Annotated in this window: 43 protein-coding genes (1 of these 43 running past the window's edge); 22 read left to right on the top strand and 21 right to left on the bottom strand. The window is 44.0% G+C overall.

All coding sequences use genetic code 11. The features are described from left to right. Window positions 1–289, top strand: partial view of a T9SS type B sorting domain-containing protein gene (locus tag DN068_RS20960; protein WP_111000912.1) — the end only. The gene continues 6,065 nt to the left of window position 1, outside the view; the window shows 289 of its 6,354 coding nt (coding positions 6,066–6,354); the start codon falls outside the window, past its left edge; its stop codon occupies window positions 287–289. 344 nt (window positions 290–633) lie between these two features. Next, a complete protein-coding gene (locus DN068_RS20955) occupies window positions 634–2,586 on the top strand; it encodes a T9SS type A sorting domain-containing protein (RefSeq protein WP_111000911.1) in 1,953 nt (650 codons plus the stop codon). Between the two features lie 277 nt (window positions 2,587–2,863). Here the strand turns inward: DN068_RS20955 and DN068_RS20950 are convergent, their stop codons facing one another. Continuing rightward, window positions 2,864–4,117 carry a DUF4886 domain-containing protein gene (locus DN068_RS20950; protein WP_111000910.1) on the bottom strand — a complete coding sequence of 418 codons (1,254 nt, stop codon included), beginning with the start codon at window positions 4,115–4,117 and terminating at the stop codon, window positions 2,864–2,866. Window positions 4,118–4,213: 96 nt separating this feature from the next. Between DN068_RS20950 and DN068_RS20945 the strand changes: the two genes are divergently transcribed. Next, window positions 4,214–4,921: a hypothetical protein gene (locus DN068_RS20945; RefSeq protein ID WP_111000909.1), complete on the top strand. Its 708-nt coding sequence runs from the start codon at window positions 4,214–4,216 to the stop codon at window positions 4,919–4,921. Here the strand turns inward: DN068_RS20945 and DN068_RS20940 are convergent. Then, window positions 4,918–5,499: a MarC family protein gene (locus DN068_RS20940; protein WP_111000908.1), complete on the bottom strand. Its 582-nt coding sequence runs from the start codon at window positions 5,497–5,499 to the stop codon at window positions 4,918–4,920. The genes DN068_RS20945 and DN068_RS20940 overlap by 4 nt on opposite strands. 218 nt (window positions 5,500–5,717) lie before the next feature. Then, a complete protein-coding gene (locus DN068_RS20935) occupies window positions 5,718–6,812 on the bottom strand; it encodes a hypothetical protein (protein WP_123985439.1) in 1,095 nt (364 codons plus the stop codon). A gap of 521 nt (window positions 6,813–7,333) precedes the next feature. Here DN068_RS20935 and pepT point away from each other — a divergent pair. The 7 genes from pepT (at window position 7,334) to DN068_RS20900 (ending at window position 12,629) form a co-directional block, all read left to right on the top strand. Next, window positions 7,334–8,587, top strand: coding sequence for a peptidase T (pepT, locus tag DN068_RS20930; RefSeq protein WP_111000906.1), 1,254 nt, complete (start codon window positions 7,334–7,336; stop codon window positions 8,585–8,587). Between the two features lie 272 nt (window positions 8,588–8,859). Beyond that, a complete protein-coding gene (locus DN068_RS20925) occupies window positions 8,860–9,354 on the top strand; it encodes a DUF1573 domain-containing protein (RefSeq protein WP_111000905.1) in 495 nt (164 codons plus the stop codon). Beyond that, a complete protein-coding gene (locus tag DN068_RS20920) occupies window positions 9,351–10,235 on the top strand; it encodes a UbiA-like polyprenyltransferase (RefSeq protein WP_111000904.1) in 885 nt (294 codons plus the stop codon). The genes DN068_RS20925 and DN068_RS20920 overlap by 4 nt, the downstream gene beginning before the upstream one ends. A 4-nt stretch (window positions 10,236–10,239) precedes the next feature. Beyond that, window positions 10,240–10,977 (top strand): 4-hydroxy-tetrahydrodipicolinate reductase, encoded by a 738-nt coding sequence (gene dapB / locus DN068_RS20915; RefSeq protein ID WP_111000903.1) that lies wholly within the window; start codon window positions 10,240–10,242, stop codon window positions 10,975–10,977. 115 nt (window positions 10,978–11,092) lie between these two features. Next, entirely contained in the window at window positions 11,093–11,575 is a 483-nt protein-coding gene (locus tag DN068_RS20910) for a hypothetical protein (RefSeq protein WP_111000902.1), read from the top strand. 56 nt (window positions 11,576–11,631) lie between these two features. Beyond that, complete coding sequence (locus DN068_RS20905) at window positions 11,632–12,117, top strand: hypothetical protein (RefSeq protein ID WP_123985438.1); 486 nt, start codon at window positions 11,632–11,634, stop codon at window positions 12,115–12,117. Window positions 12,118–12,173: 56 nt separating this feature from the next. Further along, window positions 12,174–12,629 carry a DUF4268 domain-containing protein gene (locus DN068_RS20900; RefSeq protein ID WP_111000900.1) on the top strand — a complete coding sequence of 152 codons (456 nt, stop codon included), beginning with the start codon at window positions 12,174–12,176 and terminating at the stop codon, window positions 12,627–12,629. A gap of 427 nt (window positions 12,630–13,056) precedes the next feature. On the opposite strand, the gene DN068_RS20895 is transcribed toward DN068_RS20900, so the two are convergent. After that, window positions 13,057–15,186 carry a S9 family peptidase gene (locus DN068_RS20895; protein ID WP_111000899.1) on the bottom strand — a complete coding sequence of 710 codons (2,130 nt, stop codon included), beginning with the start codon at window positions 15,184–15,186 and terminating at the stop codon, window positions 13,057–13,059. Between the two features lie 119 nt (window positions 15,187–15,305). On the opposite strand from DN068_RS20895, the gene DN068_RS20890 reads away from it, so the two are divergent. Then, on the top strand, window positions 15,306–16,364 hold the full coding sequence (locus DN068_RS20890; RefSeq protein WP_111000898.1) for an alpha/beta hydrolase family protein: 1,059 nt from the start codon (window positions 15,306–15,308) through the stop codon (window positions 16,362–16,364). Between the two features lie 141 nt (window positions 16,365–16,505). On the opposite strand, the gene kdsA is transcribed toward DN068_RS20890, so the two are convergent. The 7 genes from kdsA to sppA form a co-directional block, all read right to left on the bottom strand. Further along, on the bottom strand, window positions 16,506–17,333 hold the full coding sequence (kdsA, locus tag DN068_RS20885) for a 3-deoxy-8-phosphooctulonate synthase (RefSeq protein ID WP_111000897.1): 828 nt from the start codon (window positions 17,331–17,333) through the stop codon (window positions 16,506–16,508). A 36-nt stretch (window positions 17,334–17,369) separates the two neighbouring features. Beyond that, entirely contained in the window at window positions 17,370–18,017 is a 648-nt protein-coding gene (locus tag DN068_RS20880; protein ID WP_111000896.1) for a hypothetical protein, read from the bottom strand. A 171-nt stretch (window positions 18,018–18,188) separates the two neighbouring features. Further along, on the bottom strand, window positions 18,189–20,189 hold the full coding sequence (locus tag DN068_RS20875; protein WP_111000895.1) for a DUF3857 domain-containing protein: 2,001 nt from the start codon (window positions 20,187–20,189) through the stop codon (window positions 18,189–18,191). A gap of 37 nt (window positions 20,190–20,226) precedes the next feature. Beyond that, the gene (locus DN068_RS20870) at window positions 20,227–22,197 is read right to left on the bottom strand and encodes a DUF3857 domain-containing protein (RefSeq protein ID WP_111000894.1); all 1,971 of its coding nucleotides are present in this window, start codon (window positions 22,195–22,197) and stop codon (window positions 20,227–20,229) included. Beyond that, window positions 22,164–24,173 carry a DUF3857 domain-containing protein gene (locus tag DN068_RS20865; protein ID WP_111000893.1) on the bottom strand — a complete coding sequence of 670 codons (2,010 nt, stop codon included), beginning with the start codon at window positions 24,171–24,173 and terminating at the stop codon, window positions 22,164–22,166. Before DN068_RS20865 ends, DN068_RS20870 begins: the two co-directional genes overlap by 34 nt. A gap of 318 nt (window positions 24,174–24,491) precedes the next feature. Continuing rightward, window positions 24,492–25,919, bottom strand: a complete 1,428-nt coding sequence (locus DN068_RS20860; protein ID WP_111000892.1) for an L-serine ammonia-lyase — start codon at window positions 25,917–25,919, stop codon at window positions 24,492–24,494. A 226-nt stretch (window positions 25,920–26,145) separates the two neighbouring features. Beyond that, entirely contained in the window at window positions 26,146–27,930 is a 1,785-nt protein-coding gene (gene sppA, locus DN068_RS20855) for a signal peptide peptidase SppA (protein ID WP_111000891.1), read from the bottom strand. A gap of 69 nt (window positions 27,931–27,999) precedes the next feature. Here sppA and folK point away from each other — a divergent pair, with 69 nt between their 5' ends. The 5 genes from folK to DN068_RS22190 all read left to right on the top strand — a co-directional run bounded on the left by folK (window position 28,000) and on the right by DN068_RS22190 (window position 34,075). Beyond that, on the top strand, window positions 28,000–28,500 hold the full coding sequence (folK, locus tag DN068_RS20850; protein ID WP_111000890.1) for a 2-amino-4-hydroxy-6-hydroxymethyldihydropteridine diphosphokinase: 501 nt from the start codon (window positions 28,000–28,002) through the stop codon (window positions 28,498–28,500). A 65-nt stretch (window positions 28,501–28,565) separates the two neighbouring features. Next, a complete protein-coding gene (locus DN068_RS20845) occupies window positions 28,566–29,270 on the top strand; it encodes a deoxynucleoside kinase (protein ID WP_243630363.1) in 705 nt (234 codons plus the stop codon). Between the two features lie 199 nt (window positions 29,271–29,469). Further along, window positions 29,470–31,698 (top strand): DNA helicase RecQ, encoded by a 2,229-nt coding sequence (recQ, locus tag DN068_RS20840; RefSeq protein WP_207799079.1) that lies wholly within the window; start codon window positions 29,470–29,472, stop codon window positions 31,696–31,698. 699 nt (window positions 31,699–32,397) lie between these two features. After that, window positions 32,398–33,753: a carbohydrate porin gene (locus DN068_RS20835; RefSeq protein ID WP_111000889.1), complete on the top strand. Its 1,356-nt coding sequence runs from the start codon at window positions 32,398–32,400 to the stop codon at window positions 33,751–33,753. Between the two features lie 166 nt (window positions 33,754–33,919). After that, the gene (locus DN068_RS22190) at window positions 33,920–34,075 is read left to right on the top strand and encodes a hypothetical protein (protein ID WP_165836477.1); all 156 of its coding nucleotides are present in this window, start codon (window positions 33,920–33,922) and stop codon (window positions 34,073–34,075) included. Between the two features lie 189 nt (window positions 34,076–34,264). Here the strand turns inward: DN068_RS22190 and DN068_RS20830 are convergent, their stop codons facing one another. Beyond that, window positions 34,265–35,248 carry a bifunctional phosphoglucose/phosphomannose isomerase gene (locus DN068_RS20830; RefSeq protein ID WP_111000888.1) on the bottom strand — a complete coding sequence of 328 codons (984 nt, stop codon included), beginning with the start codon at window positions 35,246–35,248 and terminating at the stop codon, window positions 34,265–34,267. Between the two features lie 14 nt (window positions 35,249–35,262). On the opposite strand from DN068_RS20830, the gene DN068_RS20825 reads away from it, so the two are divergent. Further along, complete coding sequence (locus DN068_RS20825) at window positions 35,263–35,619, top strand: YraN family protein (RefSeq protein WP_111000887.1); 357 nt, start codon at window positions 35,263–35,265, stop codon at window positions 35,617–35,619. A gap of 32 nt (window positions 35,620–35,651) precedes the next feature. On the opposite strand, the gene DN068_RS20820 is transcribed toward DN068_RS20825, so the two are convergent. The 5 genes from DN068_RS20820 to DN068_RS20800 form a co-directional block, all read right to left on the bottom strand. Then, complete coding sequence (locus DN068_RS20820; protein ID WP_111000886.1) at window positions 35,652–36,224, bottom strand: NADPH-dependent FMN reductase; 573 nt, start codon at window positions 36,222–36,224, stop codon at window positions 35,652–35,654. Between the two features lie 411 nt (window positions 36,225–36,635). Then, window positions 36,636–36,965, bottom strand: coding sequence for a DMT family transporter (locus DN068_RS20815; RefSeq protein WP_111000885.1), 330 nt, complete (start codon window positions 36,963–36,965; stop codon window positions 36,636–36,638). Between the two features lie 246 nt (window positions 36,966–37,211). Continuing rightward, entirely contained in the window at window positions 37,212–37,817 is a 606-nt protein-coding gene (locus DN068_RS20810; RefSeq protein ID WP_207799077.1) for a Crp/Fnr family transcriptional regulator, read from the bottom strand. Window positions 37,818–37,916: 99 nt separating this feature from the next. Beyond that, entirely contained in the window at window positions 37,917–43,607 is a 5,691-nt protein-coding gene (locus tag DN068_RS20805) for an Ig-like domain-containing protein (RefSeq protein WP_111000883.1), read from the bottom strand. A 49-nt stretch (window positions 43,608–43,656) separates the two neighbouring features. After that, window positions 43,657–45,726 (bottom strand): gliding motility-associated C-terminal domain-containing protein, encoded by a 2,070-nt coding sequence (locus tag DN068_RS20800; protein ID WP_165836476.1) that lies wholly within the window; start codon window positions 45,724–45,726, stop codon window positions 43,657–43,659. Between the two features lie 188 nt (window positions 45,727–45,914). On the opposite strand from DN068_RS20800, the gene DN068_RS20795 reads away from it, so the two are divergent. The 5 genes from DN068_RS20795 (at window position 45,915) to DN068_RS20775 (ending at window position 52,028) form a co-directional block, all read left to right on the top strand. After that, the gene (locus DN068_RS20795; protein WP_111000881.1) at window positions 45,915–47,948 is read left to right on the top strand and encodes a tetratricopeptide repeat-containing sensor histidine kinase; all 2,034 of its coding nucleotides are present in this window, start codon (window positions 45,915–45,917) and stop codon (window positions 47,946–47,948) included. Then, on the top strand, window positions 47,923–48,567 hold the full coding sequence (locus tag DN068_RS20790) for a response regulator (RefSeq protein WP_111000880.1): 645 nt from the start codon (window positions 47,923–47,925) through the stop codon (window positions 48,565–48,567). Before DN068_RS20795 ends, DN068_RS20790 begins: the two co-directional genes overlap by 26 nt. 108 nt (window positions 48,568–48,675) lie before the next feature. Beyond that, on the top strand, window positions 48,676–49,626 hold the full coding sequence (locus DN068_RS20785; RefSeq protein ID WP_111000879.1) for a helix-turn-helix transcriptional regulator: 951 nt from the start codon (window positions 48,676–48,678) through the stop codon (window positions 49,624–49,626). A gap of 247 nt (window positions 49,627–49,873) precedes the next feature. Then, on the top strand, window positions 49,874–50,950 hold the full coding sequence (locus DN068_RS20780) for a winged helix DNA-binding domain-containing protein (protein ID WP_111000878.1): 1,077 nt from the start codon (window positions 49,874–49,876) through the stop codon (window positions 50,948–50,950). Window positions 50,951–50,999: 49 nt separating this feature from the next. Beyond that, on the top strand, window positions 51,000–52,028 hold the full coding sequence (locus DN068_RS20775; RefSeq protein ID WP_123985437.1) for a sensor histidine kinase: 1,029 nt from the start codon (window positions 51,000–51,002) through the stop codon (window positions 52,026–52,028). Window positions 52,029–52,138: 110 nt separating this feature from the next. Here the strand turns inward: DN068_RS20775 and DN068_RS20770 are convergent, their stop codons facing one another. The 4 genes from DN068_RS20770 to DN068_RS20755 form a co-directional block, all read right to left on the bottom strand. Next, a complete protein-coding gene (locus DN068_RS20770) occupies window positions 52,139–53,542 on the bottom strand; it encodes a DUF1254 domain-containing protein (RefSeq protein WP_111000876.1) in 1,404 nt (467 codons plus the stop codon). Between the two features lie 25 nt (window positions 53,543–53,567). Continuing rightward, the gene (locus DN068_RS20765) at window positions 53,568–54,218 is read right to left on the bottom strand and encodes a hypothetical protein (RefSeq protein ID WP_111000875.1); all 651 of its coding nucleotides are present in this window, start codon (window positions 54,216–54,218) and stop codon (window positions 53,568–53,570) included. A gap of 76 nt (window positions 54,219–54,294) precedes the next feature. After that, window positions 54,295–55,881: an arylsulfatase gene (locus tag DN068_RS20760; RefSeq protein WP_111000874.1), complete on the bottom strand. Its 1,587-nt coding sequence runs from the start codon at window positions 55,879–55,881 to the stop codon at window positions 54,295–54,297. A 626-nt stretch (window positions 55,882–56,507) separates the two neighbouring features. After that, window positions 56,508–57,425, bottom strand: coding sequence for an alpha/beta fold hydrolase (locus DN068_RS20755; RefSeq protein ID WP_111000976.1), 918 nt, complete (start codon window positions 57,423–57,425; stop codon window positions 56,508–56,510). Window positions 57,426–57,671 lie beyond the last annotated feature (246 nt).

Genomic DNA, 57,671 nt, shown 5'->3' with positions numbered 1-57,671 from the left:
TATTCCGCATGATCTCTGGTTGCCCGATGTCTTTTCACCAAATGGCGACGGCCGTAACGATGTGTTCCATATCATCACTGACAACCCTAATATTCGGGTCATCAGTCTTTCGGTATTTAACCGCTGGGGACAACGGGTATTTGTCAGCAATCTCAATAACGACGGATGGGATGGAACTTTCAACGGCAAAGCTTGTGAACTGGATACTTACTACTGGATGATCGAGTACACGGTGAAAGGGTCTGATGAAACTTACTTTAAGAAAGGAGACGTAACGCTGGTGCGATAGTTGCCCCGCCTCCCTGAGGCGCGTCACAGCGCGGGTTTATAAATTTGGTGATTAATGTGGTGAATGTGACTAATGTGGGAAATGTGCATTCAGCGCTTTCCCACACTTTTGCTTTTGCACGGGAAACAATAATACCAATTGAACCTCAAAAATTTTCCTAACGCCTACGTTTCCTTAGGCCGGTGGTGTTCCGTAAATCCATCTTTTAATTGGTATAAAAGCTTTCAGCTTTACGCCTTAAGCATTCAGCCTAATTTTGACTTTAGCTTGACCATTCCCCATTGACGGTTCACTCAAATTAGCCTAGCTTCGCATTATTATTTTTCCTCATAAAAACATAGCCTATGAGACTGAAAAATTTACTTTTTGCCCTGGCTACTTTCTTTACCAATGTAGCAAATGCACAACAGGTACTTTTCTCCGAGAAATTTGACGAAATACCTACCTATAATATCCCCACCTGGCCCTCGGTCATGAACACCAACGCATTCCCCTGGCAATGCGGGCTGCCTTACTTAGTAGGTGGTGCATGTTTTACACCTGCAGGACATAACGACCCTTATGATAAAGTGGCCTGCATTATCGACCAAAGTTGTGTTTACATTAATCCCGAGCGCGATGTGCTCATGTATTCCGCACCGATTACGCTAAATGGAGCGCCGCATTTATGGATGCAATATGATTCTTATTTTCTGGAGGATACCGCCAATGGCAAAACAGAAGTAGGACGCGTGGAGGTTTCGACAGACAACGCTGCTACCTGGAATATCGTCCATTATTCAACCCCATATACTTACGGCTTTAAGACCGCCTATGTAGATCTTTCCGCCTATGCAGGGGCATCATCAATACGCCTTGGTTTTCGCTACAGCGATAGTGGACAGGTTATGCGCGGATGGATGGTGGATAACATCAAAGTATTTGTTCCGAAACCAAGCGACATGGCCTTGCTGGAGGTAACACCAACCGATTCAATGCTCCGGTACACGGATGCAAATGACGCTATAACCCTTGGTGGGCGCGTATTTAATTACAGCATTGATACCATTCATAATTTCACGGCAAGATACCAGCTCAACAATGGCGCAACTGTTAGTCAAACTTATTCTGGTATCAACATACTCCCATTCACGGATTACAATTTTGCTTTTAATACGCCGGAATATGCACCTGGCGTTGGCGTGTACCCTTTAAAAATGTGGATTGAAACCAACGGCGATAATTTTCATAGCAACGACACCGTCAATTCCGATTTACGCGGTATGTCCTTTAAGCCGTTTAAAAAATTAGTCATCGAACAAGGAACAGGTACCTGGAACAAATGGGGACCACGGGACGCTGTATTAATGAATACACTGGCCGCAAACGTTATTTCGCTGGATGGCGATATCTGCCAGATCTCAGTACACGACAACAATGACCCGATGCGGGTGGCGGATTACCAGACATTCCTGTTTGATCTTCGTTATTATTATGTACCCTACTTTCTTTTCGATCGTCGCGAAAATATTACCCCAGACAGCTTTTATAACACGTTTCTAAAAGAACGCAATTACTTCGGATTTGCGGATATCAAAATAGATTTCACACCAGTTGGCACACACTATTATGATGTAACAACAACGGTCAAACCCGCGGTCGATCTACAGGGCGATTACCGGATTGCGATTGTGGTCACAGAAGATGGTGTGCACGGACCTTCGCCTGATTATGATCAGCGCAATGCATATGCGGGCGGTGGACTAGGCCCGATGGGTGGTTATGAAAACAAGCCAGATCCGGTTCCCGCAAGTGATATGACTTATAATTTTGTAGCACGCAGCGCCACACCAGCGCCCGACGGCACTGCCGGATTGTTGCCCGTCATGATGTACGCCGGTTATGATTATCCGGTCACAACGACGATAGATATCAATAACGCCTGGGATCCGACTAAATTAAAAATCGTGGCGATGCTGGTACGTTATAGCGACAGTACTATTCTAAATGGCAACCATTCTGTTGTACCGCCTTTAGCAGTCGCCAATATTGCTGCACCCGTAAATACGATATCTCTGTATCCTAACCCTGCAACGGCTTACACCATGCTTCGCTATGATCTCAAACAAACGGAAAACGTGGTGATTTCTGTAACGGATTTGTCTGGCAAGCTGCTATATCAAACACAACCTGTTTATTCCACCAGCGGCAAACATGATTTATCTATCCCTGTTTCCAATCTCAGTAACGGTTTATATATTGTAACGCTACAAACCGCTACAGGAAAAGAAAGTGTGAAATTATCGGTAATGAGATAAGCCGAAAACTAACCCATTTTATCAAGTCCAAAACGAAACATCCGGCTTTTGCCTTTGACACATTTTGAACATGAGTTCAAGTTTAAGACCCTCTGCTTGGCAGCACAGTAGTAATGTAGCTTCATCGAGCGACCGCCTAAGCCACGGAGTGATCTGGCTTAGGCTGCCCTTTTTTGCCTACTTTTTTTGGCATAAAAAAAGTAGGAGAAATATGATTCAAAGCCAATTTTTGAAGCACTAAGGCAAATCAAGGTGTTTGCGTATTAAATATCACCTATCAATTGACTAAACTCCCAGCGGCCAACGGAGTTCCATCGTTCCCGATCACACGATAATAATAAATACCTACAGCTGTTGAAAGCGGCCAGGAATGCGTACTGGCATTAATTTCATAACGACCAGCTATTTGTCCGGCAGCGTTAAATAAAACCAATGTTGCTTTTTGCTGCTGCGGATTGGAGACGCGGAGATAATGGTTATAAGACGAAACAATAATGTTTTTGTCTTTGTTCAATTCCGCTACCGATGTACTGCCGGTAGTGATCGTTGTTTTGTATGATTCGCTCACACAGCCATTATTGGCGTTAAGCGCCACCTCAAAAGTACCATTACTCGCATAAGTATGTGTTGGGTTTTGCAGCATACTCGTTGCATTATCCCCAAATGACCACAGCCAGGTAGTTGCGCGCAAACTTTGATTGGTAAAATTAACCGTACTACCCTGTTGTTGTTGTGTAAATCGCGCCAGCGGATAATTGCCATGTTGCTGCCACTGCTCCATGCTATCCAACACAGTGTTTCCGCCAATGCGTTGCAGATTCTGTGTTGTTGCCGCATTCAGTCCTGCAGTGTAAGTACTATTGAGCGGCGATTTATGATAGATGGATGCATAATACACACAGGCCGCAAGATAAGTTCCTTCCAGCGAAGGGTGCGACTGGTCTGGATTATAGAGATTAATAGCAGGGAAACTATCACGAACTTTTTTCCATGCTACGCCCACTGGAAATACGCTGGCATTATTATCCTGCGCCATCTGCATATAACTTTCGCGCAAACGCTGCTGCATCCCTGCGTAAGTGCATATTACCGGATAAAAATTACAGTTAGACGCATCACCATTCTGATAACCCCAGGTCATAAAAAAGAACGTTTCCGAACAAGCATTATTTGCCTTCACCATACTATCCAGTTTATGCGCAAACGGATAAGTATCGCTGGCTACCTGCGCTGGCGGAAATGCCGGGCGCTGGCTTTGTTCCTGCAACACAACGATATCCCATGGTTGCGAAAATATCTTGCTGATGGTTGTATTGTCCGTACTATGTCCTTCCAGCGTTTGTCCGCCAACGGTGTTTTGATCGTACTCCAAAGTGTCGCCCATACTCGCTGCAAGCTGCTGCAATACACCGGGCAGGTCATTTGTATACATGTAGCTGTTGCCGATAAACAAAACCTTTCGCTTGGTTGCAAATGCGCTGCCGGCAAACAGCAAAAGACATAACAGAATATAAACGGGCGTTCTTTTCATGCTTTCTTAAGACGGAACGGTACTGAATAACGTTGGCAGTATAGTTCACATTAAAAAATTATCCACATCTTTGTATCATCCTAAAATCTTATTCATATGCTCACATTCCAAAGATTTGAAACACTGGAAGAAGCCGAAGGTGCTAGCAAACTGCTGCAAACAGAAGGTATTCCGGTAGAAATTGAAAATGTACACGGCATTCTCGACAGTAATTTTATTGGCAAGGAATATGGCAATAATGTATTCCTGAAAATTCCACAGGAAGATTTTAATCGGGCCCGACAGCTATTGATTGATCACACACCGGTTGATATTTCAACTGTAGATAAAGACTATATGCTGTTCTCGCTGTCGAATGAAGAATTGGAAGAAGTGCTTGCGAAACCCGACGAATGGGGCGCTTACAATTATAATCTGGCGAAGGCCATTCTACAGCAACGAAACGTAAGCGTCGATAATAAAAACATTGAAACGCTGCGCGAAGAACGCATTCAGCAAATGGCTGAGCCAAAAACAATTGATTCGTTCTGGGTGATGCTTACCTACGCATTGGTTGTCCTTTGTTTAATAAAGACTTTTCTTCTATCCTTTGTATGGATAGGCATTTTCTGGATGGTGCCTGTTTATTGTGCCGTCTGGGGCTGGGCCGTTTCCCGTACCAGGAAAACACTCCCCGATGGAAACAGAATTTTCGCTTATGATACTCCGTCCAGAAAACATGGCAATATTATTTTCCTCGGAGGAATCATCACCGTTTTACTGACGTTTATTGTACCAATCGTATTGCTTTTTTCCGGCCGTTAAAAACCCACGTTATTCCGGAATATTTTAATAGAAATCGCCAGCAGAATCACGCCGAAAAACTTGCGCACCATTGCTATACCGGAAGGACCGAGCAATTTTTCAATGGCATTGATGGAACGCAGACAGAAGAAAACGATCACCAGATTAATGAGTATGCCGATGAGAATGGTGTATTGATTGTACGCGGCTTTCAGCGACATGATCGTGGTAAGTGTACCCGAACCCGCAATCAGCGGAAAAGCAATCGGAACAACGTTTCCTGATTTGGTATCACTGTCGCCTTTAAATAATTCATGACCTAAAATCATTTCCAATCCAAGGATAAAGATCACGATAGAACCCGCTATGGCAAAGGAATTAACGTCCACACCCATCATATTGAGCAACTGATCGCCGAGGAAAAAGAACAGCAACATCAATCCACCGGAGACCAACGTCGCCTGCACAGAATCAATCTTACCCATCTTGGCCTTCAGACTAATCAGCACAGGGATAGAACCCAGCATATCAATCACGGCAAAAAGCGTAAATGTGACGGTAATGATCTGCGATAATGTAATGCCTTGTAATGATGCCATGTTCGTAAAATGTAAGTGGGTGAGAAATGCGGGAACATTACAAAAGTAAGTCAAAATTCAAAAGTCAAAACCCAAAGCGCGTAAAGGGCTATTCAGGACGACATTAAATCAGGCTCGTGTTTGTCATTCCGAAAAATGAGAAATCCCGCGAAAACACAGATCCAAATAACGCGGGACATCTCCTTCCCTCGACCTGACATGCGGTTACAAATCAGACATCAGCCGGATTGTCTGTCCTGGAAATCGTAAAAAAACCAGATACCCGTTTCTTGCTGCATTTGCTTTTTCTGCTCGTCTACTGAATATTTCTGCAGATAAACAGCCGCGCGGTTCTTTTCGATCTGTGCCATTGTTTCAGCCGAAAAATCCGGCGCTACGCGCGTTTCTTCCGGCATGACATAATAGTAATGACCCTGCCGTTCAATCGTACAATCGTCCCAGGGATTATCATTGGTTTGATTCCATATTGTACTCGTCACATGCAGTATCGCGTATTCTTTAGGTTGCATATAGCCATTCAGCACTGCATTCCATAAATGCTCCCTGTATTTCCAGAAAGAGCATTTAGAATGAATCATTACCGACAAGGAGTATTTCGCCAGCAATTCATAATCAATTTTGTTATTGTCCTCGTCTGAAGATTCCGTTGGAATACCAGCAAGAGCCCATACATCCACTTTATTATTTGCCTTGAGCAGCGCCAGATTCAAAGAATCGGTAGCTACCCCGATAATTCTTTCATTCGGAAAAATATCTTTACTCAGATAGTTCGTGTAAATGTATTCACGAAATCCACTCTCATAAGCTAAGAACTTTTGACGCCTTTCGGAAGCGGGAACGTTACTCTTCTTCTTTCCTGTTTCGCATTTGAGACTGTCAGATTCATGGCACAAAAGCCAGATTGCATTTCGGGCCTGCGCATCGACTTTAAAAGCAGATTTATTGCTTTCGTACAAGGCTGTTATTTTTGAATAAACAGGATCCTGGTTGATATGCCGCAGCATAGGCGCACTTCTTACTGAAGACAATGGCAGACCATTGCGAAAGCTGATACCCAGATAATGCAGGAATTTAGTAGTGTCTTTCAGATAAAACGCAATCTCCGCCGCGATATAGGCGTCTTTCAGATAAGGCAACTTGTATTCTTTAAAAGCTGAATCATAGTATCTGTAACAGCTCTTGTCTTTCGTCGTTACAAAGGTTTCTTCTGCTTTATTTACAAGCTGATAATACCTTGCATAGTTGGCAAATGCACTGCTGCTATGCAACAGACAAAGTGAGCATAAGGTTTTAAGGAAGGCTGAGGATTTCATAGGCGTTTAAGTTTAATTTGAAAATAAAAATTCAAAAGCAAAAGAAAACATAAAACATAAAATGCTCATGTTTGGTTTCCAGCATCAATCCCGAACCTTCCCCACAATACCTCTCTGAATCATTAGGCCCCTATTACGCGGGGACGTCTCCTTCCCTCGACATGTTATTACGTACTTGGAGCAAACACATTTCACACATTAAAACCACATTCACACATTCCCTACGTGGCATGCTATTACGTACTCAGGGTAAAACACATCTCACACATTAAACCACATTTCACACATTCCCCACGTGACATGTTATTACGTACTTGGAGCAAACACATTTCACACATTAAACCACATTCACACATTCCCACGTGACATGTTATTACTGACTTAGGGCAAACACATCTCACACATTAAACCACATTTCACACATTTCACGCATCAACGAATTAACCCTTTAACCATTTACCCAATTAACCATTTACCCAGTTAACCATTTAAAGGTTATTTTTACGCGCAAATTTCTCTTCATGTCGATAGCAAATTATAAACATACAGTAACTGAACGCTTTATGCGTTATGTACAGATTGATACTCAAAGCGATCCGGCGTCTCCGACTCAGCCTTCTACCGAAAAACAGAAAGATCTGAGCCGTATTCTGGTGGAGGAACTGAAAGTAATTGGCGTTTCTGATGCCGAACTGGACGAGTATGGTTATGTGTATGGCACCATTCCGGCTACTTCAGGAAAAGAAAATGTACCGGTTTTATGCTTCTGCTCACACGTAGATACCGCACCGGATTGTAGTGGTTTTGGTGTAAAACCAATCCTTCATGAAAAATGGAACGGTCAGCCGATTGTTTTACCAGACGATCCGTTGGTGGTAATTAATACAAACGAACATCCATACTTGCTGGAACGCATCGGCGACGATATCATCACAGCATCCGGCACAACCCTGCTAGGCGCTGACGATAAAGCGGGCGTGGCAATCATCATGGATCTGGCTAATTACCTCATCCAGCATCCGGAAGTAAAACACGGCAAAATCCGTATTCTGTTTACACCAGACGAAGAAGTAGGTCGTGGTGTGAATAAAGTAGACATGAAAAAACTGGGCGCTGACTTCGGCTACACGCTGGATGGCGGAGAGCGCGGTCACCTCGAAGGTGAAAATTTTAGTGCGGATGCCGTAATGGTTACCTTCAATGGTATCAGCGCGCATCCTGGTTATGCAAAAGGCAAAATGGTGAATGCCATTAAAGCTGCCGGTACATTCGTAAGTATGCTGCCACATGGCGAATGGGGTCCTGAATTTACCGAAGGCATGGAAGGTTTTGTACATCCGGTACATATGGAAGGCATGCTGGAAAAAGCAACTGTTCAGTTTATCATCCGTGACTTTGATACTGCAAAACTGGCCACACACGAGCAACGTCTGAAAGGCCTGGTTGATAAAACCGTTGCGATGTTCCCGGGTATTCACGCAGAATTTACCATCAAGGAACAATACCGCAATATGAAAGAAGTGCTTGATCATCATCCGCGCGTAATGGATTACGCCGCAGAAGCGTACAGTCGCGCTGACATGCAGGCCAAACGCATCAGCATCCGTGGTGGTACCGATGGCGCACGTCTTTCATTCATGGGTTTACCTTGTCCGAATATCTTCACCGGCGAAATGGGCATTCACTCTAAGCAAGAATATGTGAGTGTACAGGATATGGAAAAAGCAGTAGAGACAATCGTGCATCTGGCGCAGATCTGGGAAGAAAAAGCGTAGCTTTTTCTAATCCAGTAACGCGATAACGAATGTGTGAATGTGTTTAATGTGATGAATGTGTTTTAATACGACAATCCGATAATGCGACAATGCGGTAATGATGATGTGGTGAATGCGTTTTAATGTGATAAATGTGTTTCCACATTAGCAGTCAATTTTCAATCACAAATATTAAATCTCAAATAAAAAAGGTGTTTCCACATCGGCGATCAATCTTCAATCACAAATATTAAATCTCAAATAGTTTGAATCCTCAAATAAAAACAGTCTTAATGACCGTACTCACGCTTTCTTGTTTTGCCATTGCATTGGTGGAACTGAGCGGTGTAAGTAGTACGGCTATTTTCAACAAATACCATATCGGTGGTGCCGGCGGCGAGGCTATGGGCGCAAATTTCAAACTACCGAAAACGGAAAACGACAAGCGTATGGATCAGGCGAAAGACATGCCAAAAACCACCATCACGTTTGAGGAAACATCGCACAACTTTGGTACGATTACCGAAGGCGACGTGGTAAAATACGCGTACCATTTCCGCAACACAGGTACACAACCGTTGCTGATTGCAAAAACAGATGTTTCCTGCGGCTGCACTACTCCATCCTACCCGAAAGAGCCAATTGCTCCGGGTGGCGACGGCGAGATTCTGGTACAGTTTAACAGCGCACATAAAGAAGGGCATCAGCAGAAAAATGTAATGATCCATTCCAACGCGCAGGCTGAATCTATTTCTATTGGTTTTGAAGCAGAAGTAAAAGCAAAATGACAACAACAACCGTTTCTTTCCCGACAAGGGTAAAACAATACCTCTCGCTGGTAAAATTCAGCCATACCGTTTTTGCATTGCCATTCGCGTTGATTGGTTTTACAATGGCGGTTACTTATTTTCACCAGACGTTCCGTTGGGATCTGTTTATCAAAATGCTGTTGTGCATGGTCTTTGCACGCAGCGCGGCTATGGCGTTCAATCGCTGGCTCGATCGTCGCTATGATGCAATGAATCCGCGTACGGCACAACGAGAAATTCCCGCAGGTATCATCAAGCCACAGCATGCACTTATTTTCACGGTTATCAATAGTGTATTGTTTGTAGCAACAACAGCGCTGATTAATAAATCATGTCTGATCTTATCGCCAATCGCACTGTTCGTCATTCTGTTTTATAGTTATACGAAAAGAATCACCGCCCTCTGCCATCTGGTGCTGGGTGCAGGATTAGCATTGGCACCCATAGGCGCATTTCTCGCAGTTACCGACTTCTTCGATATTCTGCCTGTATTCTTCTCTTTCGCAGTATTTACCTGGACAGCAGGTTTTGATATTATCTATGCCTTGCAAGACGAAGAGTTTGATAAAAGTCAGAAACTGCATTCCATTCCCGCTGCATTGGGCAAGAAAAATGCATTGATGGTGTCAAACATTCTGCATGTTTTTGCAGCACTGTTTGTGATTGGCGCAGGCGTTTATGGTCAGCTCGGCTGGCTGTACTGGATTGGCACGGCTATTTATGTAGGCCTTTTGTTTTATCAGCATACACTCGTAAAACCAAATGATCTCAGCAAAGTGAACATGGCGTTTGCCAACATGAACGGCATTGCCAGTATCTCTTTTGCTGTATTTACTATTCTTTCACTCCTCTTACAATAACCACATGAATATTGCATTGGTAGGCTATGGCAAAATGGGCAAAGCGATTGAAAGAATCGCCCAGGAACGCGGCCACGACATCGTTTTAAAAATTGCGACGGCCAACCGTCATGAGTTTACCGCTGAAAATCTGCAGCGCGCAGATGTGGTGATTGAATTTACCAACCCTGAAGTAGCGAAAGAAAATGTAGAAATCTGCCTGAAAGCAGGCGTACCCGTCGTTTGTGGCAGCACCGGCTGGAATGAAGGTTTATCGCATGCAGAATACACAGCAGTAGAAAATAAAACAGCGTTTCTCTGGGCGTCTAACTTCAGCGTGGGTGTCAATCTTTTCTTTGAGCTGAACAAGCAACTGGCGCGTCTGATGAACGACCACGGCGAATACAATGTAAACGTGGAGGAAACGCACCATACACAGAAAAAAGATGCACCAAGCGGCACGGCAATCACAATTGCTGAAGGCATTCTGGATCATCTGGAACGTAAAACCCGCTGGACAAAAGAAACAGAGGAAAAACCGGAAGACATTGCGATCGTGGCACACCGTATTGAAAATATACCGGGTACTCACGTTGTAAAATATACTTCAGACATCGACGATATCGAAATCACGCATACAGCGCACAACCGCGAAGGTTTTGCCAAAGGTGCTGTACTGGCCGCTGAATTTGTAGCGGGCAAACAAGGCGTTTTTACAATGAAAGACGTACTGGGATTGAATCGTATGTTTGAAGGAAAATAAATTCACAATAAAACATCACACAAACAAAGCGTTCCACACGATTAGTCTGGAACGCTTTTTGATTTTATAAACGAAATCGTATGTTTGAAGGGATTTAATATTAAAAATAACTCACATGGACCCTATCGGCGCATTAATTCTTGGTTTGATAGTTCTTGGCGGCCTTCTGACCGTCACGGTACTATTTATCCTGACTTTGTCGAAAACGCTGCAGTTGGTTGATATCCGCAATCGCACCCTGGAGCCCAATCAGGTGTGGCTGATACTGATACCGATTTTCAATTTCTATTGGTCTTTCGTTTTAGCTAAAAAAATATCAGCATCAATCAGCAACGAGTTTCGCAGCCGGGCAATTGTAATTGCACCTAGGCCAACGTATGCACTTGGTATTGCCACATCGGTACTTGATATTGTTTGTAGTATTATGAGCTGGACTACCCGCGACAGTCCGTTTAATTCATTCCTGCTTCTGGCCAGCTTTGTCGTCTGGATTGCTTACTGGGCCAATGTTGCAGACTACAAGAAAAAACTAAGTCAATTACCTCCCAAGGAAAACGAAGAAAGCCTTATTTTCAAAAACATTCCCGTACAACATTAGCATAAAGAACAACTTTCAACAAAACGATATTATCAATAAACTATAATCTTCGAATAATGTTTTTAGCAATCATTCAATTCATTTTCTTTATCATCTTCCTTGTTGTCGGCGCCTTGTTTATGAATACATTGGCCAAAACACTGAAACTGGTCCGTTTTGAAAACCGTAAAATACATCCCGACCAGGTTTGGTTACTGTTTGTGCCGATATTCAACTATTACTGGCTGTTCCGCACGGTAGCAGGCGTTTCCGAATCCATAGATACTGAGTATAAACGCAGAGGTCTCCCATCTCCCATTGCTACCGCCACTTGGATCGGGTATGTTTACGCTGCAACTTTTACATTGAATTTTTTGCTTACAGTCTTAAACAGATATTTCTCTGCGAATATTCCGTTGCTACTTACCGGCTTGATCGGTATTGCCTCTTTTGGTTTCTGGATTGCATACTGGATCGTAATCGCCGGATTAAAGCAACAATTAAAAGCCCTGCCAGCGGAAGAGGACAGTCTGATCTTTAGCAATATTCCGGTGCAGCACTAACAAAAGGCACAAAAACTCCTCTTTAGGGGTTGGGGGTTAAAGTTTATCTTCGCTGCTTGTATTCAAAAGAACAGGCATCGGCGATCAGACAGACATTCTGGAAAACCTTCGGGCAATACATCGCCATGCAACCCTCTGCCGACGGCATGCGCATCAACTGGGTCAACTATAAAACGGGGATCAAAAATCTATATTTCAAAATGACGGCTGAAAACAAAACAGCTTGCATCATGATTGAAATGTCGGACCCGAATATGCGCGAACTCATGTATGAACAGTTTGAAGAACTGAAAAGCGTATTACACGCAACGCTGGATGAAGAATGGGAATGGGAGCCGGATGCACGTGATGAACAAAACAGAACAGTGAGCCGCATTTCAACCTGCATTGAAGGCGTGAGCGTATTCCGTCAGGAAGACTGGCCGGAATTAATTTCCTTTTTCAAACCACGCATCATTGCACTGGATGAGTTCTGGAGCAACGCGCGATATAGCTTTGAGCTGTTTAAATAAAGCCTCCTCTAGCTCCTCTGAACTCCCAACGCAATTACGAAGGTTTCTCACGAAGGGACAACGGCGCAATATTCCGTTAAAATGTCAATTTTCCCGCAAAGACGCGTAAGGAGCAAAGAAGCAAAAGTTTTTTCTCTCACAGCGGACACAAAGACGCAAAGCGCTTATTATCTAACAATGGCGAGAGCATTAGCAATAAGATAAGGCTTTCCCGCAAAGATGCGTAAGGAGCAAAGACGCAAAAGTTTTTTCTCTCACAGCGGACACAAAGACGCAATATTCCGTTAAATAACTTTACGCGGTATCGTAGTGCCGCTGCGAGAAAATTTCAACAAAAAAATCCCAGCCACAATGTGACCGGGATTTTTTGACTTTTGACGTTTGACGTTTCACAAACATTGACCATTCGCCATTGACTATTCACCGTCTACGGTTTCAGGTATAAATCAAAATAATCAGAAATCTTCTGCATCAGATGCACTCTGTCTTTGCCGCGTACGTTATGCGGATGACCCGGATAAACGAAATAATCTACCTGCACATTTTCATCTACACATTTCTTCAGGAATTTAATACTGTTCTGCCAAACCACCACATCATCATTAGTTCCGTGAATCAGCATCAGCTTACCTTTCAGGTTTTTCACCTTGCTCAGCAGATTCGCATCTTCATAACCCTGCGCATTGTCCTGCGGCGTATCCATGTAACGTTCCGTGTACATCACTTCATACATTTTCCAATCTATTACCGGACCACCGGCTACTGCACATTTAAATACATCAGGATTGCGCAGCATCATGCTCGTAGTCATAAAGCCACCGAAGCTCCAGCCATGAATACCCATACGCGCTGCGTCCACATACTTCAATGATTTCAGATAATCCACACCTTTCAGCTGATCATTCAGTTCTACAGTACCCAATTTACGGAACGTAGCCTGTTCAAATGCCATACCACGATTACTGCTGCCACGGCCATCCATCGTGAATACTACATACCCTTTCTGCGCCATATATTCATACCAGAGATTGCCGCTTTCCGGGAATTGGTTGTGTACGATCTGCACATTCGGACCATTGTAGAGATAAACAATCACCGGATATTTCTTCGTGCTGTCAAAATGCGTAGGCAGAATCAGTTTGCCGTACAACGGCGTACCATCATCAGCTTTCAGCGTAATATTTTTTATTTCCGGACGATCAAAATCAGCCAATGTATTGGGCGCATCAATCAACACCGTTTCCTTCTTGCCATCCACGCTGCGCAGCATACTTTTCTTCGGAATACCCGCACCGTTAAATACATCAAAAATGTATTTACCATCTTCGCTTGCGCTCACAGTATGCATACCCGCTTCCTTATCCAGGCGTGTCATATTGCCGCTTTTCCAGTTTACAGCATAGCTATGTTTCTCCAACGGAGATTCTTTTGCAGCCGTAATCAACACCAGGCTTTTGTCTTTATTGAAACCAACGATCTCATTGACTTCCCAGCTACCTTTTGTGATCTGGCGAACCAACTTTCCGTCTGTGTTATAGAGGTACAGATGTTTGAAACCATCTTTATTGCTCCAGAAAATAAACTGGTCGTTGCTGCCCGGCAGAAAGCTAATACCATGTTCAGGATGCACGTATTTCGAATCCGTTTCTTCAAAAAGCGTTTTTACCTTTTCACCTGTTGCAACATCATATTGATTTAACCAAAGATGATTCTGGTCGCGGTTAAGCACCGAAATGAAAATATATTTTTCGTCCGGACTCCAGGTTACACCAGTCAGATATTGATCTTTAGGTTCACCGGTTTTGAGTGTCACCGTATTGTTAGTAGCAGGGTTAAAAACATTCAGGGTCACTTCATGAGAAGGACCACCTGCCATCGGGTATTTGATGTTGTTGTTCTTGGCAGGAACTTCACTCCAGTCAATTACCGGATAATCTTTCACGTTACGCTGGTCCATTCTGTAATACGCTAGCAACGTACCTTTCGGAGAAAAGAAAATACCGTGGTCGATACCGAATTCATCGCGGTGTACGGATTTACCATTCACAATCGCAGGATCCGCGTCGTGAGAAATCTGCACGGGCTGGTCGTTCGACAGCAAATAAAGATTATTGTCTTTCGTGAATGCTACAGCGCCTGTAGTTTTATCAACAAATACATTCTCCGCGTTTTCTGGCAAAGCCTTTTTGTTCCAATTGATTTTACCATCGCTCATCTTGCCAACAAACAAATGATCACCATTCTGGAAATACACATTATTACCGGCCCAGTTCATTGTCGGGAAAGCTTTCATGCTGTCGGTTTTCAGAAAATCAGCAGACAATACCGTATCCGTTTTCATGGATGGATAAGCAGTTCTTACCCATGCATTATTTGCTACCTGGAAAAAATTATTGGTTCCCGGCTGCCAGCTGCCCTGTTTAATCGCTTTCGGTGCCAATGTAGTAGTCATGCCATTGGTAGCTTCAGCAATCGTAAAATTCTTCTTTTGCGCTATCGCTGGCTGCAAGGCCAATACTCCGGCTGCGGCGAGCAATACATATTTATTCAGCTTCATGAATGTGAATTGTAAAACGGAAGCAAACTTAATGGTTCAGACTGGTTTTTTCATCCCCCGTTTGGACCAAAAAAGAAAGGTTTTCCTTTAACTTTATTGACATTATTTCAATTTTCTCCATGCGCTACCTGCTCTCACTCATTTTGCTAATAGCATTTTTAACTAATACCAACGCCCAATCCCCTTACGAATATTTCAACAACGAAGACTTCTGGAAAAACATGATCATGGAAAGCTCCGAGCAGCCGTTGCCGGCGCTTGCAGCCTCAGATACAGTGATTGTGATCGCCAGCAGCCGGAATATACAACCGGGAGATGTCCGGTTTGTCGGTGAATTACGTGATGGAAAAACGCTGCGTTATTATCTGATGTATGCCCGTGCCGGCAAATGGTATATTCACCCATATGCTTCTATTGTAAATGCTATACGCGCAGTGCCGGACATCAATCGAGATTGGGTGACTTATACAGAAGGCATGGGTAAAATCTTCACTTCGGATGCAGATCGTGGCATGCAAATGAGCGGCCAATATGGCGTAAATGTACTGTTGCTCGACTACCCCAGTATTCGTACAACATACAAGCCGTTGAAGAATTACAAGTTTGCGCTCCGCAACGCCTGTATTTGCTATAAGGATTTTATGCCTGTGCTCGATACCGTAAAAATGCTGCGTGATCAACATAAAATGGGTACCGGACATCTGTCGCTGTTCTTTCATAGCATGGGCAACAATATGATTCGGGAAATCGCGAAACATGATGCTGTAATCCGCTATAATCAATCGGTATGGGTGGATAATATTATCCTGAATGCGCCTTGTGTACCACGGAAAAAACATGCAAAATGGGTAGATAAAATACATTTCGGGGAACACATCTATGTTCATTACAACCCGGAGGATGGCACTTTAAAATGGGCACGCATTGCAGGTTTTCGGCAGATTATGGGTGAGCACATGAAGAAGCCGCTCAGCCAGCAGGCTATCTATATCAACTTTGAACCGCTGTGCGGCACCGAGCACAGCAACTTTCTGAATCTCTATTCGCGCAAGCCGATCAAAGAAGCAGCCTATGCACATTATCGCTTATTGTTTCACGGCGAAACGGTGGACGTACACAATCGGATGCTCTATGCGCCATCTGAATACAGAAGAATTGGATTTCAATTAATGCGATAATGGCAATGTGAAGAATGTGTTTAATCTGGATAATGTGCGGCAAGGAATTTCCTTTCAGGGGCTAGGACAAAAAAATCGTGGAGACTCAAAGCCTCCACGAAGATTAATCTAAATTATGTAACTCCCTTTAGGGCCGGGGTTTTATAATGTATTCACTACTTCTTTCAATCTTACCAGTTTGTCCAGCAAACCTTCCAGCAGATCGAGGCGAAGCATATTAGCTCCATCTGATTTAGCCTGTGCAGGATTTGGATGCGTTTCGATAAACAAACCATCAGCACCGACTGCAATACCAGCACGGGCAATGGTTTCTATCATTGCGGGATTACCGCCTGTAACGCCGCTTGTCTGATTCGGCTGCTGCAAAGAATGCGTACAATCCAGCACCACTGGTACATCCATTTGCTGCATCGTCGGGATAGCACGGTAATCAACAATCAGATCATGATAACCGAATGTAGCACCGCGATCCGTCAGGATGATCTGCTCATTACCGCTCTGGCGGAGCTTATCTACTGCAAATTGCATTGCTTCCGGCGACAAAAACTGGCCTTTCTTCACGTTTACTATTTTACCAGTTTCAGCAGCTGCGATGAGAATATCTGTTTGACGGCAGAGAAATGCAGGGATCTGCAATACATCTACATATTCGGCAGCCATAGCCGCTTCATTAGCCGCATGAATATCCGTTACCACCGGCACATTAAAAGTAGCTTTTACTTTTGCCAGTAATTTCAACGCATTTTCATCGCCGATACCTGTAAAACTGTCCAGGCGCGTACGATTGGCTTTTCGGTAAGAGGATTTGAAGATGTAAGGGATCTTAAGTTTTTCACAGATCTTCACGACCTGCTCGGCAGTTTTCATTACGACTTCTTCCCCTTCCACTACGCATGGACCTGCCATGAGGAAAAAATTCTTTTCATTTATGTGTTGTCCGTTAAAAACGGCTTGTAAAAACGCTTGCATGCGGCAAAGTTAAGGGTCTCTGCCATACGGGCGAAATTATTCAGCTTGCCATTCTGTATCAAGCCAATGCTTGAGGTCGGCATACTGGTCTTCAGGGAAAGGGAATGCGCAATGATTTTCATAATCGCGCGGTGTGTGTGATTGTTTCAGTCGGTTGGCGGCATTCAGCAACGGCAGTATAAAATAATCCGGGCGCATCGCTACGGAAAATTTAAGTCCTTGTGTAATGTCCTTTACCGGTTTTTGCTTCGCTGCTTCATATTTTGCCGCATCAAAATGATAGTCAGCAATCTCTTCCAGAAAATCAACATTCCATGTTTTCCAGATCGCGATCTGCAGCAGGTTTTCCGAATAGACAAATGTCCACAGAAAAATACCGTTTTCGGTGTCATGAATCACCTGCGCGATGTAATCAGACGCACGGTAACCTGTTCCGTCATTATTACCGGACGGACGAATGATCTTATTCAAAGCATCCATCAAGTCACCCAAAACATCAGTTATATCCAGTGCTGAATATTCGACTTTCTGCTTATCCGTTCCAACCTCAAAATACATTTCTCCGTCTGCTACACGGGGAATATCAATAAAAAACTTATCGCGCTGCCAGCTGTAGATTTCCTCAAACGGCAGGATGTCCATTATGTTGACTTTGTAGGGTAGCTTATATTTCTTTTTTTTCATAGGCAACGTATGTTCGCTATGTTCTTTTAAATGTTCTAGAAGAAACGAAAATAATAAAATCAGTTCTAAACAAAATTGTTTTAAGGCTTAATAGGAAACTAATAACATAAACCTCCCAAATCCCGCGTCCACCGTGAAAAATAAAGGGTTTATACGGAAGCTGCAATAGCATTATTTCAGTATTATTTTCTGCTGATTAGCGGCAAGTATTTTATCGAAAAACGCCCGCACAACCGGATATTCCTCTGTTTGAAAATCTGTACGGAGCATTTGCAAACGAGCGTTCAGCCGCAATGTATTCGTCTCCTTATCATATTGCGTCATAAACTTGTATTCATCTTTCTCGTCAATCGTAGTGATGCTCGATTTTGGCATTTCTTCCAGGGTGAAACCATCCGGTATCTTTAGCTGTAATGAATAAGAATAATCCGTAACCCCATCCATCTCCACCGGATAAATGCGCTCATTAGCTTTAAACGGATTGCTGGAATAACGGTTCATAAACACTGGCGTGAAATAAACACTTTTGCCGGAAGGCCAGCTTAAGGAAACTGTATAATTGAGCGTCAGTGCGGATTCAGGATTATCAAGGTTCTGAATTTCATAAGTCTTCAATGCTGCATTGAGCGACAATACCTTCAGACTTTTGATAAGGTGCTTGCGGATTTCTGTAGTATCGGCAGACCATTCAGCCCTTAATCCCGCTGCTTCTGCCTTGGTAAAATATTGCTTGAAGTTGAGCGTATAATGCTGCGGATCGGCGTTCTCGGTTGTTACCACCACCATTCCTTTGTTCTTATTCATTTCCGGCAGCAAATTAACGCTGCCTCCATTTTGATTAACGAGACGCGCATAGCCGTTGTAGCATTGTTCCGGCAAGGTTCCAAATGGATTATATTTCTCGGATGCATCCAGATAATAGGTTTCACTGCCCACTACCAGCATTCCGATTGTATGATTAAATCCAGTCAGCGCCGGAAATGCATCGTATATTTTACCATTCTCACGCGTGCTCAAAATCACGGGATCGCAATTCAGGCCTGCAGCTTTCATCATCGCGATCATCACAAGATTAATCTCAGCCGGTGTACCCGTATGTTTTACAAATACATCATTAAGATCTCTGGTCGACCATATTCCGGAGTTTTCTTTTGCGGAAATATTTTTGCGAACGTAATTGTAAATGGCTTTGGCTTTTTCTGTTTCATCGTTTAAGGACGCTGTAAGCTCTTTCGCAACGCGGCCGATGTCCTCATGACGCAGTACCAGCGGTCGGTAGAAGCTAAAACTCTCGTACAATGCTTTGTTGAGTTTTGGCCAGGTATTCAGAAAATTGACGGAGAAACTATTTTTGGTTGTGCCTGTGATCTGTAATTTGATCTTCTCTTTGTAGTTATTTACACTCGCCACAAACGGCTCTTCTTCGAGTGCGGGAATATTTCTGCGTACCCAGTGACTGTTTTTAAATTCGTTGCCATTAACTATTTCCGAATATCGAAAGGACTCCGGCAACAATGAGTCTGCAATTTTGCGCGGCCCATTCGGAAGCTCCACAAACTGAAGATTTCCCTGAGTCATGGAACGCGTATCAAATATTACCGGAATAGTGGTTTCCAGTTCACTGTAAAGACAGGGAATACCGTCCTGAAAAGTCCAGTCGGTATACATCAGTCCAAAATCGTGCCGGATTGTATAGGTGTAATCGATGATCGATCCTTCTTTCACAGACGGCATGCTAAATTTTCTGGTCAGAAACATGTAATCTTTTTCAGCGGTTACAAGATCTGTGTTCAGCTGCTGCTGCTGCATCTGGCCATTCTCCAGATTATATGTAGTACCAGCTATTTTCTTTATCTCGGCAAAAGAACCATTTACATGGAAAGTCGCCACCAATACATCTGCCTGGTCCAGCCCTTCTTTCCTGATGACTTTAATAATCCGGTGTACTTTCTGCGAAACAACCCATCCGTTATCAGGTGAAATATCTACCGTCGATTTTTCATACAGTACAACGGCCACTGCAGACGGGTCTATAGAAAAATTATTCTGCTTCAGATTCCGAAGAAAATATTCATCATTAAAATTTTCCTTTGCTGTGGCTTGCTGGCAAATGCAGATACTAAATAAAAAAGCAGTAACAATACCGCGAAGGTTTTTAGGGTAAAAATTCATGTCTTAATTATTTTGAATGATGTGTGGTTTGTTTGATTTATTGGTGCTTCAACACCACTTTTATCTGATTACCGGAATTTACTTTATCAACAAATGCTTCGAAATCTGCATAGACTGAAGCCTCGTAAACACCGCTATTTTGCTGCAGCGTACGGGTAACGACCAACTTATTTCCGGATTGCTTTACAGCACAGGAATAACTACCGAAAGTATAACTGGCAGTTACCGGCTCGGGCAAAAATTCAATAGTTTCATTTGCCGGCAGATCTATTTCAAAATGGTCTTCAACAGCAAACGAACTCGGAAAGAAAAAAGGATTCTGCCTAGTTTCGGTTGCAACCGGCACACCAATGCCTACCGGAACCAGATCTGCATCTACAAACAAACGGCTGTCGCTGCGGCTCACCATATTGGCGGCGCTGATGTCCATCGTTTCATCCATGGTCATTATAGCTGCGTCCTCGGCATGTTTATATTCTGACTTGATCACCTGGTAACCAGGCAGTTTAAATTTATTACTCACATACTGATCCAGCTCATGCTGCGAAACATGGGTAGTTGCGTGAAACACTTTTACAGCAGGCGTTCCGGTATAGTGGTTGTTCATCGTTACATCCAGACTACCGTCATCATTTATTCTTGCAGTCGCACGATGGACTACCTTATTGACTGCTACACCATACACCGGCGTATGTACCACCACGCCACCATTCGGAGTCACCATCAGCGCATTTCGGTCTTGGGTAAAATCGCTCAGATAATTATACGGCAGATCGGTGCTCGTACATTCCAGCCAGACAGTGTCTTTTGCCATCGGCACACATAAAATAGCATGGTTAAACTGGCTGGACACAAAATCTGTCTGCATTTTCATACGCGGCGTTTCACCAGCAGAAATCACCACCACGTTTGCAGGAATGGAAACTTCCTTCAGCATCGCCATCATATAATTACTGAGCGCCTTGCAATCGCCGTAACGGTTGTTGCAAAGAAAATCCGCACTAAGCGTCTGAATACCGCCGATACCGTATTCTATCGCTACGTACCGAAAATTATCCTGCATATATTTATACAACACGCGGATTTTTTCATGGTTATCCGGTAATTTATCTGCCAAAGCATGAATCTTCTTTTTCTCTGCCTCCGGCAAGATATCGCGCTGTGCATTTAATTCGTAGATGAACTTGCCAAAGTCGCTCCAGCTAGTCATGGTGCCACTATGATCGTCTATTTCAAATTTGGTAGGCGCCAACAGTACACACGGCCGGGACAGCCGGCTTTCGGGCGTCAGTGGCTCCTCAGGGCTGGCGGCAATATCAGCGATTTTCCAACTATACCTCCGTTGCTCTGTTCCTGCAATGACCGGCGCATCCGCTACATGAAAACCTTTGTACCGCAATTGATAATCCGGCGCTGTAACTACTGTGAATGTTGCGTTTTCCACTGCAATATCGCCGCTTTCCTGTGGTGTCCAGCTAGGCAGAAAGAAGGTTTGTTGTTCTTCTTTTTCTATATAAACATCTATCGTATAAGGGAATCTTCCTTTCGGAAAATCATAATAACGTATTTTATTATCATCATAATGCCCCGGCTGCGGCGAAACAGTTCTAGTGATGTAATCAGATTCTTTCACTTTATAGAGCAGGTCACCATTGGCATCATAAGCTGCGGCTGTCATCTTTTTTATCTTTGACAGCGACGAGAAAAAATCTATCGCAGATGCGTAATGCTGACCTTTTTCATTGAGAATAGTCAATACGATATGCGTGCGGTTCGTGACCTCATTCGTAGCAACTATTTCGACGTCCTGATCGTAATGCCGTACTACTGCACTGGCATTTGTCAACAGCGCCTTATTAATATTGTTTACTGCGTAGGAAGGCTCATTACCGGATTTTGCCTGCGATAAAAATGGCATCGTAAAAAATACAGCGCCGAAAAAATAGTGTAATGGTTTATTCATCTGATCAGGATTTATTTCTGAAGTACCAGCATTTGCTGCTGGCATTCGATCATGCTGTTAAAAAATGATTTGAGCTGGCTATATTTACTTTCATCAAACCGTGCATCTTTCATGGTAAAGTCGGTACGCAGCTGGATGGTATTTTGTTCTGTGTTTTTATCGATCACGTAGCGGTATTGATTGCGGTCATCGATACGATAAACCACCGATTCCGGACAAGACCCGATTTTATATTCTTTCGGTATTTTCAAGTAGAGAATAAATGACATAACCGCCGCAGAAGGCATTTCTATAGGATAATACCGCTTGTCTGCCTTAAATGGATTTTCACTGAAACTACGTACCATACAAGGGGAAATCATTAAATGATCTGCCTGCGAAAATTTCAGTTTCATATTAATTGAAAGCACCAGCGGCTTGTCTGATTCATCCAGATTTTTCACTGAATAATCGATCAATGATGCGTCTATTGGCATTTTCTTCACCTCCTGCAACACGTATTTTTTAATCTCCATGCTGTCCTTTTTCCATTGCGAACGGTACCGGATTGATCCGCTCCAGCCAAAGCTCCAGGTTCCGTTTATCTGATAATTACTGAGCTCATCATTGGTTGTGTGCACTGCTACAATCGTTTTTTCAACCAGCATCGCGGGGTCAAGATTTACGGCTTCGCTGTTATCCCTGTCGATCACACTTGAATAGCCGTTGTAACAATCCATCGGTAACACGCCAAATGGTATGTTTTTAGAAGAGGCATCCAGATAGTAGGTACTGTCGCCAAGTTTCACCTGACAGACACAATAATTCAAACGCATCAACAAGGGATATTCTTCTACCAGTCGGAGATGTTTTCTGGTACTGAGCAGCACTGCATTGCCATCCAAATCCGCCATACGCAACATTTTCACCAGTAGCACATTCAGTTCTGTAACACTGCCGCTGCGTTTGCTGTAAACTTTATCCAATAAATTCGCATGCCAGATTCCGTTATGACCCGTGCATTCAAAACTGTCACGCACAAAACCATATATAGCTTTCACTTTACTCAGATCATCGGGCTGACCTTTAGTAAGCCGTTCTACATCATCGCGGAGAAAACCTTCCCGCTTCGACAACGATTGGAAACACGCTTCATTTTTATAAAGGTATTCCGTCGCTTTATCCCAGGTGCCCCAGCGGTTACCGTTCCCCATTCCATTGTAAATTCCCGAAACCTGAATGTCTATTTTCTCCGTATAGTTATACACATTGTACACATAAGGTTCTTTTTCGTAAGCCGGAATATTTCTCCGCACCCAATGCATTCCCACATCATCGCGTTCCAGCGCCTCGACTGATCCGCTATACGCCAGCGGAACGGATGCATCGTCCACATTCTTTTTCGTATCGTCAAATTTCTCAAAAGCGTAAATGCTCTGCGCAATACCGCCAACGTTTAAAATCCGCGGATACATCACCACTACTTCGCTGTATACCTTTGGAATATCTTCCTGAAAATCCCAGCTGAAAAATGACGACATGTCTTCTTCGATCTGGTAGCTATAATCAATCACTGAACCTTCTTTTACCGAAGGCAGTGAAAATCTTTCAGACATGACGCCGTTCCGCACCACATCTTTTTTGATCTGATCCGGAGACAATGACTGACTCACCAGTTTGCCATCTTCGACATTATAAGTTGTGCCTTTTACTTTTTTAAATTCTACCGCATGCGTTCGCGAAAACCCTACCGGCACCACTACATCAGCCTGATCAACGCCGTCTTTATTGAGGATTTTAACAACACTGTGCACCGTGCGGGTTACATAAAATCCACCGGCATCTTTAGAAATGGAATAAACAGCGCGCTCAAACAAAACGATTGCATTGGCCTTAGGCGCAATGTCCCATTGGGTCTGCAATACATACTGTTTAATGGATTCCGGATCATCTTTTAGAAATCTGTTTTTCTCGGCAGCGCTGACACTAAAAAAACCAAGACAAAGCAAAAGCATTGCAACGATAGAGTTCCGTAAAAACATATTTCACTTTATTAATGATCGAATTGGGAGGCTGCCGCCAAATTAAATAATTCAATTAATTTTTCAAATGACAGAAATCAATGATTAATTCCAGTCGACATTCGACGATGCCATTTAGGAAACCGGCAGAATTTATGGACTCTAGTGCCCTTCAGAACACCTACGCCAGTGTGGATTTAAAATTAAGTAAAGGAAAACATCCCGGAACCTTCGTGCCGCCGCGAGAAAGAAAACGCAACTACTTTGCGAGAAACCCGCTCTCCATCAACAAAAAAAGGTAGCGTCACCGCTACCCTTCCTATAAAAATTCATCGAAAACTAACATTCACTTAAACTGATCGGAATATTGGTCGCGAGTCCGCCTTCGGCGGTTTCCTTGTACTTATGATTCATATCCAGTGCGGTTTCCCACATCGTGTTCACCACTGCATCCAGCGATACACGTGCATTATCCGGATTACTTTGCAATGCCAGTTGTGAGGCTGTGATTGCTTTGATAGCGCCCATTGTGTTACGTTCAATACATGGCACCTGCACCAGTCCGGCAACCGGATCGCAAGTAAGACCCAGATGGTGTTCCATTGCAATTTCCGCCGCCATCATAGCCTGGCGAACGCTACCTCCGAGACATTCGGTAAGCGCTGCTGCAGCCATCGCTGATGATACACCGATCTCTGCCTGACAGCCACCCATTGCAGCAGAAAGCGTTGCACCTTTCTTGAAAATGCTACCAATCTCCGAAGCCACCAACAGGAACTGGATAATTTTATCTTCGTCAAAACCATCGCAGAACGCGATATAATATTGTAATACCGCAGGAACTACACCCGCAGCGCCATTTGTAGGAGCTGTTACCACTCGGCTGAAAGAAGCATTTTCCTCGTTTACAGCCAGCGCAAAACAACTTACCCAGTCAAGCGTGTATTTAAACTGCTGTCCGCCTTCGCGAATTGCCGCCACCCACTCCTGGTGATTATTATATGTTTTGTCTTTAAGCAATCTTTTATTGAGTGCCGCTGCCCGGCGTGTTACATGCAGCCCACCAGGTAATTCTCCCGAGATATGACACCCGCGATAAATACAATCACGCATTACTTCCCATATTTTCAGCACACCCGCTTTGGTTGCGGTTTCGCTACGCCATGCAGATTCATTTTCCATTACCACTTCGCTGATGCTGAGACCGGTTTTCATACACCAGTGTAAAAGATCTGCATTTTTCTCAATCGGGAAAGGAAGTTCCACGTCATTTGCACCGCCACCTTGTTCGTTTTCTTTTACTACAAATCCGCCGCCGATGGAATAAAATGTTTCCGCAACATCACGCCCATCCTCGAAACTGCAAAGAAAAGTCAATGCATTCGGGTGAAACGGCAGACTTTCGTTCATCAGAAACTCTACGTCTACCGCCGGGTCAAAAGCAATTTCTTTTGCCTTGCCGACTTTCATTTTTTTCTGCTCGGAAATCTGGCGCATACGTGGCGTAATTTCGTTTACATCAAACGTCACCGGATCTTCGCCACAAAGACCAAGGATCACCGCAACATCCGTACCATGCCCATGACCTGTTTTGGCCAATGAACCATAGAGTAAAACCTTAACCGATGCGATGTTCTGAAGATCTTCTGTAGCGGCAATGCCATCCAGAAAACGTAATGCAGCCCGCCATGGACCCAGCGTATGAGAACTGCTTGGCCCGACGCCAATCTTAAATATATCGAATACCGAGATGGATTCTTTTTTCACAGAAACTAAAAATATAAAGGGAGAATGATTTTCACCCTAAAGATACTATGAAGACGGGAATATATATAACCAGGTTAAAACGCGAAGGGATCATAGCAGGGAATTTAACAGTGCCGCAACAGCGGAAAACTGTCGGACGACTCAAAGTCGTCTGACAGTTTCACAGATTCCCTAAAAACAAAAGGCTGCCTCAATTGAGACAGCCTTTGCACTTGCTAAAAGCTTTTTATTCGAAAGACAACTTCGTTGGCATCGCCATCATCGTTTTACCATTCATCTTTCTCAATGATTTAAATTCTTTATACCATTGATAATCTTCGCCCAGTTCATTTTCAATCATCTGTTTAGTCAGCGCCGTTGAAGCATTGGCGCGACTCACACGACGAAACAGTTTTTCCAGTTTATCAACCGGTTCTGGGTAAGTCACCACTTTATAACTACTCAATTTTGCCTTTGCTGCCGCACTCTGAATAGCACGGTCCAGATTACCGTAAGCATCGATGAGGTGAATGGCCAAAGCATCTTTACCTGTCCACACACGGCCCTGCGCAATGCTATCCACATCAGCTTCCGAAATATGGCGACCAGCAGCAACGCGACTTTTGAAAATATGATAAATAGTATCCACACCATTCTGCATGCGCTGTGCTTCGTTAGCAGTCAAATTGCGTGACATGGTCGGGAAATCGGCATAAGGCGCATTTTTTACCTCGTCGAAATTCACACCCAGTTTGTTCTTCATCAATCCTTCTATGCTAAACAACATGCTGAATACACCGATGCTACCTGTAATCGTATTAGGCATCGCAAAAATGCTATCCGCCTGACAAGAAATATAATAACCACCTGAAGCTGCAACATCACCCATCGAAACGATTAATGGCTTTTTCTGACGGAGCAATTGCAATTCGCGCAGCATCACTTCTGAAGCCAGCGCACTGCCACCCGGAGAGTTTACGCGCATTACTACAGCTTTTACTTTATCGTTTTTGCGGAGCGAACGGATTGTTTTCACAAAATCTTCCGATGCAATCTGATAATCATCTTCCTTACTACCATCTACAATATCACCTTCCGCAAATAACACAGCGATTCTGCCATCCTCTGATTTACCATCAACTACAGACTTGTCATTGTATTCATCGAGCGAAACATAATTGATCTTTTCATCAGCTTTCAGGCCCATTTTGGAGCGCATACGATCCTCCACTTCGTCCCAATACAGCAAACCGTCTACAAGTTTGCTTTTCAACGCATCAGCCGGAAATTGAATAGAACCATTAGTTGCCAAAGCATGAATAGATGCCGTATCTGTACCTGCATGCTGCGCGGCTGCATTCAAAAATTCGGCCCAGATGCCGTTTTGCAGCGCTGTGATCTGCACGCGGTTAGCATCGCTGATTTTATCGGCACGGAATGGTTCCGTAGCACTTTTGAATTTACCCGCATAGTAAATTTCAGGTTGTACTTCCAGCTTGCTCAGCGCATTTTTAAAGAAAGTCAGCTGAGAAACCAAACCCTTCACTTCCATACTGCCCACCGGATTCAGATACACGCTATCAGCCACACTCGCTACGTAATAAGCTTTCTGCGGAATATTTTCGCCGTAGGCATAGATGAATTTTTTGCTGGATTTAAACTCAGTCAGCGCCTGCCGCAGCTGCTGCAATGTAGCCCAACCATTGGCAGTGCCATCCAGCTTAATAAAAATGCCTTTGATATTGTCATCCGTTGCGGCTTTCTTAATCGATTTCACAACATCGTACAAACCTGCATTGTATGGTTCATCATTGCTAAACATGGAGAACGAATTTGTTTCTCCCTGTTCGTGCATCGTCCTGTCCAGTTCTATTTTCAGAACAGAAGCAGTCATTACTTTTTTCTCTTTTTCTGACGATACCGTTTTTGATACCAGGCCGGCGATAATGGCTATAAAAATAACCACCATCACTACTCCCGCCACAATCATGGCCAGCAGCGAGGCAAAAAACATCTTAAAGAATTGTTTCATCTAGTGTTGTTTTAAATATTACTGTTTACAAATCTAAGTTATCATTCTCAACTATCTTTACATCTCCAAATGAATGAAGTATACATTTTATTAGGCAGTAACGAAGGTAATCGCGAAGAAAAGCTCGGCAAGGCTGTTTCGATTATCGCCGAAACCTGTGGACCGGTTATCCGAAAATCATCTTTATACGAAACCGCAGCCTGGGGCCTGGAAGATCAGCCAGACTTTCTGAACCAGGTTATCTGCATTAATACTCAATTCAGTCCGGAATCACTGCTCCAAAAAACACAGCAAGCCGAACTTACGCTTGGTCGCCAACGCCATATAAAATGGGGACAGCGCACCATAGATATTGACATCCTGTTGTACAACGAAGCCGTTGTGCAGCAGCCAAACCTTATGATACCGCATCCTTTTTTGCAGGATCGCCGGTTTGTAATGGTTCCGCTGGCGGAAATTGCCCCTGATAAAATACACCCACTGTTACACCAATCGATGAAAGAACTATTGAAAAACTGCCAGGATCCTTTGCCGGTTCGCCTGTTTCAAACAGGAAACCAACTGGATTAGCGATGCAATATAACAGCCGGATGTTCCCTGGAACTACCGTTGGTAGGGGGATTTCATGATTTTTAATGAAACTGTTCAAAATCAGGCAGATTATTCGGAATTTTGCAAACCAATTCAGCACCTGGGGATTTTCTCTTATGGATTACCGTTACATTGCAGTAGAAGGAAATATTGGCGCAGGTAAAACAACGCTGGCCAAAATGCTGGCCGAACATTACAATGCCCGCATTGTGCTGGAAGAATTTGCGGATAATACTTTCCTGCCAAAATTTTACCAGGAACCAGAACGTTACGCATTTCCGCTTGAATTATCTTTTCTTGCCGACCGCTACAAACAATTGAAGGAGATGATCACCACCCCGGATCTTTTCCAGGAAAAAATAATTGCTGATTATATATTTATTAAAAGCAAACTCTTCGCCCGCATCAATTTAAAAGATGAGGAATACGAACTGTTTCAGAACTTGTTCAATATCATTGACCCAAACCTTGCAGCACCTGATTTACTGATTTATCTGCATGCGCCCATAAGCAGCCTGCAACGCAATATTCACAACCGTGGCCGCGACTATGAACAGCAAATTCCGGATGAATACCTTGAGAAGGTGCAAAACGTATATCAAACATATCTGAAACAAGATATTTCAAAGACACTGATTATCGATATTTCAAAAGTGGATTTCCTGCGCAATCCTGATCAATTTGCACAGCTTACCACCTTTCTTGATAAAAATTACGACTTTAAATCACATTACCTTGCAATCGAATAATCATGAAAAATCACAACCAGCCAGTATATAAAAATCTGATATGCATAACATTAACAACAGTTTAATATAAGTTTGTATATTTCTTTTACTTTTTTTAACTTGACTGTTGTAAATTCGCAATCCTTTTTAACGCTACTCGGGAGACTTATATATTCTTTGCGGATGATTGAATAATTACCTCTGGTAAAATAATTTGTGTATGGAAGCTGGTATGGCAACTGCTAAATCTAAAATCAATTTAAAAAAATCACTCCATGAACACTTTGGCTTTGAAGGCTTTAAGGGTGATCAGGAAAAAATTATCAAAAGCATTTTATCGGGGCAAGACACATTTGTGATCATGCCTACCGGCGGCGGGAAATCGCTTTGCTATCAGCTGCCGGCCCTTTTGAGCGACGGAATCGCAATTATCGTATCACCACTAATCGCCCTCATGAAAAATCAGGTAGACCTGATTCGCGGTTACAGCAGCAGTGATCATATTGCCCATTTTTTGAACTCTACATTGAGCAAAACACAGCAGAAAAAGGTAAAATCCGACATTCTCGAAGGACATACCAAAATGCTGTATGTCGCACCGGAAACGCTTACTAAGCAGGAAAATATCTCCTTCTTTTCAGATATCAATATTTCTTTTGTAGCTGTCGATGAAGCACACTGTATTTCGGAATGGGGGCATGATTTCCGTCCGGAATACCGCAAGTTGCGCGATATGATCGAAGAGATCAATCCAAATCTTCCGATTATCGCACTCACGGCTACTGCTACACCAAAAGTGCAGGACGACATCGTAAAAAACCTGTCGCTCCGCGAACCGAACGTATTTGTTTCCTCCTTTAACCGTCCGAACCTTTATTACGAGATTGTTCCAAAGGGCAAGAAAGAACAGGTGCTCAAGCACATGGTCAAATACATTCACTCCATGAAAGGTAAAAGCGGTATTATTTACACGCTCAACCGTAAAACGACGGAAGAACTGGCATCTACATTGCAGGCAAACGGCATCAGCGCCGTAGCTTATCATGCCGGTCTGGACGCCACTACCCGCGCCCAACGCCAGGATACGTTCCTGATGGAAGAAGTGGATGTAATCGTTGCGACGATTGCCTTCGGTATGGGTATCGACAAGCCGGACGTGCGTTTCGTAATGCACTACAACATTCCGAAGTCGCTGGAAAACTACTACCAGGAAACAGGCCGTGCCGGCCGTGACGGACTGGAAGGCAACTGTCTGTTATACTATTCTTATAAAGATGTACAGAAATTAGAACACCTCATGCGCGACAAGCCGCTGAGCGAGCGCGAAATGGGAGCTCAACTGATTTCTGAAACATTGGCTTACGCCGAAAGTGGCGTTTGTCGTCGCAGGCTTTTACTGCATTATTTCGGGGAGGAATATAAAAGTGAAAACTGCGGTAAATGTGACAACTGTCTGAATCCAAAAGAAAAACTGGAAGTTCGCGACAGCACTAAAATTGTACTCGACACGGTTAATGAACTGGACGAACGTTTCAACATTGACTACGTTGTAAATATCATTCTCGGCAAGTCCAATCCGCAAATTCAAACATTCCGCCACGATAAGCTTAAGTCTTTCGGCGCCGGTCTGATCATGAAAATGGATGCAAATTTCTGGCAATCTCTTATACGCCAGATGATGCTGGAAGGCATGATCCGTAAGGATATTGAAGAGTACGGCCTGCTGAAAATGACTGAAAAAGGTCATAAATTCCTTAAGAAACCATATTCGATTATGGTGGCGCTGAATCATAACTACGAAGAAGTGGCCGCTGTTCAGGAAGAGGAAGAAGTGGCCCTGGGTGCTGCTGCAACGCTGGATACAAGGCTATTTGACATGCTGAAAGATCTGCGTAAACAAGTAGCAAAAGAAAAAGGCCTGCCTCCGTTTGTGATCTTCCTCGAAAACTCGCTGGAAGATATGGCCACCAACTATCCTACTACGCTCGAAGAACTGGAAAAAATCCAGGGAGTGAGCAAGGGCAAGGCATTACGCTATGGCCGGAAGTTTGTAGACCTGATCGCTGGCTATGTGGAAGAGAATGAAATTGTGAAACCAGACGACTTCGTCATGAAAAGTGTGGTGAACAAAAGTGGTATGAAGGTGTTTATTATTCAAAACATCGACAAGAAAATTCCGCTGGAAACCATTGCGAAAAACAAAGGACTGAATTTGCAGGATCTGCTTACCGAAATGGAAACGATTGTTGCCAGCGGTACAAAGCTGAATCTTGATTACTGTATCGAACAGGAACTCGACGAATACGAGCAGGAGGATATCTTCGATTATTTCCGCGCCAGCCACGACGACAACCTGGACAGCGCTTACGAGGAGTTCAAAGACCGCGATGTAAGCATCGAACAACTGCAAATGATGCGCATCAAGTTCCTGAGTGAATTTGGAAACTAGGCCTCGGCCTAGCCTGCCCCCTCCTTCGGAGGGGAATTTCCGAAGCGATTACTAGCTTAGACAATTAAATAATTCGAATCCCTCGCAATATTGCGGGGGATTTTTTTGCCGTCACTATTAGCTTTTCCCGCAAAGACGCAAAGCTTTGTCTCGCGGCGGCACTAAGGCGCAAATCCTTATTATACCAATTGAACTTCAAAAACGAGATTAAAATTTTCCGCTAAATCAATTTTACAGAAGTGTTTTCTGTCACTTTTGCCTTGAAGCAAAAGTAACCAAAAGTTCAAGGCTTAAGGAAACTACGGCTAAAATGAAAAGGCATTTCGCTGCAATTATTAAAGCTTACTATGCGGCTTTATACCCCTTCCTGGCCATTCTATAATTGATCTGTGTTGCTTCTGTTCACCATCATAATTGCGGACGCTGTATGCATTTCATTTTTTAACGCCTACGTTTCCTTAGGCCGGTCGTGTTCCGTAAATCCATCTTTACACAATTAACCGTGCTTTTTTTGATGGTCAATTGGTATAAACGATTTCCATAGCAAACTCACTCGCGTTCGTTATTTGACTTTTCACGTTTGACCATTCACCATTGACCATTCATCATTGCCCATATTTAATGCTTTCATAAAGAAAATTCCTTCATCTTTGCGGCCGAATTCAATTAAGGTCAGCCATCTCAGTTATTAATCCGCGGATGAAAAAATTTTTACCAGCAACACTCCTGCTTACGTCTTTCGGCGTGCATTCTCTGGCGCAAGTAGAGAAAGCAAACCATTTTAATATCCTTAAAGACGAATCAAAAGATACCGTAAAACGGTTTAATCTCCATTTTCAGACCACTTATATCTACCAATATAAGCCTCAGATGACGTCGCCATATGAGAGCACGAACAGTTTGATTGGTAAAGAAGAAAAAGAAAACTCACTGACTGCGACCATGTATCTCAGCATCCGTCTGTGGAAAGGTGCAAAAGTTTTTGTGAATCCGGAAATTGCGGGTGGTAGCGGTTTGAGTGGTGCATTGGGTATGGCCGGTTCATCAAACGGCGAAACAACACGTGTGGGCAATCCGGCGCCAACACTTTATCTGGGTCGTGGCTATCTGGAGCAAACCATCGCGCTGAGCAAAGAAACCGAAGTACAACAGGATGATGCCAACCAGCTGGGCGGTTACGAACCAAAAGACTATCTGCGTTTTACTGTCGGCAAATACGCCATGGGCGATCTTTTCGATAATAACGCTTACGCCAATACGCCACGTACACAATTTATGAACTGGGCGCTGATGAATAACGGTGCCTGGGATTTTGCTGCAAACGTTCGCGGTTATACTTATGCGTTTGCAGCAGAGGTGCAGAAAAGCAACTGGAATTATAAGGCTGCTATCGCAACGCTGCCAAAAGTGGCCAATGGTGCAGAACTAAATACAGACTTAAGTCAGGCATACAGTTTAAATGCCGAAATCGGCAAGGCTTATAAATGGCATGGCAAAGACGGTAATATCCGGGTTTTAGGATATCTGAACAATGCCGACATGGGCAGTTATAAACAAGCGATTTCCAGCAGCAGTCTGACAGATACACCAGATGTTACTGCAACCCGCCAGAACGGCCGTACCAAAACAGGTTTTGGTATCAGCTTCGATCAGGTATTGAATAAAAACCTCGGGCTTTTTGCACGACTCGGCTGGAACGACGGCAAGAACGAGAGCTGGGCATTTACAGAAATTGACCAGACTGCAAGTGTCGGTTTGAATCTGGACGGCAACATGTGGCATCGTGTGGATGACTATGCGGGTGTTGCGTTACTTGTAAACGGCATCTCTAAAGACCACCGTGATTACTTAGCTGCCGGCGGTTATGGTTTTATCATCGGTGACTCGAAATTAAACTATGCTCCCGAAGGCGTGCTGGAAATGTACTACAATTTCAAACCAACGGCTTATCCAATCTGGTTTTCAGGAGATTATCAACTTTGCATCAACCCGGCATATAATAAAGACCGCGGACCGGCGAATATTTTCTCGTTCCGAGTGCATGTTCAACTGTAACATTCTGGCGTGTTAAACGATCTATATAATGCAAGACTTTTTTGTCACGCATTAAAATTTGTCATAACTTCACATCGAAAATCGCCCGGCGATGAAAGCTATTTATCTAAAATACCGCCTGTACATAAGAACTGTCTTATGCTCCATAATGGCCGCCTTTGTAATAATGGCCATTGTTAACTTCGACGATATCAAAAACAGTTTTGACAAAGGTCGTGGCAAAGTGAGCATCGTTGCACACAGCACTAAGGACTCTATGTTTAAAGTGCCTGAAAAAGTAGCAGTGATTACCGGCGTTGTTTACAGAGCGCTTTTCGATTAAAGAAATTTCAACAAACACTTATAGACAAGAAGGCAGGAACGCATCGTGATGTTCCTGCTTTTTGTTTTTAGGGCGGGCAAACATCTATATTAAGCGAGCTCCCTCGTTGCCGCAGAATAACAAACGCAGCATGAAATCTTCAAGCTGAAATCTTCAATCATAAATAAAAAAGACCCTTTCGGGTCTTTTTTATGCTTTATTCAGTTCGCCTTTTAATGAATCAATCACCTTCACTTCTGTAGCATCTACACCGTGGAGATCTGCGAGATAAACAGAAACCCAATCTGTGAGGTGAACGAAGTAAAATATTTTCTCCCAATAGCTCTTACCTTGTGAGAATATTTCTATGATTGTTGACGTATATTTTTTGATCACTTTTTTATTGCTGTCCATGCGCATTTGCACACGGCTGTAATCGCTCTCATTACGCAGCATTACAACACCAAGGTTGTCGTTCTTATCGCGCCAGCCAACCAGTTCATTGTGGTTCATTTCAGGAATCACATTGTGCCATGCAAGCATTTTGCCGTTCTCGTTGATTTGTTGACGAAAACGTACCGCCACGCCTTCAAAATTCGGAGCTGTATAAATCACGGGAATTTTGCCATTCAGCTTTTTCGCAATCGCTTTTGCAGATTTCTGAATCGCTCCGGTTTCATTTTTGAGCAGTTTTATACTGGCAAGAATATCTTTTTCAAAATCTCCTTTCAGTAATTTATGATACTGTAATGCAAACAACACCTGCACGATTGAATAGCCGAGACACGCACGTGGTGGCATACCTGCAGGAAGCAAAATGCAATCTACTTTTTTCTTTCTTGCAACTTCAGCCACTTTACCGCCAGATGTAACGCACACTATAGTTGCTTTTGCTTTAAGTGCCTGTTGCAGGCAAGCTACTGTTTCCTCCGTATTACCAGAATAAGAAGAAACAAGCACCAATGTATTTTCGCCAACGAATGCAGGAAGCGTGTAATCTTTATTTACGATGAATGGTATCGCCGCTTTGTCGCCCAGGAAATTTTGAATAATGGAGCCGCCAATACCGCTACCACCAAGGCCTGTAAGTACGATGTTCGAAAAAGTTTTGCGTGCAGAAAGGAAGTGATAGTTTTGACCGATGATCAGGGCTTCTTCCAACTGTACTGGAAAATCTGCGATTAATTCCTTCATTTAGACGTATTTCAATGGCCAAACATAATGAAACTGGGATAAAAGGTGAACAAATTGCCGAAAACTTTTTGCTAAATCTTGGTATGACGATGCTGGAGCGCAATTGGCGGCATGGTAAAAAAGAGGTGGATCTGATCTTTTCTTGCGGTGAAACGTTAATTTTAGTCGAAGTAAAAACCCGCAGCAGTTTTGATTTCGGATTCCCGGAAGAAGCTGTAAACCCGCGTAAGCAGGCATTTCTAAAGGAAGCTGCCGCCGCATATTTTGACGCCAATCCCAATTTTTCTGAGATACGTTTTGATATAGTGAGCGTTCTTGTAGCGAACGATCACATCAAAGAAATCCTTCATTTTGAGGATGCGTTTTATTGAAATTTTAACAATTTTTCGACCGCATCCGACTGCTAAATTTTCATATCCCAACCATCCATTCGTTTGTTGGCTTCTATTGCGCGAAATAATTCTTTCAAAAACGGAGCAGCTCTTTCATCTAAACCTTTGTCTTTAATGGTACCATCTTCTTCGAAAATATTCTGCGCCTGCGGACATGGAAACATTGCAGGAATCACATTTGCGTGAATTTTCCAAAGGCTAAACAATAAAGATGTGATCACTTGTGTGCCGCCGAAAACGCCGTTAGACACCATAGAAATGCCGATAGGCTTGCGTTGCCACTCGCGATAAAGCAGATCTACAACGTTCTTTAAACTCGCCGGATAACCGCCGTTGTATTCAGGCGTTACAATCAACACGCCGTCTGCTTTACCAACTTTTCCCGAAAACTCCAGTGCGGATGGAATGGGATCTTTCTGAAATTGCAAGCGCTCGGAAAACAATGGAAACTGATATTCCATCAGATCAAGAATCTCCACAGTTGCCAGTTGGCGGCTTTCAATATAATTTTTGAAATAAAGCGCTACTCTGTGGCTTACGCGTCCTACTCTAACGCTGGCTGAAATGATGGCGATATGCGGCATAAGGCTGATTTACCATACAAACTACGAAAAATGTCTGATGGCTGATTTGTTGATCGCGGATTTATATTCCGTGTGCAATCAATGTCGTTCCCTAAAAATAGCCTCGATTTAACTACTTGTTTTTTCTTTTGCTGTAGCATCTCCGTTCTCCTACTTTTTTATGCAAAAAAAGTAGGCAAAAAAGGGCAGCCTAAGCCAGATCACTCCGTGGCTTAGGCAATCGCCCGATTAGGCTACGTAACTACTGTACTGCCGGGCTAATTACCTTGAAAAATAATCCAGTTTTAATGAACATTATTCTTAGGCAACGACATTGAACGGACCGCGGGGCCTTCTTCAGCTCATCCAAAGAAAGAGCACTCCAAAGGCAGATGCCTGTACAATAAAATTGACAGCCTATCGGAGATCTGATTATTCTGTGGAAACGAATTTCAATCCAACGATTGACGCGATCAGTGTAGCAATAAAAAACAAGCGCCAGAAATCCGCCGGTTCTTTAAAAAACAGCATACCTATGATTACGGTACCAACAGCGCCTACACCTGTCCAGACGGCGTATGCAGTGCCCATTGGCAATGTTTGTGTGGCTTTATAGAGTAGATACATACTCATGGTCAGACTTACGAAGAACCCGACCAACCAAAGCGTTGATGTACTACCGGTGGTTGTTTTTGCTTTACCCAGACAAGTGGTAAACCCTACTTCAAATAATCCCGCAATGATGAGTATGAGCCAGTTCATATTTCTTAGATTTTTCTGAAATGCAAAGTTGTGGCAGTTTGGCGGGAAATAATTTTACAAATGTTAAAAAGCCTTTCAATCGCCGATGCCTGATTTCCTGATCGCTGATTTTTAGTTGCATTATTTGCTTTCTGCAGCGGGACAAAGGTGCAGTGCGTATGTCAGCGACCAATATTATCAGGAATATCTCCTATCGTCGACATCACAAACACAACAAGTTCTTGTTGTAAGAGAAGCAAAATCGCGCTAAGACACCCCTTCAGACGATGGAGGTGTTGGGGTTATTTTTTTGCGGATGCGGCTGAGCGTTACTTGTGTAACGCCGAGAAAAGAAGCTATATGACCGAGCGGCACACGTTGCAAAAGCTCAGGACTGTGTTCCAACAGCGCGTTATATTTATCCGTGGCCGTCTGAAGCAATTGACTAATGAATCGTTCTTCTGTTCTTACCAGTTCCTGTTCAGCCAGCTTTCTTCCCCAGTTTGCTATTTCACTGTTCTGCTGATACAATGCATGAAGTTCTTCATGCCCGATTGTGTACAAAACCGAGTCTTCCAGCAACTCAATTGATTCGTAACCTGGTTTGTCGTAAATGTAGCTATTGTAAGAAAGCACGAAATCTCCTTCCTTGCCAAACCAGAAAGTTAGCTCCTTATCTTCTTTGTAACAAAATGCCCTCGCAATGCCCTGCGCTATCAGATAAATATCACTGGCGGTTTTGCCTTCATAAAAAAGTATGGTTCCTTTTGTGAGCTCCACCAGTTCCCATTGTGCAATCATAATTTGCAGCGCATTTTCCGATAAAGGATAAATGGCCTGAATAAACGTTTGTATCGAAGCTGGATGGTTCACGATCGGCAAGTGTATTTCTACACAAAGAAAAAGAAAAAAGGCCATTCCATGAATGGAACAGCCTGTTAGGTTTCAATTGTTCAAAACCCCAAACCGATTTTATTTATTCATCTTTACCACTCTTTCGTTTTTAAGTAAATGTCCTTCCATATCCGTAATGCGAACCATGTATACACCATTGGCAAACGGAGTAATATCGAGCATTGTAGCATCTGCAGCACGTGCCAACATACGGCCGTCTACATGATACAATTCAATATTTACTCTTTCGCTGGCGCGCACCCAGATTGCATTAGTTGCGGGGTTAGGATAAATGGAGACAGTTTTTGAGACAGCGTTTACGTTGCTCACATACACGCCCGAAACGGGAACTTGTGTAGATGTGACCGTACATCCGCTCGCGTTGCCTACAGTCACGGTGTAGGCACCATTGGCGGTAGCAGTCCAGGTGGAGGTTGTAGCGCCTGGAATCAGCTGACCGTTGAGGTACCATTGGTAGGTTGTATAAGGGCCAGTAGCATCAAGTACAAAATTATTAAGCGTTACAGTCGGCTGTTGTGGCACCGGATTTACAACTACATTGGTTGTATCGAAATAAGAGCAACCATGATTTGGCCCGGTGCTGCTGTCTGTAGCTACTAAATAATAATTCATAGAGGAAATCGGAGAAACCGCAATAGTACTTCCTGCGAGTCCTACCGGATTCCAGTAATAAGAATAACCGGCATTAGCGGAACTAGCAGTAAATCTCGCGGTATCCCCAAAGCAGATTGTTGCATTAGCAGGAGTAATATTTACCGCAGGTGAGGTTGTAACCGTTGCCAGTACTGGTGTACGCGCACTTTCGCAGGCAGCAGAAACCATCCAGTCATAGAAATAATAGTAAACAGTAGTCGCGCCCCCGTTGGTACCTGTTATTGATGCAATACCAGGCAGCGTATACGGATAACTTACTGTTGTGCTGGAATTATTATCGTAGTTAAAGCTGATAGCCGGAGATGAACCTAAACAGAGTTGCAAACCTGTTCCCGCAGGAACGTTAATGTTGAGCGGAATGCGCGTTTTCACACCAGGAGCGGCAGTTGCGGTCACGTTTACGTTCACGGTCTGCAAAGTCGTTCCCGCAGCGTTTTTCAACACAACAGGGAATGAAAGATTCGTACTACCAATCGGATAAATGGCTACTGACTCCAGCGTGAATGGTACCAGCGCATCAAATTTAAGACCAGATGCGGAGTTGGATCCTGTAGTACCATTAGTATTTACCTTTCCGATATAACCTTCACCAGAGCCACTTACAGCAGAAACGTAATAAGTAGTATTCGCGGTGATTACTGGCGTAGTAAACGAAGCACCGGAAGCAAGATTCGCTCCACCTGTCAATGAATCATACCATTTCAAAATTGTATTACCAGTACCCGTTGCCTGCAAAATTGCAGCACCCGGGCCACAATGAGTACCTGGAGTTGTGGTCACCACCTGTGGATTAGAAACGATGACACTGTCGTAAGGTTGCAGACAGGTAGCGTTTGCTGTGTTCTTAATGCGTGCATGGAAAAACGTAGTACCTGTTACGCCTGTAAAATACGCGGTGTCTGTTGCACCGGTAATTGCGGCGTAAGTAGTGTTATTTGCTGAGCTTTCCCATTGAATGCTACCCGGTGCATAACCTGCTCCAGGATTCAGTTTCATACGTGCGATACCATTGATACAAATCGTATCTGGAGATACCGTTACAGAAGCAGTTGCTGGCTGCACCCACACTTTTCCGCTATCTGCACCCGTACAGCCAGACGTAGTGCTTGTAGCCATTGCCGTGTACATGGTAGCACCTGCCGTAGCTGTTTTAGCATAAACTGTAGCTGCTGACGCACCATTTACATACGGTATTGTTGCGGCCGCATCGGTAAACAAATTGGTCGATGGCGTCCATACATAAGTATCATAATTGGTAAGCGGAGAGGAAACAGACATGGTTGCAACACCATTGTTACATACCGTTTGCGCAGCACTTACAGAAAAGGCCGGAGCGCTGTTACTTACTGTGGCTACAACAGGTGTACGCGCGCTTTCACAATTTGTAGTGATGGCCCAGTCATAGAAATACCAGTATTGGCCGGAAGTAGAACCATTGGTAATGGATGCTACGCCTGGTATTGTGTAAGGAAATGTAATAGCACTGCTCGCGCTGTTATCACGAACGAGCCCTGTTATACTACCCGTTTTTGCAGTAAAACGCAATTGATATGCGTTGCCTACGGCTACAGGAAAATTCAGCGGAACAATTGTTTTTATACCAGGAGATGCGGTACCCGTAAGATTTACCGTTGCGGTCTGCAATGCAGTACCCGTCGCATCTTGCAACACGATTGTTACGGTACCGGCGCCGGTACCAACCGGATAAACGGCTACAGATTGTAACGTAAATGGAACCAGGGCATTGAAGACCGGACCACCTGCTGAAACAGAATTGCCATCATAGCCTCCAGAAAATGCCTTACCTATTTTTTTGACAGTTGAACCATTACTTGCGGAAACATAGTAAGTGATTGTGGTACCAATGATAGGCGTTGTATAAGAAGTACCTGTGGCAACTGGCATGCCACCTGTTGCAGCCGTATACCAGTTGATTGTGGCACCCGTTGTAGCAGCAGCAGCAAGCACTACAGTTCCGGTACCACAGTGCTGATTAGGTGTAGTACCTGTAATTTGTGGCGCATTAACCGTCACAGCTGCAGTTGTGGCCGTAGCCATGGTCGTGCTGCCACATTGCAGTAATGCTTTGTAATTATTATTAGCTGTTAATGCTGGCGTTGTGTAAGTACTTGTGGTTGCTCCTGCAATATTGGCAAACGTACCAGTATTGTCGTCTTTCTGCCAGGTCACGGAAAGATCAGCCGGGTCTGCAGAAAGTGTGAGTACTGTATTATCACCGCCGCAGATAACTGCCGGAGATGCGATTGTTGTGAATGCCGGAACTGCATTTACTTTATAACTGTTCGGTACTGGTGTATTGCCGATAGCTGTCGCACCGGAGAGATCTACACTTGAAGGGCAATACCCAGTACTAAACGCAATACGGTTGTTACCGACATTTACTGTTGCTGCTGCATCCTGAGCCACTATAAAATAAATAATGGAATCGCCTGTGGCCACCGGTGCAGTCAGTAAAGCATAATTCGGAGTAAAACTAAAATTCGGACCAGTACCTGTAGCGGCTACATATTTCCAGCCACTGAAAGAACTCACGTTATTGGCAGGATAAGTACCAAATGCATTGTTTTCAGAAGCCTTGCGGTAGTACATGCGCGGTGCAGTACCTGCTGCAGCATTAACGCCACTTGCATCTGTAATGTTGGCTGTAAGCGACGGAGCGGTAGTACAATAAAGCGTGGCCGGAATCGGTGTATAGGCAATTGCCGGACCTTCGTTATCGGTTACCGTACCCGTGAACTGCAATGCACCGGCATCTGCCGGCAACGTACGTGTAGTACCTGCATAATCGGCAGCGATCGGCGCATTGACACCTGCTTTCTTAGCCAGTGAAGCACCCGAAGGAACCCATGTATAAGGGAGACTGCCTGCAACCATGTTATTTTCTGCAGAGGAAGTCTGATCTCCGCCTACGAAATTTTTATAGTTACTGCAAGTGCTGTTAAACGTCGGATCATTTGTAAGGCTGAATGCATTTACCAATGGATTAGCTGTTCCTTCTCCATACAAATAAGAATTCGCAACCATTGGCGCATAATAAATATTGCCGCCAGTTGCCGGTAAAATATTAGTTGGGGAAACGCCGGCGGTTCCTGCAGATTTGGAAACTGCAGCAGTAAAACCCGTACCAGCCGGTACTACATTTACATTGATAATATTATTGCGAAGATCAAGCGCTGTAATACCTGTGACATAGCTCAGCCCCCGTGCACCAAAATTTGCCCCACTGGTACCGGCGGAAAAATTGATGGTGTTGTGGTACACTTTATAAACCAATGCAGCACCATTGTTCGCTACATTCAGAGAAAGCCCGATGATACCTGTCCCATTACTATAACCAGTGCCGACACTGATATTAGCGAAGGTATTATTATAGATCATGGCACTGTCGCGGCCGGTAGTCACCTGCATACCAGTAAGACTACCAGAAGTACCGGCGATTTTCAAACCGGAAGCTATGTTATCATGAAAACGAATAGTACCATCTGTACAAGAATAGCCGATCAATATACCGGTATTGGTGCTGAGATTGGCGGCGATATTATGGTTAATATCCGGCGTTGCCAAAGCACAAGTCATACCCGTAACATTACCAGATGCGGTTACGTTGCTGATCGTATCATTGGAAACCTGGCTATTAAAACCGCCGCCAACGCCGCTATTACCGCCAAAAATGAAAAAGCCGGTAAAGGCACCCGCGCCGGACAGCGTTACTGAATCAATCTTATTATTTTTTACAGAGAGTAAATACTGTTGCCCGCAGCTTACCTGCATTCCGTAGGTTGCTGTAGTAATGCTTGAGGTTAAGTTTACGGCCTTATTATCCAGGATATTCATCTGTCCTGTGCCAGTACCGTAAATATAAAATGGCACCAATGTTCCACCACCAAAGAAATTGTGGATCACATTGCCGCCGATGGTTACGCTAGGTGAATTACCTGTATAAATATTAAATCCGTAGAAGTTATTGCTGGCATATACATCACGGATTGTATTACCCGAAACATTCACCGTTGCATAAGTGGAAGATGAACCTGGATAAAAACCAAAAACTGTGCTTGATGAAGCCGCGCTCATGGTATCGCCCGCGATCACATTTCCAGCAAGCACATAGTTTGCATTAGCATCAGAACCGCTGGTGCTTACTGCATACATGGATCCACCAGAACCCTTCTGAGAGAATGTATTGCCGGTAATGGTCAGATTACCCGTACAACCTGTGGTAACATTTACACCATATTGTGTAGCTGACTGAGCAGCCGGAGATGTAAATGTATTTTGCGCAACGACCATGATAGAATCGTTCGTAAATGTTACCCCGGCAGCGGCTGTAGCATTACCGCCAAAATTGATGGTATTGCCAGCAACAACGGTGTTACGGTCATACAACGTAGCACTCGCCATACCAATATTGTAGATACCACGCTGTGCTGATGTGATGATGTTTGCTGTAAACGTATTGTTGATCTGCGCATCGGAAATGGATGCACCGGTAGGACTCAGAACCGTAACATCGGTTGGAATATGGTTGGCCGCATAAATCGCCGAGGAAACAGCTGCTGTGCCCATTGCGAAATGACAATTGGTCACCGTCACATTCTGGCAGCCGTCATAGGGCAATGTATTATTAAGCTTCAGCAACGCAACGCCCCACTCCATCTGCGTTGTGGCAGTAGTATTGGCACTACTCTCTGCAAACCAAAAATTATCGATTGCTACGTAATCGGTACCCGCGATTTTAAAAAAACCGTCGGTAGTACCCGTACCCATGAAAGCGTTGATGGTATTGCCATTGCCATGTATCACGATGGTTTTAGCGGAAGAAACGGAAGCATTCAACGTGGCGCTACCTAATACATAACCGCCCGCAGGCGCAGTTTGCGTATTACTGGCTGTAACATTGATGGTCACGCCTCCTGTACCAACACCCTGCGTATTCAAGGCGGTGACAACCGAAGACAGGTCGGGGTAAGTGGTGCTCGGTACTGTAACAGTGCCCGACAACTGTGCGTACGTCTGCGAACTGCCCACCAGCGTCAGGAGCGCAACCGCAGCTATTCGAGTACAATAATTCATAAGCGGATTGTTTAAGTAGTTTAAATGAAAAAAAATGAACAGAAGGGTTCTAGCGTATAAGGGTAATGTCTCCTTTTAATTCTATTAGTTTATTTCTTGTACCTAGTTCAAATCTTATCGTGTACATGTAAACGCCTAATGGTGCAGGACTGCCGTCGATTGTTCCATCCCAGCCGGTCTTATCATCTGTGCCGGCATATACGAGTTGTCCCCATCGGTCAAAAACCTGCAGCGCAAAACCATGCACCGGACAGCCGGCCACGGTATTCATTCTGAAATGATCATTTTTACCGTCGTTGTTCGGAGAAAACGCGGAAGGCACATTGTAGGTACAATCACAAAAAGGATCATAAGCAAGTGTCATCGTACCCATTTGTGTGCAACCAAGTTTCTCTACCGTTACCGTGTAAACGCCGGCAGCCTTGGTTTGCAGCGATGTGGATGTTGCACCCGTACTCCAGTACACCGATGCACCGGCAACGGTCTGGGCATCCAGCGTTACCATTTGTCCTTCGCATTCTGTTATATCATGTAATGTTTGTTCGGGCAAGCTCACAAAATCAAGATGGATGCTATCCGTTTGTACACAGGTTTCTGCTTTTACCGTCACTGTATATTCCCCAGATTGATTGGTGGTCAATTGACCGCCGGTGCTACCGTTCTGCCATAAATACGAAGCATTTTTATCTACATCTGAAACTTGCAGCGTTACCGGTTTATCATTGCAGAATACGGTGTCTTTACCTAATGAGAAATCAACGTTGATCTTTCTGATGGTGAAACTGTCTTTGCGCGAATGGCAATAATTATAGTTCAGCAAAGTATATTGACCTGCATCGAAAACTTTTTTAAACGTGTCGGTACTTTGGTCATTCCACCAATAGCTACTGTAGCCACTTTGCGCCAGCAGTGTGATTGTATCTTGTTTATTGGAACAAAGAAATGTATCGCTGGTAACCAAAACGGTATCGGGTGGCAAAGGATATACAACTCTGTTAGGCAAACCACCCCGTGCAACTGTATTTGGCATAATAGCCATACCGCTGCGCTGATAATTACAGGCTGTACCGGCAGCATTTGGATTATGAATGATGCCCAGTGAATCTTTTAGTAAACGGGCGAGATAAATTTTTCCATCAGGCCCCAACTGCAAATCCTCGCCGGAACCGGTATGCGGATCAATTACATTCTGCGAACTATTAATCACGGTTGCAGTCCAGGTGTTGACATCATATTGTACCACATAACGACCACTACCAAAAACGAAGACAGAGAGATACAGTTTTGTGTTATCAGGAGAAAAGCAAGCACCGAAATATTCATCGCCGTCGAGTGAAACCGGGTTGGAAACGTTACCTGTTACAGGATCAAACTGAAACACTTCCGCACCCGGACCATAGCCCGCTACGTTACCAAACGTGGTTGTCATAGCGATCTTATGCCGGTCGGGCGAAGACTTCATAATGCCAAAAGAAATTTGCGTAGCCGCCTGCGAATACTGGTACCCCGTCTGCGACACGACCGGCGTGGGATTAACGCCACCTGTACGGGTTATCTGAAATGCTTTGAATTTAAAATCCCGGGAATAAACCAGCACCCATACATCACAATTATCTCCCGCTATTGCCGTCATTTTTTCCTCCAGATTATCTGCCAGATGAATGTCCATCTGAGCTGTCACGACATCGCCCAAACCGTTATTGAGCGTCATGTCCACTACACAATAGGTCAATATACAAGGTGTACCGGCATTGCCATTTCCACCAAGCGAAAAAACATAGTACTTATTTGAATCATCGAGCACCGGCACGATCATGGAACTCTGCGCGGCAAAATCTACAAAAGGGATATTGGTGATACCCGCGCCGTGCGGCATCAAAAGATTATTCCGGTTCCAGATTTTGAGCCCATTGGTATAAAACAAAAGCTGACCGGTTGTACGCGAAGCCACAGATGCACAACCCTGATTGGCAACCATGCTGTTTTGGAAAGGAACAGGCGCGCCATTATTAAAATCCAATCCACCGCCGGAACCAAAAGCCCATTTATTATTTTCCTTTTGGGCAAAGACCGGCAATGTGCACCAAAAACACAGCAACAACAAGAGGATTTTTTTCATCGGAACACAGCTTTGCAGGTACATTTAGAGTGGTGCTAAACGGTTTGTTATCACCATTTACCAACCTTATCAAAATTATCTGCTGTCCTATTGTTATGTAAGCGTGCCGTTACTCAATTTAGAAAATGAGTAAAAGCGCAGGTTTATAGGTATAAATACTTATATTTAGCTGAACCTCCCCAAAATTAATGACGGGACCAATATCCATAAGACCCCTTTTTCCGGCAGCGTTCCGGAGATTGTCCGCAGTACTCTATTTGTTTCTGCTGGTTCCTTTTTTCGTTCGCGGCCAGTCCGGCACGCCCCTTAAAGAAGGTGTGAGTTACCGGTTTGCACCGGATACTACCGCTATTTTACAATTGATAGAGCAAGGGAAAAAGTATGAATTCAAAGCTTCAGACAGCGCATTGCTTTTTCACCGCGAGGCACTGATCGCCAGTCAGGCGGGTGCCTACAACTATGGCATTGCCTATAGCTTCCTTCGCATAGCGGCTTTCTACCGGATGAAAGGTATTTACGACAGCACATTATATTATACAGAACGCTCACTGTTGTATTCCATCAGACTTTCCAACGATCGGGGATTAAAAGGAAAAATATACAACGAACTGGGCAGTTATTATTATTTCAGAAGTCAATATCCGCAGGCAGCCTATTTTTATTACAAAGCATTGCAGGAAATTGAAACCAGCAATATGATGAGTCCGAAGGCCAAGTCTCAGCTATACACAAACATCAGCTGTTTGTGGATTGCCATGAAGCAGGAAGATCAGGCGCTGTTTTATTTACAGCATGGAGAAAAAGAAGCGCTGGCAAATCATGATACGATTTCGCTGATCCGGATTCTGAATAACTGGGGCGGATTTTATTCGTCTATTCACCCCAACTCTGCAAAAGCGCTGACTTATTACGATCGTTCATTTCAACTGGCGCGCAAACTGGGCGATAAAATCCAGACGCAAACAGCAGCGGTCAACATCGGTAATTATTACCAACGCAACCATCAACCAGAAAAAGCCATCGCTTATTTAAGTGATGTGATAGCCAATGACAAACAGCTACCAAGCTATCTTGCCATAAGTGCCCATCTTTATTACGGCGCGACACTGATTGATCTGAAAAAATATGCTGCTGCCAAACCTTACCTGACGGATGCTTTACAGCAGGCCCAGGCAACGGGTTATGCATGCCATCAGCAGGTACTTAATTATTTGCTGGGAAAAATTGCCGCGCAATCCGGCGATGCCGTATCCACATTCCAATACATGGACCGAAGCTATATGCTCGCCGATAGTCTTGATAACGCAGACAACAAACAACTGAGTTACGAGCTGGATTCCAAGTATAAAGCTTCTGAAAAAGATAAGCAGCTTGCACAACAACAATTGGTTCTGGAACGACAAGAAAACGGTATCCGTCAGCGAAATATCTGGATATGGGCCGTGACCATTATATCGGGATTGCTTGTTGCAGCGATGATCAGCTTCTACCGGAATTTCAAAAGAGCTCGTCTGTTGCAGGAATCATTAATCAATAACCTGCGGCAAACTCAAGAAATAAGCCAGTTACGGGCACAGATTAAAGGCGAAGAATCTGAAAGAAGCCGTCTTGCAAAAGAACTTCATGATGGTGTAGTCAGTCAATTGCTTACCATAAAACTTGGGCTCAACATGTTGCGCAATCGCAACGAAAAAGGCATTCAGCCAGACGAACTTAACGATACACTTACGCAGCTCGACGATACTGCAACCGAAGTTCGAAAAATGGCCCACAACCTTATTCCTGATGCTGTTTTACAAAGCGGGCTCAACAATGCGGTGGCTATTTTCTGTGATAAGCTCAGAAAAAGCTGTGCAATCGATATTGATTTTCAGCAGGAAGGAACCGTCCCCTCGTTGCCGCCAGAAGTAAGCCTGTCGCTTTACCGGATGGTGCAGGAACTACTGCAGAATGTGGTGAAACATGCAGAGGCAACGGAAATACTGGTGCAGATCAGTTGTTGGAATGGCCTGCTGGGCATTACCGTTGAAGACAACGGCATCGGGATTTCCCGCACTGCCGTTCAGCAAGGCCTGGGGCTGGAAAGTATTCGTACAAGAGTCCGTTCACTCGCCGGACAAATAGATATATCAAACAATAACGGAACTACTGTTTATCTTGAGTTTGAAATTCATTCATTGTTAAGTGGAACAAATTATGCCAATAAGGGTAATCATTACTGATGACCATCTATTACTCATCAAGGGTATAAAAGAAGCGCTGGAAGCGGATAAAGACATTGAAGTAACCGGAACCTATACAAACGGAGCACAATTACTTGAAGCACTCAGACATCAGCAACCTGATGTTTTGCTGCTCGACATCCACCTGCCTGATAATAATGGCAGTGATCTCGCCCTCAATATTCTCAAACAATACCCCGATCAACGAATCCTGATTCTTTCGGGAGAAGGCTCTGCGTTTCAAATCCGGGAAATGATGCAGCATGGCTGTATGGGCTATCTGCTGAAAAGTACTACCAGTCAGCCGATCTTAGTAGAAGCAGTAAAAGAAGTCGCCTCCGGAAAACTATTCCTCGACCCGACGGTGAAAGATCAGGTGCTTAATCTCATGATCCGCGATCAGAAAGCGACAAGTAATACACCCAAAAAACTGACGCGCCGCGAAAAAGAAATTCTTCAGTTTATCGTAGACGAATGCAGCACACAGGAAATTGCCGACAAGCTTTTTCTCAGTCCACGCACCGTCGAAAACCACCGTTTTAATATTCTCCAGAAACTTGGCGCCAAGAATACCGTTGCTTTGGTGAAAATTGCACTGCAGATGGGATTGACGGAATAAATTAAATAGTCAAAACCTCCAGTTGCAGACTGCTCTTGTCCATTGTCTTGCGGCTTTTTTGAATTTTGACTTTTGAATTTTGACTTTGCATTCCCGTAATTTAGCAGGATGAATCGCATCGACCGGATATCGGCTATTTTGATACAGTTACAATCTCGAAAAGTGGTGAAGGCACAGGATATTGCCGATCGCTTTGAAATCAGTCTGCGTACGGTTTACCGCGATATCAAAACACTGGAAGAAGCCGGCATTCCCATTATCGGCGAAACGGGCATTGGCTATTCTATTATGGATGGTTACCGCCTGCCACCGGTAATGTTTACCCGAGAAGAGGCGACGGCATTTCTCACTGCGGAAAAACTGGTGGAGAAACTAACCGATCCTGTAAACGGGGACAATTACAAATCGGCGATGTACAAGATCAAATCCGTGCTTCGCTCAACCGAAAAAGATTTCCTCGAAAATATTGAAAACCACATCGAGGTCATCAAACGTAATAAGCATTTAAAACAACAGCCACCGGAGCAAAATGCATTGCAGGCGATATTGAAAAGCGTGAGCGAAAAACGCGTGATCACCATTCATTATTTTGCGAATTACAAACAGGAACATTCCAAAAGAAATATAGAACCAGTAGGAGTTGTTTATTTTGAAAATGCCTGGCATTTGATCGCTTATTGCCAGCTGCGCAACGATTACCGCGATTTCCGGCTGGATCGTATTTCACGGCTGATGCTTACAGATGAATCATTCGCCAGACAGCACATGACGCTGAAAGATTACCTGAAAGAGTATTTTAAAGACCGGAACGATCTGCAGACGATCATCATTAAAGTGCGCAAGGATGCGATGCCGCATATTGAAATGCAGAAATATAATAACGGCTTTGTTTCGCAGACAGAGGAAAATGGCTGGGTGGAAATGACTTTTATGACGCCGTATCTGGAAGGTTTTACACGTTGGTATATGATGTTTGCGGATGTTGCAATACCTATACAACCGCAGGCGCTGAAGGACAAAGTGCGGGCGATCACAGACGCAATCAGGTGTCAGTTATGAATGCCAAGAGGAAAACATAAGTGTTAATCCTTCGACTCCGCTCAGGATGACAAACACAAGTAACTCGTGAGTGGTCAGTGGTGAGTACCCCACGTTACGTCATTGCGAGGGACGAAGCAAACTGCAAGAGAATGAGTGAATGACAAACGCGAGTGGGATACACATTACGCGGGATGTCTCCTACCGTCGACAAACACGAAGAAGTCTTCAACATTTTTGACTTTTGATTTTTGAATTTTGATTTTCTATGAAAACATCTGACCTCATAAAATTCCGTTTACACAACCTGCATATATCACAACGTGTGCACGAAACGCCGGCTGCTATTGTTTCTGAATTAGGTGTGGTACAGGCACAGGATTATGCCGCCGCTAAATGGGCGATCGGATCAAGACTAGAAGGAAGTACAGATGCTGATATAGAAGCTGCGCTGAACAATCGCTCTATTGTGCGCACCTGGGCGTTGCGTGGCACCTTGCATATTGCTTCGGCAGCAGACGTACGCTGGATTTTGCAACTGGCTTCTGCACGGATGACTTCCCTCTATGCGAGCCATTATCACCGGCTGGGATTGGATGCTACCGTGATGACTAAGAGCATTAAGCTACTTACCAAAGCGATGGAAGGCGGAAAACAACTGACACGAAAAGAGATCGCAGACTTATTGGAAAAGAAAGGTATTGCGACCGGTGATATGCGTCTTTCCTTTATTCTGCTGCGGGCTTCACTCAACGGCATTATCTGTTTTGGCGCACGCCGTAATAAAGAATTTACCTTTACACTACTGGATGAATGGATTAAACCAACTCCGGAAAAAACACAGGAAGAAGCAATGGCTTCATTAGCCCTGAAATATTTTACCAGCCACGGACCAGCCACTACTCAGGATTTTGCCTGGTGGTCGGGATTAACGCTTACTCAGGTAAAAACGACGATAGGCATGATCGCTTCAACGCTGGAAGAAATAACCGTTGACGGACAATCTTACTGGATGCACAGCAACCTCGTCTCGCCCAAAAGCGCCAGCGGAACTTTTCTATTAGCAGGCTTCGAAGAATACCTTCTTGCATATGCCGATCGAAATCTGATTCTGGAAAAAGAACATAGTCCACATGCGATCGGCAAAAACGGATTATTTAATCCAACCATCATTACCAACGGACTCATTACCGGCGTCTGGCGACGTTCCCTAGAGAAAGACGGACTGCACGTCAGCGTCAAATCTTTCCATACCTATACAGAAACGCAAAAACGGGCCATTGCTACAAAAGCAAAAAGCTTCGCAAAGTTTATGGAACAACCGTTGATAGACGTCAGCTACTAAAAACGTACACATTCGCTTATTGGGCGATACAAAAAACTGTTCTATTTTTGTGGGATCAGGCTATAGTTGGGCAGGTAGCGGCGCAGCAACTATAGCAATCACTAACTGTTTTCCGAAAACTACTACTGTGCCGCACCGTACCAAGTCTTTCCGTATTACGTCTCCGCGTACTTATATCCGTGAGCGTAAGTTCATTTTCCATATCTGCTGCTATATCCTGCTTATTATCCTGATCTATTATATTACCATCGTTGCTTCTGTGGCGCTGGCGCATACCGCCGCCCACCGGATCATAATGATGATCATGCCCATGCTGCTGATCATTGCAACAGTGTCTTATATTTTTATCGTCACGAATAAAGACGTTAATCAGAATGCGGAAAAACAGGCTGAAATTGCAGAACTGGCAACGGAAAAACTCAACGTAATTACAGCCGACCGGAATTTATTTTATAGTTATATACACGATTTGCAGCATCCGTTGCAGCAATTATTCAGCTATCTGAACCTGCTGGAAAAAGACCCGGAACGATTTCAAAACGTTACACCACAACTAAAAAATGTAAGCACGCAGTTGCTCTCCACCACCCTGCGCTTGCTGGAGGCTACCACACAGGGAGAAAGCATTCGCGAATTGCTGAAAGAAGAATCGTTGCAGATTACGGATTGGTACCATTCACTCACAGATTATACCTACCAACTGGCACAGCAACGCAAAGTTTTGTTTACCGCTCAAATCAGTGACGATGTGCCCGTATATATGCTGGCAGATCCGGAAAAACTCACACGACTGCTCCACAATATCCTCGATAACGCCATCAGACATACACCGCCCGGGAAGAGCGTCTCATTGCACTGTTTCGTTTCAGGCAAGGAACTGTTCTTTCAGATAACAGACGAAGGTTGCGGCATTGAGCCAGAACAGCTGAATTTATTGAATCAACCACTCACCGGAACGTTTAAAGGCGGGCTTTCGATTGCCCGCCATATCATAAATCAAATGGATGGCCGTATGAATATCAGCAGCACCGAACAAAAAGGAACAACCGTTTTGGTGTGTTTGCCGATCCGGCAGTAAGCTTGTGAATGGTAAGTTGTACGTCTGAGTTGTAAGTACTATGTTATAAGTAATAAATGCCATTAGAAGACCCTACAACTTAAAACTTACCACCTACACCCTCCAACTATTTACGCTTTCTTCACAGCCTGAGGCGTCCACGACCCATTGATCATTTCATCCTTCGGCCAGTAAACACGCATCATTACATTGAAATTTCCTTCCGGTGCCGGCAACCAGTTCGACTCTTTTTCCTTACCCGGATTGCTGTGTTGAATGTAAATATCAACAGAACCGTCTGCATTTGGTTTCAAGCCGCTGCGATCGCCGATCGTAAAACGATTGATCGGATTTGCAGTCATGTAACCTGCGGGATCGTACATTGTCAATGACCAGAATGCATTTGCCGGAGGCGTTTTGCCTTTATCAAAATGGATTACATAATTATTAGCGCCGTCCAGCTTGTTGCCATCAGCATCAAACGAGCAAGAAGGATAAATCGCATCCTGCGGCAAATTGGCGCCGAGCCCCAATACTGCAATGAATGCGCGTTGCATATAATCGGTACCATAGATGCCGGTTTTCATCACCGGACTCCAGCCAGTACCAGCTTTGGCGTCACCCAGTTTGTCATTAATTGTTTTAAATGTTGCAGCTGGAATTCCTTTCACAGCATCTGTAATGCCAGCAGGCAATTTCGCCAGATCAAACTTTTTACCCGGGCCGAAACCAATTGTTGCAAACTGATCCATTGCTGCTTTATCCGCTTCCGCAGGCGGGTTGGTCACCATCAGATCATTCGCATAATTAAGCATCTGATCAACTGGCATTTGTTCTGCCACTTCATTCGGACTGCCTTTTGGCAGGGCAGGATCCGTCACCGGCGCAGGCGCGGTATATGGTTTACCCCAGGCACTGAGCGGCGTTAACTGAAACTGTTTCTGAATTGGCTGTACTATTTTTTCGCCATCTTCTTTGCTGTTCACCTGCGTTCTGCCAATGATCCAAACCATATCTGTAGGTGCTTTGATCTGTTTCATTCCTTCGGGAACGGTGCCCGTCCATAGGGGTCCTGTAACGAGGAAATTACCAGCATCGGTTCCTGTTGTTCGTTTACCCGGTGAAGCAAATACGTTGGTATAAGCGTCCAGCATCGGCAACATATAATAGCGCCCGTTGGTATTCGGGACGGTAAGTACCAAAGGTTCCTTAGCGAGATTGAGCCACGCCGAGGAGTAATAAGTATCACCGTTGGGACGAACTACATCACGGAAATTCGCATCCGGAAATTGCGACATATGGTAAAACTTATTTTCAGGCACCTTAAACTTACCCGCGCCATCCGTCAGTTGCCTGCGGCTGATATCCATCAGTACCAACGGGAGCGCAAATACATAGGCGTCCCTCACCGTTTTTAAAACGGTACTATCGTTGGTAGCTGGCGATTCGGCCGAGGTTGTGTTCTTGGATCCATTGTTTTGTCCGCATGCAGTCAAGAGGCTTGCAGCGATCAAAATGCTTACGATTCTCTTCATAGGTGTTTGTGTGTTTGGGGGTAGACTATTTCTTTTTCATGGTTTCCTTCAGATACTGTCTCATAGCCTCTCTATTGGCCATGTAAACATCATACTGATCAGCGCTGAGAATCGGTTTCATCGCCTCATCTTTGGCTTTGGAATCAGATTTCATTTCTTTAGAGACCTTGGATTTCTGCATTTTGTTTTTGGAGCTCTGCATCTTGTCCACATTTCCCATAAGTTCCCCGGCAAATTTCAGATTGACGTCATACACTTTTGGTATTTGTTCATTAGTAAGATCCAGTTGCGCGATCATCATTTCTGTCTGCAGATCTGCAAGCTGTTCGGTACGGTGTTCCTGCCAGCTTTTCAGTTGATCCGGTGTAAGCATTTTTTTCAAAGCATCGTTCCGTGTTTTCATTACAAAGAGTATTTGCTTAAACAAAGCGGGACCACGGAATGTAGTATCATTTTGGGCTTTGACACCTAGCTGAACCAACGAAGATGCAGCCATCTTATTCATACCAAGCGCATTCGCTGTTTGATCAGCAGTAAGATTTAAATACCCCAGATCGTCGGTCATCGCTTGTGCCAATTCGTTGACTGCCTGTTGCGCTTTTGCATGCGGCGCGCTCAGTAATGCAAAGCAGCACAGCAATACCACTGCAATTCGTCTGATGTTTTTCAGAATCATAAGATTATATTTTGGATTAAGAAATAGTGATAGAAAGACAGCCATTTCATTTTTATGGCCGCCGAATTAAACGTTATTAATTACGACTGCTGCTGTTTTCCGTCAATTGACGCATTACGTCATCCAGATTAAAGCTGGCAGGTTTCTGACGGACTGGAAATTCTTTGAAGCTGCTCAGCCATTTGGCCACAATGACTTGCGCGGGCACAAATAAAAACATGCGATGTGCTTTCCAATCGGGATACCAGGAAGAATAAGTGGCACGTTCAAAAGGATCGGCGCGTAAATTGTAAAGATTGGGTGCCCGTAATCTTGTGTAATCATTATCCCATATATGCAATCCCTCGGCATACTGTTCAATAAAAGAGACTTTCCAGTTTTTCACCCGGATCGCAAAAAGATCGCCATCGTCGCTCCAGTAAAGGAATTCCTGACGCGGAGATGTTTTAGTCTCACCTTTGAGATACGGTATCAGATTATATCCGTCGAGGTGTACTTTAAAATTCTTATCGCCCACTTTGTAGCCTTTGGCCACTTCACTTACCAGACTAGTATCGCCTGCGGCAGCCGCAAATGTTGGAATAAAGTCTTCATGCGAAAAGAAATCATTGATAATAGTTCCGGGTTTAATCACACCTGGCCATTTGATCAACGTAGGCACTCTATACCCACCTTCCCAGTTGGTTGCTTTTTCGCCGCGATAAGGTGTGCTGCCACCATCAGGCCAGCTCATCATTTCCGCACCGTTATCCGAAGTATACACTACAATTGTGTTATCGGCAATGCCCAGCTCATCCAGTAATTGCAGAAGCTCGCCAACGTGCCCGTCGTGTTCCACCATACCATCAGCTTCTATACCCAGACCTGTTTTCCCCTGACTTTCTTTTTTCAGGTGGGTAAATACGTGCATGCGGGTCGAGTTATAATAGCAGAAAAATGGCTTGCCTGCCTGCACTTGCTTTTTCATCCAGTCTTTGGCGGCACTGGTAAATTCGTCATCAATCGTTTCCATACGCTTGGTATCAAGTGCACCGGTATTTTCTATCCGCTGCTTACCTACTCTGCCATATACAGGATCTACTGTCGCGTCGTCGGTAGTAGTGGCATAACAATGCATCACACCACGCGGACCAAATTTTTTGCGAAAAGCAGGATCTTTCGGATAGTCTTCATTTTCCGGTTCTTCTTCCGCATTCAAGTGATAGAGATTCCCGAAAAATTCATCGAAGCCATGTACTGTCGGTAAAAATTTATTGAGATCTCCAAGGTGGTTCTTTCCAAATTGGCCGGTCATGTAACCGAGGCTTTTCATAAAATCACCCACACTGGGATCCAGCGGACTCAAACCAATATCCGACCCTGGCAAACCCACTTTAGTAAGTCCGGTACGGATTGGCGACTGTCCCGTCACAAAAGCCGCACGGCCTGCAGTACAGCTCTGTTGGCCATACCAGCAGGTAAATAATGCGCCCTCTTTAGCGATCCGGTCAATATTCGGCGTCTGGTACCCCATATCTCCTCTGTTATAACAACTAGGATTGTACCAACCAATGTCATCGCCCATTATGACAAGAATATTGGGCTTCTTTTTCTGGGCAAAAGCGGCGGTGCTCAATGCCAGCATCATTAACGCGAACCCGCATCTGGTAAATAACTGAGTCATACATGCATGCTTTAAAATGAAGAAATGTCAACTTCAAAAAAGGCTATCAGCTAAGGCTCGTCGAAAAAAACAACATAACAATATAAATATAATGCATTTACTTATATATTAATATATCATTATCGGTAGGCAATAAATGCGGGGATGCGCATATATTGACGAACATGGGAAGTTTAAGGGTACAAACATTAATTGATCGCCAGACATGCGCTGCAAATCCAGGATTAGGAAATCAGCGATCAAAAGCTTCCGGTTTAGTGCTATAGTTCTACAAAATTTTATTTTCTGAAGCCATAGCTTTGCGTTGCAGAAGTTTTGCATCTAAGTGATGCACGATTTTTCCGCTAAAGGGAAATATATCGTAAGTCAGGCTCGATCGTTCCTTTGGCGCAATAAATAATACAGCAGCAGTAAAATATTTAGATGGAAACCCGATAACCTCGTTTATTCTCCCAACGGAGGTATGTAAGATATCTCCCGCGAGACCGTACGTCTGTGCGGTCTTTTTTTGTAATGGTCAATGGTGAACGATCAATACACAAAGCGTCGAAGTCCCTAACTTAAGGAGTTTAAACTTTTTTGACCATTGACCATTGACCATTGACCATTGACCATTGACCATTGATCTATTCAAAAAAATCAAGCAGCGCTTTTTTCACTTGCTCGGTCTGCTCCTGTACCAGCCAGTGTTTGGCATTAGTAACCGTCACTTCCTTTACATTATTTGCTACGAGCTTTACGTGATCTTCAAGAAATGAAGCCGTGTGGTATTCTCCTGCAAGTGCGAGTACAGGCATATTCAACTTATTTTTCGCCAACTCCAGATTATCTTTTTCGTCTTGCGGAAATGCTGCAAACCATTTAAAGCTGCATTTTATAGAACCTGGTACAGAATAAGCCCGGACAAATTCCGCAGTTTCCTCTTTCGTGAATGAATTTTTATTGTACTCCATCTCTGGCCAGAAACTGGTCATAAATGTTTCTTCTCTTCCTGTGACAACATTGGCAGCAGCAGGCCAGGAAAAGAAATTCCACCACCATGCTTTCTGTCCATAGGACGTCCATACAGGCTCTATGCCAGGCAACAGCGCATCAACTAAGGCTAACTTCGTTACATCACCCGGGTATTGCGCCGCGTATGCATACGCCACCATGAAACCTATGTCATGGCCCGCCACACTCGCTTTGCTATATCCAAGCTGTTTTACCAGCTCATGAATATCGGTTGCCATTGTTTTTTTATCATAACCTCCTTCTGTCTTTTCAGATTCACCTAAACCTCTCAGATCGGGTGCGATCACAGTAAAGTGTTTGGAAAGCTCAGGCAACAAGCGGTTCCACATATACCAGTTCTGCCCGAAACCATGTATTAATACCAGTGCATCGCCTTTTCCTCCGATCACGTAATGGATTTTTATGCCGTTCACGTTAGCGATCTTGCTTTTGAAATTGGCAGGTGGTGACGCTGGCTTCTGTGCATTGGAGATGAGGCTGGAAAAGCTGACCAGCAGCACAAATAGTATCCGCACGATTTTTTGTTTCATGGCTGTGTTTTTCGAAAACGAATTTACACATATATAAAACATGGTTAATAAAAAACTAATCTACCATATTAAAAAGAGGGCAATCCAATGTGAGTCCCACTTTCAAAACATTTAGGACTGCCTCGTCCTAAAAAAGGTTGACACAAAAACAGTGTAGCCATAATGAACAAAGGACAATTCAGAGTACCTAAGCGGACTCAGAAAGATTACAGTTTAGCCTTCAAACTGCAGTTAGTTGATGAGATA

The organism is Taibaiella soli, from assembly GCF_003236175.1.
In the GTDB taxonomy this organism is placed as follows: domain Bacteria; phylum Bacteroidota; class Bacteroidia; order Chitinophagales; family Chitinophagaceae; genus QKTW01.
This window is presented reverse-complemented; position numbering and strand designations above follow the sequence as displayed.

Bases quoted from the DNA above. Each gene is read 5' to 3' on its own strand.
- DN068_RS20955 (WP_111000911.1), top strand. From the start codon at position 634: ATGAGACTGAAAAATTTACTTTTTGCCCTGGCTACTTTCTTTACCAAT.
- DN068_RS20950 (WP_111000910.1), bottom strand. From the start codon at position 4,117: ATGAAAAGAACGCCCGTTTATATTCTGTTATGTCTTTTGCTGTTTGCC.
- DN068_RS20945 (WP_111000909.1), top strand. From the start codon at position 4,214: ATGCTCACATTCCAAAGATTTGAAACACTGGAAGAAGCCGAAGGTGCT.
- DN068_RS20940 (WP_111000908.1), bottom strand. From the start codon at position 5,499: ATGGCATCATTACAAGGCATTACATTATCGCAGATCATTACCGTCACA.
- DN068_RS20935 (WP_123985439.1), bottom strand. From the start codon at position 6,812: ATGAAATCCTCAGCCTTCCTTAAAACCTTATGCTCACTTTGTCTGTTG.
- pepT (WP_111000906.1), top strand. From the start codon at position 7,334: ATGTCGATAGCAAATTATAAACATACAGTAACTGAACGCTTTATGCGT.
- DN068_RS20925 (WP_111000905.1), top strand. From the start codon at position 8,860: ATGACCGTACTCACGCTTTCTTGTTTTGCCATTGCATTGGTGGAACTG.
- DN068_RS20920 (WP_111000904.1), top strand. From the start codon at position 9,351: ATGACAACAACAACCGTTTCTTTCCCGACAAGGGTAAAACAATACCTC.
- dapB (WP_111000903.1), top strand. From the start codon at position 10,240: ATGAATATTGCATTGGTAGGCTATGGCAAAATGGGCAAAGCGATTGAA.
- DN068_RS20910 (WP_111000902.1), top strand. From the start codon at position 11,093: ATGGACCCTATCGGCGCATTAATTCTTGGTTTGATAGTTCTTGGCGGC.
- DN068_RS20905 (WP_123985438.1), top strand. From the start codon at position 11,632: ATGTTTTTAGCAATCATTCAATTCATTTTCTTTATCATCTTCCTTGTT.
- DN068_RS20895 (WP_111000899.1), bottom strand. From the start codon at position 15,186: ATGAAGCTGAATAAATATGTATTGCTCGCCGCAGCCGGAGTATTGGCC.
- DN068_RS20890 (WP_111000898.1), top strand. From the start codon at position 15,306: ATGCGCTACCTGCTCTCACTCATTTTGCTAATAGCATTTTTAACTAAT.
- kdsA (WP_111000897.1), bottom strand. From the start codon at position 17,333: ATGCAAGCGTTTTTACAAGCCGTTTTTAACGGACAACACATAAATGAA.
- DN068_RS20880 (WP_111000896.1), bottom strand. From the start codon at position 18,017: ATGAAAAAAAAGAAATATAAGCTACCCTACAAAGTCAACATAATGGAC.
- DN068_RS20875 (WP_111000895.1), bottom strand. From the start codon at position 20,189: ATGAATTTTTACCCTAAAAACCTTCGCGGTATTGTTACTGCTTTTTTA.
- DN068_RS20870 (WP_111000894.1), bottom strand. From the start codon at position 22,197: ATGCCAGCAGCAAATGCTGGTACTTCAGAAATAAATCCTGATCAGATG.
- DN068_RS20865 (WP_111000893.1), bottom strand. From the start codon at position 24,173: ATGTTTTTACGGAACTCTATCGTTGCAATGCTTTTGCTTTGTCTTGGT.
- sppA (WP_111000891.1), bottom strand. From the start codon at position 27,930: ATGAAACAATTCTTTAAGATGTTTTTTGCCTCGCTGCTGGCCATGATT.
- folK (WP_111000890.1), top strand. From the start codon at position 28,000: ATGAATGAAGTATACATTTTATTAGGCAGTAACGAAGGTAATCGCGAA.
- DN068_RS20845 (WP_243630363.1), top strand. From the start codon at position 28,566: ATGAAACTGTTCAAAATCAGGCAGATTATTCGGAATTTTGCAAACCAA.
- recQ (WP_207799079.1), top strand. From the start codon at position 29,470: ATGGAAGCTGGTATGGCAACTGCTAAATCTAAAATCAATTTAAAAAAA.
- DN068_RS20835 (WP_111000889.1), top strand. From the start codon at position 32,398: ATGAAAAAATTTTTACCAGCAACACTCCTGCTTACGTCTTTCGGCGTG.
- DN068_RS22190 (WP_165836477.1), top strand. From the start codon at position 33,920: ATGGCCATTGTTAACTTCGACGATATCAAAAACAGTTTTGACAAAGGT.
- DN068_RS20830 (WP_111000888.1), bottom strand. From the start codon at position 35,248: ATGAAGGAATTAATCGCAGATTTTCCAGTACAGTTGGAAGAAGCCCTG.
- DN068_RS20825 (WP_111000887.1), top strand. From the start codon at position 35,263: ATGGCCAAACATAATGAAACTGGGATAAAAGGTGAACAAATTGCCGAA.
- DN068_RS20820 (WP_111000886.1), bottom strand. From the start codon at position 36,224: ATGCCGCATATCGCCATCATTTCAGCCAGCGTTAGAGTAGGACGCGTA.
- DN068_RS20815 (WP_111000885.1), bottom strand. From the start codon at position 36,965: ATGAACTGGCTCATACTCATCATTGCGGGATTATTTGAAGTAGGGTTT.
- DN068_RS20805 (WP_111000883.1), bottom strand. From the start codon at position 43,607: ATGAATTATTGTACTCGAATAGCTGCGGTTGCGCTCCTGACGCTGGTG.
- DN068_RS20800 (WP_165836476.1), bottom strand. From the start codon at position 45,726: ATGAAAAAAATCCTCTTGTTGTTGCTGTGTTTTTGGTGCACATTGCCG.
- DN068_RS20795 (WP_111000881.1), top strand. From the start codon at position 45,915: ATGACGGGACCAATATCCATAAGACCCCTTTTTCCGGCAGCGTTCCGG.
- DN068_RS20790 (WP_111000880.1), top strand. From the start codon at position 47,923: ATGCCAATAAGGGTAATCATTACTGATGACCATCTATTACTCATCAAG.
- DN068_RS20785 (WP_111000879.1), top strand. From the start codon at position 48,676: ATGAATCGCATCGACCGGATATCGGCTATTTTGATACAGTTACAATCT.
- DN068_RS20780 (WP_111000878.1), top strand. From the start codon at position 49,874: ATGAAAACATCTGACCTCATAAAATTCCGTTTACACAACCTGCATATA.
- DN068_RS20770 (WP_111000876.1), bottom strand. From the start codon at position 53,542: ATGAAGAGAATCGTAAGCATTTTGATCGCTGCAAGCCTCTTGACTGCA.
- DN068_RS20765 (WP_111000875.1), bottom strand. From the start codon at position 54,218: ATGATTCTGAAAAACATCAGACGAATTGCAGTGGTATTGCTGTGCTGC.
- DN068_RS20760 (WP_111000874.1), bottom strand. From the start codon at position 55,881: ATGACTCAGTTATTTACCAGATGCGGGTTCGCGTTAATGATGCTGGCA.
- DN068_RS20755 (WP_111000976.1), bottom strand. From the start codon at position 57,425: ATGAAACAAAAAATCGTGCGGATACTATTTGTGCTGCTGGTCAGCTTT.